Source organism: Streptomyces chumphonensis, assembly GCF_014779715.1.
Taxonomy (GTDB): Bacteria; Actinomycetota; Actinomycetes; order Streptomycetales; family Streptomycetaceae; genus Streptomyces; species Streptomyces chumphonensis.
Genome location: NZ_JACXYU010000004.1, coordinates 1 through 56,663 on the forward strand (window position 1 = coordinate 1; position 56,663 = coordinate 56,663).

Genomic DNA, 56,663 nt, shown 5'->3' on the forward strand with positions numbered 1-56,663 from the left:
GCCCAGCGTCGTCGCGACGCCGATGAACTCGATGTACAGCTCGTAGGGGAGCCAGCCGCCGAGCACCGGCAGCGTCCAGTCCGGCACGAACAGCTGCCCGTACGCGGCGATGATCGTGGGCGGCAGCGTGAGGAAGCCGATCGCGACGAACCAGTGCGCGACGCCGACGACGCCCCACTTGTTCATCCGGGTGTGGCCCAGGAACTCCCTGACCAGCGTGACCGAGCGCTGCCACGGGTCGTTCGCGCGGCTGCCGGCCGGGGCGGGCTGCCCGAGCTTGAAGAACCGCACGAACTGGGCGACGGCTCGCGCGAGCAGCGCAATGCCGACGACGCTGAGGGCCAGCGAGACGACGATCGCGGCGAGTTGCATGGGGGCTCCTCGGGCCTGCGGAGGCGGTAGCGGCGTCGGCGGGGCGAGCGGGCCCAGCCGGTGCACACGTACGTACTAGTTAGTAACTTAGTCAGTCCGTACGAGACTATCCACAATCCGTCCCGCGCTGTACCGCCCTCTGCGGTGATCTGCGTCGCTGAGGGTCGGCTAACCCGCCCCGGGTGGCCGTCGGCGCCGCGTCGGCCCTCAGACCACCACGCCCCGCGCCCGCAGCCAGGGGACGGGGCTCACGCTGGAGCCCTGCGCCGGGGAACGCCGGACCTCGAAGTGCAGGTGGGGGCCGCTGGAATTGCCCGTGGAGCCGGAGAGCGCGATCTGCCGGCCCGCCTGCACCCGCTGGCCGACGCCGACCTGGATCACCGACAGGTGGGCGTAGTGCGTCCAGTAGCCGTCGCCGTGGGCGAGGACGACCTCGTTGCCGTAGGGGCCGCCGTAGCCCGCCCGCACGACGGTGCCGCCTCCCACCGCCCGGACCGGGGTGCCGGACCGCACCGCGAAGTCCTGCCCGGTGTGGCCGCTGGACCACAGGGTGCCCCGGGCCGCGTATCCGGCGGTCAGGACGTAGGACGCGACGGGGGCCACCCAGGCGCCGCGCGCGGCGGGGGCGTCCGGGCGTTCGGGGTCGGGGGTGCGCCGCCGCTGTTCGGCGCGGGCCCGCAACCGGGTCGCGCGCTCCTGGGCCCGCTCCAGGGCGGCGTCCACCCGGCGTTTCAGCCGGTGCCGACGCGCCTCCTCGGCCTGGAGCCGCTCCAGCGCGCGGTCGGCCTGCTCCTTCTCCCGTGCCAGTTCCGCGCGGGCCTCCTGCGCGGAGCGCGCGAGCCGCACCACGGCCTTGTTGGTGCGGGCGAGGTAGCCGGAGGTGGCCAGGAACTCCTCCGGGGAGTCGGCGACGACGACCTGGGCCCCGGGGAGGAACGTCCCGCTGCGGTACTGGCTGGCCGCCGCGGCGCCCACGGCACGCCGCAGGACGTCGTACTCCGCACGCTTGCGGTCCAGCCGGTCGCTCAGCCGGTCGACGGCCTTGCGCTGCCGTGCGGCGGCGGCCTTGGCCCGTTCGTACTGCCGCGTGACGCGGCCGGCCGTGCGGGAGACGCGGGCCGCCTCCGCCACGGCGGCCTCGGTCGAGCGGAGCGGCCGGGCGCCGGCGGGGTCGCCCGCCGCCGGATGGTGGGCGGCGGGGGGACGGTGCGGGGTGGCCGTCGCCGGCCCGCCCGCGAGGACGGCGGCGAGCGCCGCGGCGGCCAGGCAGCTCGGCAGCGCGATGCGCCGGGGGTGAGGCCGATCAGCACGCACCGGACACCATCTCCCGTCTCTCCTGTCGCGAAGGGTTCACCGGTCACTGGCTGCCTTGTCCTCGCAGAGTGATCGTTAAAGCGCTGATCGTCACAATCGCGACATAATTCAGCCCGCCGCAGCCATAAGCGGATGAGCCGACGATCGGTTCACCCGCTTGTCGGGCCGCAAGTGATCGGAGCGCAGGTGACGGTTTCCGGCCGCCGTGCCGGTGATGGCTCCTGTACTGCGCTGACCTGCGGATTCGACGGTGGTGCGTCGTTCTTCGGCAAGCGACTTGAGTCGGGTCGACTCAGCTCCGTTGACAGCGGTGCGGCCGTCATGCACTCTTGAGTGAGTTCCACTCAAGGCTTAGCTGGAGGAGATTCCGAAATGGCACGTGCGGTCGGCATCGACCTGGGTACGACGAACTCCGTCGTCAGTGTCCTCGAAGGCGGTGAGCCCACCGTCATCACCAACGCGGAGGGCGCCAGGACCACGCCGTCCGTCGTCGCCTTCGCGAAGAACGGCGAGGTGCTGGTCGGCGAGGTCGCCAAGCGCCAGGCCGTCACCAACGTGGACCGGACGATCCGGTCGGTCAAGCGCCACATGGGCACCGACTGGAAGATCAACCTGGACGGCAAGGACTTCAACCCGCAGCAGATCAGCGCCTTCGTGCTGCAGAAGCTGAAGCGGGACGCCGAGGCGTACCTGGGCGAGAAGGTCGCCGACGCCGTCATCACCGTCCCGGCCTACTTCAACGACCACGAGCGTCAGGCCACCAAGGAGGCCGGCGAGATCGCGGGCCTCAACGTCCTGCGCATCGTCAACGAGCCGACGGCCGCGGCCCTCGCCTACGGCATGGAGAAGGAAGACCAGACGATTCTGGTCTTCGACCTCGGCGGCGGCACCTTCGACGTCTCGCTGCTGGAGATCGGCGACGGCGTGGTCGAGGTGAAGGCCACCAACGGTGACAACCACCTCGGTGGTGACGACTGGGACCAGCGCATCGTCGACTACCTGGTCAAGCAGTTCCAGTCCGGTCACGGCGTGGACCTCTCCAAGGACAAGATGGCGCTCCAGCGTCTGCGCGAGGCGGCCGAGAAGGCCAAGATCGAGCTGTCCTCGTCCACCGAGACCACGATCAACCTGCCCTACATCACCGCCTCCGCCGAGGGCCCGCTGCACCTCGACGAGAAGCTGACGCGGGCGCAGTTCCAGCAGCTCACGCAGGACCTGCTGGACCGCTGCAAGACCCCGTTCCACAACGTCATCAAGGACGCGGGCATCCAGCTCAACCAGATCGACCACGTGGTGCTGGTCGGCGGTTCGACGCGGATGCCGGCCGTCGCCGAGCTCGTCAAGGAGCTGACCGGCGGCAAGGAGGCCAACAAGGGCGTCAACCCGGACGAGGTCGTCGCCATCGGCGCCTCGCTCCAGGCCGGCGTCCTCAAGGGCGAGGTCAAGGACGTCCTGCTGCTCGACGTCACCCCGCTGTCCCTCGGCATCGAGACCAAGGGCGGCATCATGACGAAGCTCATCGAGCGCAACACCACGATCCCGACCAAGCGCTCGGAGATCTTCACGACGGCCGAGGACAACCAGCCGTCGGTGCAGATCCAGGTCTACCAGGGCGAGCGCGAGATCGCGGCGTACAACAAGAAGCTCGGGATGTTCGAGCTGACCGGCCTGCCGCCCGCCCCGCGCGGCGTGCCGCAGGTCGAGGTCACCTTCGACATCGACGCCAACGGCATCATGCACGTCTCCGCCAAGGACCTCGGTACCGGCAAGGAGCAGCGCATGACCGTCACCGGCGGCTCCGCGCTGCCGAAGGACGACATCGAGCGCATGATGCGGGACGCCGAGCAGTACGCGGAGGAGGACTCCAAGCGCCGCGAGGCCGCCGAGACGCGGAACCAGGCGGAGCAGCTCGTCTACACGACCGAGAAGTTCCTCCAGGAGAACGAGGACAAGGTCCCGGCCGACACCAAGGGTGAGGTCGAGGAGGCCGTCAGCGACCTCAAGGAGAAGCTGAAGGGCGAGGACACCTCGGCGATCCGCGAGGCCACCGAGAAGGTCGCCGCGACGAGCCAGAAGCTCGGTCAGGCCCTGTACGCCGACGCCCAGGCCCAGCAGGCCGACGGCGGCGCCCCGGGTGGGGCCGGCCAGGCGCAGGGCGGGGACGACGACGTCGTCGACGCCGAGATCGTGGACGACGAGAAGACCGACCGAAAGGGAGGTGCGGCGTGACGGAGGAGACCCCGGGTTTCGACAACGAGAAGCCCGACGTCCCCGCCGACGCCTCCGCATCGCCCGATGAGGCTGCCGCCCAGGCCGCCGGTCCCGCCGACGAGGCGGGCCCGGCGGCCGGGGCCGGGGACTCCAAGGAGCTCCAGGAAGTGGCGCTCACCGCGCAGCTGGACCAGGCCAGGACGGCGCTCGGCGAGCGCACCCAGGACCTCCAGCGGCTGCAGGCGGAGTTCGCCAACTACCGGCGCCGGGTGGAGCGCGACCGCATCGCCGTCAAGGAGATCGCGGTGGCCAACCTCCTCACCGAGCTGCTTCCGGTGCTCGACGACATCGGGCGGGCCCGGGACCACGGCGAGCTGGTCGGCGGTTTCAAGTCGGTGGCCGAGTCGCTGGAGACGGTGGTGGCCAAGATGGGCCTCCACCAGTTCGGCAAGGAGGGCGAGCCCTTCGACCCGACGGTGCACGAGGCGCTGATGCACGCCTACTCGCCGGACGTCTCCGAGACCACGTGCGTGCAGATCCTGCAGCCGGGGTATCGCATCGGCGAGCGCACGATCCGCCCCGCGCGGGTCGGTGTCGCCGAGCCGCAGCCCGGAAGCGCGCAGTCGGCCTCGGACACCGAGGCGCAGGCCGGGCAGGGCGACGAGAAGGCGGCGACGGACGAGGAGAACGGTGGCCCGGAGCAGGGCTGACGCGGACGAGCGCCGCCGGGCGGGCCGCCGTGCGCGGCCCGCCCGGGGCGTGGCAGGACGAGGGAAGGAGGGACGCCGCGCATGAACCTCAGCAGGGAAGTGCTGGAGAAGGACCTCTACAAGGTCCTCGGTGTCCCCAAGGACGCCACCGAGGCGGAGATCAAGAAGGCCTACCGCAAGCTCGCCCGCGAGTACCATCCGGACGCCAACAAGGGCGACGTGAAGGCCGAGGAGCGGTTCAAGGAGGTCGGCGAGGCCAACGAGGTCCTGTCCGACGCCAAGTCCCGCAAGGAGTACGACGAGGCGCGCGCCCTGCTGGGCAGCGGCGGCTTCCGTCCCGGCCCCGGAGCGGGCGGGGGCAATTTCAACTTCGACCTGGGCGACCTCTTCGGCGGTACCCAGGGCAGCCCCGGCGGCGGCTTCGGGGGCGGTATCGGCGACGTCTTCGGCGGCCTGTTCAACCGGGGCGGGACCACGACGCGCACCCAGCCCCGGCGCGGCCAGGACGTCGAGTCGGAGGTGACGCTCAGCTTCACCGAGGCCGTGGACGGCGCCACGGTGCCGCTGCGCATGTCCAGCAGCGCCGCCTGCAAGGCGTGTTCCGGCACCGGCGACAAGAACGGCACACCCCGGGTGTGTCCGACGTGCGTGGGGACGGGGCAGGTCAGCCGGGGCGGCGGAGGCGGCTTCTCGCTCACCGACCCGTGCCTGGACTGCAAGGGCCGCGGCCTGATCGCGGAGCACCCGTGCGAGGTGTGCCGGGGCAGCGGGCGGGCGACGAGCTCCCGCACCATGCAGGTCCGCATCCCGGCCGGGGTGTCGGACGGCCAGCGCATCCGGCTGCGCGGCAAGGGCGCCCCCGGGGAGCGCGGCGGTCCGAACGGCGACCTGTACGTCGTCGTCCACGTCGACCCGCACCCCGTGTTCGGGCGGCGCGGCGACAACCTGACGGTCACCGTGCCCGTCACCTTCGCGGAGGCCGCCCTCGGCGCGGAGATCAGCGTCCCGACGCTCGGCGGGCCGCCGGTGACGTTGAAGCTGCCGCCCGGTACGCCCCCCGGGCGCACGCTGCGGGCCCGGGGCAAGGGAGCCGCGCGCAAGGACGGCACGCGCGGGGACCTTCTGGTCACCGTCGAGGTGACGGTGCCGAAGGAGATGGGCAAGAAGGCCAAGGAGGCCCTGGAGTCCTTCCGCGACGCGACGGCGGGGGAGGACCCACGGGCGGCGCTGTTCAAGGCCGCGAAGGGAGACTGAGGTGGACGGCCGAGATGCACGCAGGAACAACGCCGGTTCCCGCTTCCGCGGGGGCGGTTCCCCGTACGAGCTGACCGACGAGTCGCCGGTCTACGTCATCTCGGTCGCCGCCCAGCTCTCCGGGCTGCACCCGCAGACCCTCCGCCAGTACGACCGCCTCGGCCTGGTCTCCCCCGACCGCACGGCCGGGCGGGGGCGCCGGTACTCCGCGCGTGACATCGAGCAGCTGCGCGAGGTGCAGCGGCTCAGCCAGGTCGAGGGCATCAACCTGGCCGGCATCAAGCGCATCATCGAGCTGGAGAACCAGGTCACCGCGTTGCGGTCGCGGGTGGCCGAGCTCCAGCAGGCCGTGGAGGGCGCGGCGGTCGCGATGCGCCAGCGTGAGGCGCAGGTCCACGCCTCCTACCGGCGGGATCTCGTGCGGTACGAGGACGTGCAGCAGTCGAGCGCCCTGGTCGTCTGGCGCCCCGGCCGCCGCGACTGACGGCCGCCGCGACTGCCGGTCGCCGCCGACCGACGTCCGCGCGTGCTCAGCCGGTTTCCGGCGGGCGGACGCGGGCCACGAGGAGGGCGGCGTCGTCGTGGTCCTCGTGCAGGCCGGTGCCGCGCAGGTTGCGCAGCAGCCGGTCGCAGGTCTGCTCCAGCTCGCGCTCGGGGCCGTCGAGCAGGCCCAGCAGCTTGCCCAGGCCCATGTCGATGTCCTCGTCGCGCCGTTCGACGAGGCCGTCGGTGTAGAGGACGAGCTGGTCGCCGGGGCCCACCGGGAGCGACATGGTGCGGAACGCGACGCCGCCCACCCCGCCGACGCCCAGCGGCGTGCCGGTGGGGACGTCCAGCAGCTCCGGCTCCCGGCCGCGCCGGACGAGGACGGGCGGCAGGTGACCCGCGTTGGCGATGCACAGCGTGCCGCGGTGCGGGTCGTAGAGGGCGTAGGCGCAGGTGGCGATGTAGTTGTCGAGCCCTGCGGTGATCTTGTCGAGGTGGCGTAGGAGCTCGGCCGGGTCGAGGTCGAGTTCGGCGAGGGTCTGGGTCGCGGTGCGCAGCCGCCCCATGGTGGTGGCGGCGTTGATCCCGCTGCCCATGACGTCGCCCACGATGAGCGCGGTCTTCCCGCCGCTGAGGGGCAGGGTGTCGAACCAGTCGCCGCCGACCTCGCTGGCCGCTCCGGCCGGCTGGTAGCGGGAGGCGACGTCCAGGCCGGTCAGCGGCGGCGGATGCTGCGGCAGGAGGCTGCGCTGGAGGGTGAGCGCGGTGTTGCGCTGCCGCTCGTACCAGCGGGCGTTGTCGATGCAGACGGCCGCGCGGTTCGCCAGCTCGGAGGCGAGGGCGACGTCGTCCTGGTCGAAGGGCAGCGGGTTGCGGGCCCGCTTGAGGTCGAGGGCGCCGAGCACCTCGCCCCGGGCGATGAGGGGTACCGCGAGGTAGGAGTGGACGCCGGCGCGGGCGAGCAGTGCGGCCGACTCGGGGTCGCGGGCTATGCCCCGCAGGTCGGCCTCCGCCACGTGCGCGACGAGCATCGGCCGTCCGGTGCGCACGCACTGGGTGACGAGCCGGTCGGCGTCGTAGCGGGCCAGCTGGCCGGGCGGGTCGGCGGCGCGGATGGCCTCGGTGGGGTAGCCGGCGTTGACGGCGAGGGCGCGGAAGAGGGCGGGGCCGCGCGGGTCGGTGGTGCCGCGTCGGCCCTCCAGCACGGAGTCGAGCACGTCCACGGCGGCGACGTCGGCCAGCTCCGGCACGGCGACGTCGGCCAGCTCGCGTGCGGTCGTCTCCAGGTCGAGGGTCGTCCCGATCCGGATGGAGGCGTCGGCGACGACGGCCAGCCGGTGTCGGGCCCGGTCGGCCTCCAGGGCGGCGCGGTGCCGGTCGGTGACGTCGACGACCGACGTCGCGAGCCCGAGGACGTGCCCGTTGGCGTCCTCCAGCCGGTGGAAGGAGACGGACCAGGCGTGTTCGTGCTGCGGGTCCTCCGACGTTCGCCCGATCGTGTACTGGTCGAGCAGCGGGGCCCCGGTGGCCAGGACGTGCCGCATGGACGCCTCGATCGTCTGGGCGTCCAGGAAGGGCAGTGTGTCGCGTACCCGGCGGCCGATGTGCTTGTCGGCGGGCAGGCCGTTGATCCGCTCCAGGGCCGGGTTGACGGTGACGTACCGCAGGTCGGTGTCCATGATCGCGAGCCCGATGGGGGACTGCTCGACCAGCCGCACGGAGAGCGCGAGGTCGCGTTCCACGCGGCGCAGGATCGATCGGTCGGTGGCCAGGACCAGCGCGTACGGGTCGCCGAGGTCGTCCAGGAGCCGCATGTTGCGGAACTCCAGCAGCCGCAGCTCGCCGTCCTTGTGGCGCACCGGGAAGCTGCCCTCCCAGCTGCCCTCCTCGTCGGCCATGACGTCGGCGAAGAGGCGCAGCACGAAGTCGAACTGCTCCTCGGGCACGAGCAGCCGCGCGGCGTACTGGCCGAGCGCTTCCTGCGCCGGGTACCCCAGCAGGACCTCGGCCTGGGGGCTCCAGAAGACGATGCGGCCGCGCACGTCGATGACGATGGCGGCCACGCCGAGGATGTCCAGCAGCCCGCCGCTGTCCGAACGGGTCACCGGGGTGCGGCCCTGAGGGCGTGACCGCTTGACGTGCCCCGCCGAACCGGCGTGGACGAAGCCCTCAGCACTCATCCGGCCCTCCTTCCGCCCACCGGGCCACGCACACCGCCGCCGACCGGGACAGGGCGCCGTCGCCCGCGGCCGGTGTCCGACTCCCATCATCCTCCGCACCCGCCGGGCTGGCACGTTCCTTGCGGCGACCGGGCGGGTGACCGCTCGGTCACCCGCCCGGCCCGGCCCGGCACCGCCGGGCGGTGGGGACGCGGCGGGGCGTGCGGGACACGACCGGGCGCCGGGCGGGGGCCGGCTGCGGCTCCCGCCCGGCGCGTCCACGCGGCCGGGGGTGGGACGGTCAGCAGGTCGAGCGGGGCCGCTCGCCCTCGAAGCGGTCACCCAACCAGGTGAACACCTTCGGGTAGCCGGCCACGGCCCCGCCGACGTGTGTCGGGCCGAGGTTCCAGGAGAACTCGACGGTCGCGCCCCCGGCGCACCAGTCGGCCGCCAGGTTCTTGCCGACCCGGTAGGGGATCACGTCGTCGAGGAGGCTGTGCGTGACCAGCGTCGGCACGGCCGGGGTGCGCTCGCCGATGCGCTGTTCGTCGATGACGGCCTTCCACAGGGGTTCCTTGAGGTACTCCGAGAGGGGCTCGCCGCTCTCGGTGAGGGTGGCGCTGCGCGTGAAGGCGTGCCGGGCGACGGCCTCGATCGTGCAGTACCGCCGGGACTCCTCCAGGAACGCCTCGCCCTTCTCGTTGAGGTAGGGCTCGGTGTCGATGTCGTTCCCGGCGGCGAGGCCGGCCACCGAGTAGCCGAGGAACCCGGCGTACAGGGAGCCGTCGATGGTCTCGGCGACGGCGTTCAGGTCGGCCGGTACGGCGCCGGCGGCGACGCCCCTGAGGTCCAGCTCGGGCGCGTGGGTGGGGGCCAGCTCGGCGGCGGCAGCGGCGGCGCCGCCGCCCTGCGAGTAGCCGGTGATCGCGACGGGACCGTCGTCGGCGATCCCCGCCTCGGGCAGCCGCTGGGCGGCCCGGGCGGCGTCCAGCACGGCCTGCCCGGAGACCGCGCGGTTCATGTAGGTGTGTTCGCCGGGGGTGCCGAGCCCCTCGTAGTCGGTGACGACGACGGCGTACCCGCGCAGGAGCAGGCCCTTGATGAACAGGCCCTCGTACTCGCTCCCGGCGGCGAGCTGGCGGGACGGGGCGCAGTGGTCGCCGAGGCCCTGCGTGCCGACGGCGTAGCTGACCAGGGGGCGCTCGCCCCCGCCGGACCACTCCTTGTGCGGGGTGAGCACGGTGCCGGTGACGGCGAGCGGCTCGCCGTCACCGTCCGTCGTCCGGTACATGATCCGGTTGACGTCGGCGGCGGCTTTGAGGAGCCGGAACGGGTCCAGGTAGAAGTCGGCGGACTCGGAGCGGATGACGTCGCCGTTGTGCGCCGGGAGCGTGGCCGGCGGCTCGTAGAAGTCGGGGCGTTCCGACTCCGCGTGCGCGGGGGTGGCGGAGAGGGTGAGGGCTGCCGCGGTGGCCATGAGGACGAGGGGGGACGCGAGGCGGCGGCGCCGGGACCGGGGTGACTGCACTGACACTCCCAAGGTGGATGCGGCCTGAAAGCGACCTTACGGTTGCGTAAGGTCGAGGGGAGCATCCGCCCCGGCGCGGGTCGGCGTCTACGCACGGGAGTGAGCGTCCGTCCTTGGGACGCGTCACCACGGAACCTCCTGTTCCGCATCGTCGGGACACGAAGCCGACGGCCGGGGCGGGCCGGGCGTCGTGTTCACCCGGACGGGCGCCGCGCGGTGGCCGGGCTACCGGCGGGCCCGCACGGTGTGGTGATGGAGCACATACGCACGGCGACCGCGGCGCTGGCCACCGTCTTCGCCACCATCGCCGTGGCCGGGACGACCGGTCCGCCAGAGCTCCCCACCCGCACGGCCGGCGCCCAGGGCGAGCCCTGGGCGGGCGGCGGCGTCGCCACGGTCGGCAAGCTCGTGACGCAGCTGGCCGACGGGCGCGTGGGGATCTGCTCCGGCGCGATAGTGGACTCGCCGAGCGGCAGCGTCATAGCGACCGCCGCCCACTGCCTGACCTCGCCCCGGCACCCCGGGCGGCCGCACCGCGCCTGGTTCGCGCCCGGGCACGAAGCCGACGGGTCGGGGCGGGCCGGGTCCGCCCCGCAGGACGCGACGGCCGGGGGCGTCATGGAGACGGGCTGGAAGGTCGTCTCCTACCACACCCCGCCGGGGTGGGACGTCAACCGGCGGCTGGAGGACATCCTTCCGCACGACTACGCGTTCGTGACCGTCGAGCGCCGCGACGGCCGGACCATCCAGGACGCCTACGGCGCCAACGCCCTCGACTACGCGCCCGTCGACGCGGCGGCCCCGGTACTGCCGATGGGCTACCCGGCCGCCGCCCCCTTCGACGGCGCGACGCTCGCCCACTGCTCGGGTCGGGCCGAGCTGTTGACGGCGCGCACCGCCCACGCGGCGAACGTCGGCGGACTGCTCCTCGCCCCGTGCCGCCTCAGCCGGGGCGCCAGCGGCGGACCCTGGCTCCAGCACTACGACGCCGCGACGCAGTCGGGCACGGTGGTCGGCGTGATGTCGGTCGGCAGCGAGGACGGGCGCGTCCTCGGGCGGCCCTACCCGGCGGGGGCGGGCCGGGCGCTGTTCGCCGAGGCCGCGGCGGCGTGAGGGGCCGCGTCAGCCGGGCGCACGCCCCGGAGTCCGCCCGGGACGCCCCATGGCGCGGTCGACCGCGATCTCGATGACGACGCGGTCGGGGTTGGGCCTGGGGGTGCGCTCGTACCGCTCGGCGTACCGGCGGACGGCGTCCGCGACGACGTCGGGTTCCGTCCTGACGACGGCCGTGCCCTCCAGCGTCGCCCAGCGCCCCCGGGCGAACTGGCACACCGCCACCCGCGCCCCCGCCGCCCCGGCCGCACGGACGTTGGCCACCTTGCGGCTGTGCCGGTTCGTGATGATCCGGGCCGTCCCCGTCTCCGGCTCCCACGTGACGCCGACGGGCACGACATGCGGTGTGCCGTCCGGCCGCAGGGAGGTGAAGGTGCACAGGTGGTATTCCCGCCAGAACTCCCGGTATTCGGGGCCCGGCTCCCGCGGATCGACTGCCATACCCGCAGCGTATGCGCTCGCCGCGGGCGCCTCAGACGAGGTCGGCGGTGTCCAGCTCGAACCCGAACGGTTCCGGCAGCGGCACGGGCTTGCCGAAGGCCACGGAGACGGTGCGCGCGTAGTCGTCCCCGGAGGGCTCGCTCAACAGGGTGACCCGCCCCTGCTCCCGGTCCACGAGGAGGTACAGGGGGATGCCGCCCCGCGCGTAGCAGTGCCGCTTCGCGGCCCGGTCGCCCAGCGGCTTCCGGCTGGTGACCTCGGCGACCATCGCGACGCCCTCGCACGGCATCCACGGCTCCGCGCCACGGAACAGCCGCAGCCCGCGCGGCGCGAAGGTCGCGTCGGGAATCGCCCGGTTCTTCGGGCACAGCCCACCGCGCGGCAGGATCAGCCCCTTGTTCCCCGAGGCCTGCATCTCCGTCTCCGCGTGCCGGTGCACCTGCCGCACGATCATGTCGATGGCGTCCTCGTGGTCGCCGTCGGGCGGTGGAGTCACGACGATGTCCCCCTCGATGAGCTCGGCCTTGAAGCCTTCGGGGGTCTCCAGGGCCAGGAAGCTCTCCAGGAGGAAGTCGTCCTGCGTCGGCGTCGGTGTCGGCTTCGGCGTGCTGGCCATAACCGTCATGGTGCCCCCCTTCACGTGGTCGGAACCAGTCTGGCCGGAGGCCGGCCCCGCCCGGTGCCGCCGACCAGCGGCTTCACCCGAACGGGCGAGGGTGGGGAACGACGTAATGTGTTGAGTCGACATCGCTCAAGTTTGTGTACCCTGTACCCATCAGGGTCAGCATCCGCTGAGTGGTACCGAGGAGGAGACGCCGAACGTGGACGCCGAGCTGACGAACAGGAGCCGGGAAGCGATCAGTGCGGCCGGCAACCGCGCCCTCACGGACGGGCACACCGACATCACCCCCGCCCACCTGCTGCTCGCGCTGCTCGCGGGTGAGGACAACGAGAACATCCAGGACCTCCTGGCCTCGGTCGACGCCGACCAGGCCGCCCTGCGCAGCGGCGCGGAGCGGCTGCTCGGTGCGCTGCCCGTCGTCCAGGGGTCGACGGTGGCGAAGCCGCAGCCGAACCGCGAGCTGCTGGCCGTCGTCGCGGACGCGGCCCGGCGCGCCAAGGACCTGGGCGACCAGTACGTGTCCACCGAGCACCTGCTGATCGGCGTCGCCGCCAAGGGCGGGCAGGCCGGCGAGCTGCTCCGGGGCCAGGGCGCGAACGACAGGAAGCTCCTGGACGCCTTCGCCGAGGCGCGCGGCGGGCGCCGGGTCACCACGGCGGACCCGGAGGGCACCTACAAGGCCCTGGAGAAGTTCGGCACCGACCTCACGGCCGCCGCCCGCGACGGCAAGCTGGATCCGGTCATCGGGCGGGACCAGGAGATCCGCCGCGTCGTCCAGGTCCTCTCCCGCCGGACGAAGAACAACCCGGTGCTCATCGGCGAGCCCGGCGTCGGCAAGACGGCCGTCGTCGAGGGCCTGGCCCAGCGCATCGTGAAGGGTGACGTGCCGGAGTCGCTGCGCGGCAAGCGCCTCGTCGCCCTGGACCTCGGCGCCATGGTGGCCGGGGCCAAGTACCGGGGCGAGTTCGAGGAGCGGCTGAAGACCGTCCTCGCGGAGATCAAGGACAGCGAGGGCCAGATCGTCACGTTCATCGACGAGCTGCACACCGTCGTCGGCGCGGGAGCCGGCGGGGACTCGGCGATGGACGCGGGCAACATGCTCAAGCCCATGCTGGCCCGGGGCGAGCTGCGCATGGTCGGAGCGACGACGCTGGACGAGTACCGCGAGCGCATCGAGAAGGACCCGGCGCTGGAGCGGCGCTTCCAGCAGGTGCTGGTCGCCGAGCCCACCGTGGCGGACTCCGTCGCGATCCTGCGCGGCCTCAAGGGCCGCTACGAGGCGCACCACAAGGTGCAGATCGCCGACAGCGCCCTGGTGGCCGCCGCCTCCCTGTCCGACCGCTACATCACCTCCCGCTTCCTGCCGGACAAGGCCATCGACCTGGTGGACGAGGCCGCCTCCCGGCTGCGCATGGAGATCGACTCCTCGCCCGTCGAGATCGACGAACTCCAGCGCTCCGTGGACCGGATGCGGATGGAGGAGCTGGCCCTGTCCGGCGAGTCCGACCCGGCCTCCGTCGAGCGGCTGGAGACGCTGCGCCGCGCCCTCGCCGACCGCGAGGAGGAGCTGCGCGGCCTCACCGCACGCTGGGAGAAGGAGAAGCAGGCGCTCAACGCCCTCGGCGAGCTGAAGGAGCGGCTCGACGAGCTGCGCGGCCAGGCCGAGCGGGCCGAGCGCGACGGGGACTTCGACACCGCCTCCAAGCTGCTCTACGGCGAGATCCCGGCCGTCGAAGCGCAGCTGGAGGAGGCCGCGCGGGCCGAGGCGGAGCAGGAGTCCGCCGCCGCCGCGCAGGGCACGATGGTGAAGGAGGAGGTCGGTCCGGACGACATCGCCGACGTCGTCGCCTCCTGGACGGGCATCCCGGCCGGGCGGCTGCTGGAGGGCGAGACGCAGAAGCTGCTGCGCATGGAGGAGGAGCTGGGCCGCCGCCTGATCGGGCAGGGCGAGGCCGTGCGGGCCGTGTCGGACGCCGTCCGCCGCACCCGGGCGGGCATCGCCGACCCCGACCGTCCCACCGGCTCGTTCCTCTTCCTCGGCCCCACCGGCGTCGGCAAGACGGAGCTGGCGAAGGCCCTCGCCGACTTCCTCTTCGACGACGAGCGCGCCATGGTCCGCATCGACATGAGCGAGTACAGCGAGAAGCACTCGGTGGCCCGGCTCGTCGGCGCGCCGCCCGGCTACGTCGGGTACGAGGAGGGCGGCCAGCTGACGGAGGCGGTGCGCCGCCGCCCCTACACCGTCGTACTGCTGGACGAGGTGGAGAAGGCACACCACGAGGTCTTCGACATCCTCCTCCAGGTGCTGGACGACGGACGGCTCACCGACGGCCAGGGCCGCACGGTGGACTTCCGCAACACCATCCTCGTCCTCACCTCCAACCTCGGCAGCCAGCACCTCATGGACCCTCTGGCCAAGCCCGAGGAGCAGCGCGAGAAGGTGCTGGCGGCGGTGCGCGCCGCGTTCCGACCGGAGTTCCTCAACCGCCTCGACGACCTGGTCGTCTTCTCCGCGCTGAGCGGGGACGAGCTGGAGCGGATCGCGCAGCTCCAGATCGACGCGCTCCAGCGGCGGCTGGCCGACCGCAGGCTTACGCTGGAGGTCACCGAGGCCGCCCGGCACTGGCTGGCGGTCGAGGGCAACGACCCGGCGTACGGCGCCCGCCCCCTGCGTCGCCTGGTGCAGACCGCCATCGGCGACCAGCTGGCCCGGGAGATCCTGGGCGGCGAGGTGCGCGACGGGGACACCGTCCGGGTCGACGTCGCCGGGGACGGTCTGACGGTCGGACCCGTCACCGGCTGAACCCGCGCAGCCCCGGCCGGACGCGCCCTCCCCGGCATGCCACCGGACGCGGCCGGTCGGGGTTGCGGGGACCGGGCCGTCGTGAGGGAGGATGGCCGGAGCCGTACGAAGGGAACACCTACGTGAGCATCGACCCGTCCTCGATTCCGAATTTCGGGGGCCAGCAGCCTCAGCAGCCGCAGGGGGGCCCGGCGGGACCGATCGTCCCGGACCAGGACCTGGTCAAGCAGCTGCTCGACCAGATGGAGCTGAAGTACGTCGTCGACGACGAGGGGGACCTCGCGGCGCCGTGGGAGGAGTTCCGCACGTACTTCATGTTCCGTGGCGAGAAGGAGCAGCGGGTCTTCTCGGTCCGTACGTTCTACGACCGGCCGCACTCGATCGACGACAAGGTCAAGATCCTGGAGTCGATCGACGACTGGAACCGCCGCACCCTGTGGCCGAAGCTCTACACGCACACCCACGACGACGGCACCGTCCGCCTCATCGGCGAGGCGCAGATGCTGATCGGCACCGGCGTGTCCCTGGAGCACTTCGTCTCCAGCACCGTCAGCTGGGTGCGGGCGTCGATCGAGTTCGACAAGTGGCTCGTGGAGTCGCTCGGCCTGGAGAAGGACGCCGAGTCCGGCTCCGACGGCCCGGAGGACGCCGAGGACTGACAGCCCGGCCCACCCCCGACCGGCCCCGGACACCCCCCGTCCGGGGCCGCGCCACGTCCGGGTCGCGCGGCGCCCCCGGGCGGGCCGGTGGGCCCCGGGCTCAGGGGGCCAGGGCGCGGAGGCGGTCGGTCGCCTCGCGCAGGACCGCCTCCCGCTTGCAGAAGGCGAAGCGGACCTGGCTGCGGCCGGCCTCCGGGTCGTCGTGGAAGACGGCGTTGGGCACCGCGACGACGCCGCAGCGTTCCGGCAGGCTCCGGCAGAACGCGAAGCCGTCGCGCTCGCCGAGCGCGCGGACGTCGGTGGTGATGAAGTACGTGCCGCGCGGGGGGTGCACGGTGAACCCCGCGTCGGCGAGCCCGGCGGCGAGGAGGTCGCGCTTGGCCCGGAGATCCTCGCGGAGGGCGGTGAAGTAGGTGTCGGGGAGCGCCAGCGCCTCGGCGATCGCGTACTGGAACGGGCCGGCCGAGACGAAGGTCAGGTACTGCTTCGCCGACCGCACGGCCGTCAGCAGCTCGGGGTGGGCGGTGACCCAGCCGACCTTCCAGCCGGTGAAGGAGAACGTCTTGCCGCTGCTGGAGATGGTGACCGTGCGGTCGTGCATGCCGGGCAACGAGGCGATCGGCACGTGCTCGCCCTCGAAGACCAGGTGCTCGTAGACCTCGTCGGTGACCACCAGCAGGTCGCGTTCACAGGCCAGTTCGGCGACGGCGGTCAGTTCGGCGCGGGTGAGGACGGTGCCCGTGGGGTTGTGCGGGGTGTTGAGGAGCAGGAGGCGGGTGCGGTCGGTGACGGCGGCGCGCAGCTCGTCCAGGTCGAGCCGGAAGCCGCCGTCGGGCCCGTCCGGGCGCAGGGTGACGGGGACGCGGGTGCCACCGGCCAGGGCGACGCAGGCGGCGTACGAGTCGTAGTACGGCTCCAGCGCGACGACCTCGTCACCCGGCGCCACGAGCGCGAGGAGGGCGGCGGCGATGGCTTCGGTGGCCCCGGCGGTGACGAGGACCTCCGTGTCGGGGTCGACGTCCAGGCCGTAGAAGCGCCGCTGGTGCTCGCTGACGGCGGCGCGCAGCTCCGGGACGCCGGGGCCCGGCGGGTACTGGTTGCCGCGCCCTTCGCGCAGGGCGCGGACGGCGGCCTCGCGGATCTCCTCGGGCCCGTCGGTGTCGGGGAATCCCTGGCCGAGGTTGATGGCCCCGGTGCGCTGGGCCAGGGCGGACATCTCGGCGAAGATCGTGGTCCCGAACTCGGCCAGGCGGGGGTTGAGCGGTGGTCGTCCCATGACGGGCATCCTCGCGGATCGACCCGGCGGGTGCGCAAGCTCTGGAGTTGCTCAAGTCTGCTTTGCCGCCGGAGCGGTGGGGGCATGTCGGGAGCACGGCCTGCTCCGTCGGGGGGCGGGGCAGTACGGAAGGGGGCGCGATGACAGCGGTGCTGGTCGTCGTGGTGGTGTTCGGGCTGGCGCTTCTGGTGGCCGCGATCGCCGCGAGTTCGGTGCGGACCGGGAGCGCGGGGCGTCGGAGGGCCGTGGGCGGGCGCGGCGGTTCGGGGGACGGCGGTGCGTACGGGGGCGGCTCCGGCGGTGGCTGGGGTGACGGCGGGGGGAGCTGCGGCGGCGGAGGTGACGGCGGGGGGAGCTGCGGCGGCGGGGGCGACTGACGGGGGCCGGGCCGGGGCCGCCCGACGGGGGTGCGGGCGGGCCCGGCCGGGGGAGCGGTGACGCGGGCAGGGCATATGCCGAGGGAAACGAGCGGACCTGTTGAACACGTGACCACCATCGCCCTCTCGGGTATGGAAATGTCCCGAAGTTGGGTAAAACCACTGTGGACTTGGTGTCCAACATGATTCGGTGAAGCCGTACCAGGAGCCCGTAAGGGCACGAGCCGGCGAACTCTGGAACAACCCCGAGGTGCATCCCGAACGGTGGCCGGCCCACCCTCAACCGGTCCCTCTCTCCACACGTGCTTGCGGAGCCGATCCATGCTCACGACGCTCAAGACCGCCTACACCGACACCCGCGCCGGCGACCTCGCCTGGGCGCTCGGCCGCGAGCCGCTGCCGGCGCTTGCCACTCTCGATCTTCATCTCCACGGCTCCACGGTGCAGTTGCGGCTGTTGGGCGCCTCCCACCAAGTGCTGCTGGAGGACGACAGCGGACGCTGCTCGGAGACGGTGGCCTGCATGCCGGGCAGCCGCAGCCCCCTGCCCCTCGGCATCTCCAAGCGGCTGGGGAGCTGGGACTACGAGTTCGCCACCCGGGTCGAGACGCTGTCGCGGGGCGCCTTCGCCGGACGGGCGCAGGAGCTGCTGGCGCTCGTCGCCGACCACCCCAACGGGCTCGCCGGGACGTTCCCGGGTGACCCGCACGCGTTCACCGCGCTGCTCGTGCAGCGGCTGGGGCAGCAGGTGTGCTGGCGGACCTGGCACGCCTACCCCCAGGAGGGGCGGCTCGTCGCCACCCGCACCCGGGTGGCCGTCCACGACCGGGAGACGGCCCTGGCCTGACATCCGGGCCGTGGATTGCACTCCTGTGGGTGACGTTGCGCAGGTTTGGCGTCACGTAGCGTTCCCAGCATGATCGACCAGCCCGTGTCCGGACGGGCGGTGCAGCCCGACCGGTCGCGGCCGGCGCCGGAGGAGATCCCCCTGCGGCTGCCCGTGCGGCCGGGGCTGGGCCGCTTCCTCGTCCTGTGCGCCGTCTTCGTCTGCGCCGCCTGCGGGCTGGTGTACGAGCTGGCGCTCGTGGCCATGGCGTCGTACCTCACCGGTGACTCGGTGACGCAGGCCTCCATCGTGCTGTCGGTGATGGTCTTCGCGATGGGCGTGGGCTCCCTGCTGGCCAAGCGGCTGCGGTGCCGCGCCGTCGCCTGCTTCGGGATGATCGAGTGCGTGCTCGCGCTCGTGGGCGGCGGCTCGGTGATGGCCCTGTACGCGGCGTTCGCCTGGTTCGGGGCCTCCGGGCCGGTGCTCGTCGCGTTCTCGCTGGCCATCGGGGTGCTCATCGGTGCGGAGATGCCGCTGCTGATGACGCTGATCCAGCGCATCCGGGCGCAGGACGCGGGAGGTGCCGTCGCCGACCTGTTCGCCGCCGACTACGTGGGGGCCCTGGTGGGCGGGCTGGCGTTCCCGTTCCTCCTGCTGCCGGTCTTCGGGCAGCTGACGGGCGCCCTGCTCGTCGGCGTCGTCAACGTGCTGGCGGGCGGGCTGCTCGTCCTGTGGCTCTTCCGGCACGACCTCGGCCCCCGCCAGCGGGCCGGGCTGCTGCTCGTCTTCACGGCGGTGCTGTCGCTCCTCGGGACGGGGGCGGGGTGCGCGGGCCCGTTCGAGGAGGCCGCGCGCCGGGCGGTCTACGGGGGCTCGGTGCGGGTCGCGGTCCACAGCGACGTGCAGGAGATCGTGCTCACCGACGCGCGGGGGAGCGGGCGCCACGCGGGCGCCGCGAACGGTCCGTGCGGCCTGGAGCTGTACCTGGACGGGCGGTTGCGGGTGTGCGGCGGCGACGAGGCCCGCTACCACCAGGCCCTCGTCCGCCCCGCCATGGCCGCCGGTCCGCACGCCCGCGTCCTGGTCCTGGGCGGGGGCGACGGCCTCGCCCTGCGCGAGGTGCTGCGGCACCCGGACGTCGCCGAGGTGACCGTCGTCGACATCGACCCGGAGGTGGTCGCGCTGGCCCGGAGCGACCCGAGGCTCCGCGCCCTGAACGAGGGGGCGTTCACCGACCCCCGGGCCCGGGTGGTGACGGCCGACGCCTTCGAGTGGCTCCGTTCCCGGGCCCGGACCGCCGAGCCGCCGTACGACGTGATCGTCTCCGGACTGCCGGACCCCCGCCCGGCGGAGAGCGCGCGGCTGTACTCGCAGGAGTTCTACGGGCTGCTCGCCCGTGCGCTGTCCCCGGACGGCCGCTTCGCCGTGCACGCCGGTTCGGTGAGCGGCGCCGGGCGTGTCTTCTGGACGGTGGAGGCCACGCTGCGGGCGGCCGGGCTGCGGCCCGTGCCGTACGCCGTCGACGGGCGGGCGTCCGTGTTCCCCGCCGGTACCGACCGGGTCCAGCGGGCCGGCGCGCCCGCCGGGCATCCGGCGGACTGGGGTTTCCTGCTCGCCGCGCCCGGAGCCGCACCGCCGCTGCTGCTGGACGCCGCGGAGCCGCGCCCGAGGGCGTTCGACGCGGCCGACCTCGCCCACGCGGCGGCCACCGCCGAGCGGCAGCGGCGCACCGGCCTGGCGCCCTCGACGCTGCTCCACCCGCGCTACGGCGGCTGACGCCCGGCACGGCCCCGGACGGTTCCGGGCCCCGGCCCCGGACGGTTTCGGGCGGCGACCCCGGACGGCCACGATCCGTCCGGGTCGGCCTGTCCGGCGGTCCGCGCGGGTAGGCTCCGCCCCATGGAGCACGAGGTGTACGTTCCGTTTCCCGTCGGGTCCGTCCGGGCGGCGCTGGCCGAGGCCGAGCGCGTCGCGCGCTGTGTGCCGGGTGTCCAGCTCGACGCCGTGGACGGGCAGGCGGACGCCGACGGCACGGTGTCCGGCCGGCTGCGGATCCGCATCGGCGGCTCCACCATCACCTACCGGGGCGCGTTGACCGTCTCCGTGCGGGAGGACGGCTTCCGCGTCAGGGGCGAGGGCGACGAGGCGCGCGGCCAGGGATCCGTCCGCGCCGAGGTGACGCTCACGCCGCGCGCCGTCGGGGACGGGCAGGGGGACGCCGAGGGCACGGTGCTGGTGTGCGCCGGGTCGGTGCGCAGCAAGGGGCGGCTCAACGAGGCCGAGGCGAAGCAGCGGGCCGCCGCCGGCCGGCGTCTGCTGGAACGGTTCGCCGAGGCGCTGGCGCAGAGCCTCGCGGCCGATCCGCCGACCGACGACAACCAGCGCGTCATCCCCGGCATCCCGGCCCCCGAGTCGGCGACCGGACCGGTCCCCGGCCCGTCGCCGGAGCGGGGCGCCCCGACCGAGCCGGAGCCCGGGGCGCCGGAGTCCGGGGAGGCCGAGCCGGGCGCGTCCGTCTTCGAGACGGAGGTCCCGCCGCCGTCGCCGGACCCCTCGGCGGACGAGGAGTCGGAGCGCACGGCCCCCGCAGGGGGGCGTCGGGCCGGGGAGAGCGCCCCCGCCGAGGCCGCCCACGCCCGGCGCACGATGATCGGCCGCAGTGCGGAGGAGGTCGACCACGCCCCGCCGCGTGGCCGCTACGCTCCCGTGCCCGCGCCGGAGACCGTGGGCGCGACGGCCGCCCTGCGCTGGGCCGCCCCCGCCGCGGCGCTCGCCGTGGCCTCCGCCGTGCTGGTCGGGCGCGTCCTGCGGCGGCGTCGCTGAACCCACCTCGGTCGAGCGCCTACGCTCGGTGGGGTGACCACCCAGACCACGACGGTCCGGCTCGCCGCCGGTGACACCGAGGTGACCGTCGAGCCCGAACAGGGGTGCCGGATCGCCTCGTTGCGCGTGGCCGGCACCGAACTGCTGCTACCCGGCGAGGGCCACGGCGCCTTCGTCATGGTCCCGTTCTGCGGACGCACGGACCGGGGCCGGTTCCGCAGCGGAGCCGAGACGTACCGACTGCCCCGCAACGAACCACCCCACGCCATCCACGGCTTCGCCCGCGACGGCCGCTGGCGCACCGTCCGGGCCGACGGCCGCACGGCCGCGTTCACCTGGCGGCTCGGCGAGCCGTGGCCCTGGCCGGGCACGGTGACGCAGCTCGTCGAGCTGGCGGAGGACGGCTCCTCCCTCACCCTGACCCTCGGCGTGGAGACCGCGTCGGACTCCTTCCCCGCGCAGGCCGGCTGGCACCCCTGGTGGCGGCGCAACCTCGGCCGGGGCGGCTCGGACGTCCGGGTGGAGTTCCACCCGGCCTGGCAGGAGGAGCGCGGCCCCGACCACCTGCCCACCGGGCGTCGTATCCCGCCCCGACCCGGACCGTGGGACGACTGCTTCGGCATGCCCGACGGTGTCGACGTGACGCTCACCTGGCCCGACGAGCTGGAGCTGTCGATCACCAGTCGGGCGGAGTGGCTCGTGGTCTACGACGAGCAGGAGGCCGCGGTGTGCGTCGAGCCGCAGACGGGGCCGCCGAACGGGCTGAACACCCACCCGCGGTTCGTGACGCCCCTCGAGCCGCTGGAGATCAGCACCACCTGGGCCTGGCGCGGGCTGGGCGCCGGGGACGCGCGGGGCGCTGGATAGGCTCAGGGCCATGACCGACGCGCGCGCTGCGCTGCTGCAGCAGATCAAGGACAAGGCCGTGGTGCACGGCAAGGTGATCCTCTCCTCCGGGAAGGAGGCCGACTACTACGTCGACCTGCGCCGGATCACCCTGGACGGCGAGACGGCCCCGCTGGTCGGTCAGGTCATGCTCGATCTCACCGCCGACTTGGACTACGACGCGGTGGGCGGCCTCACCCTCGGCGCCGACCCGGTGGCGACGGCCATGCTGCACGCCGCCGCCGCCCGGGGGCGCCGGCTGGACGCCTTCGTCGTGCGCAAGACGGGCAAGGCGCACGGCCTCCAGCGCCGCGTCGAGGGTCCGGACGTCGCGGGCCGGCGGGTGCTGGCCGTGGAGGACACCTCCACCACGGGCGGCTCGGTGCTCACCGCCGTCGAGGCGCTGAAGGAGGCCGGGGCGCAGGTCGTCGGGGTGGCGGTGATCGTCGAGCGCGGTGCCGCCGCGGCGATCGAGGAGACCGGGCTGCCGTACTACCAGGCCTACCGCAGCGAGGATCTGGGCCTGAGCTGAACGCATGAACGTCGAGGGGCTGGGGTTTCACGTGAAACCTCAGCCCCTCGACCTCCCCCGGACGCAAAGCCCCCTCCCGTCGACGCCTCTGCCGACGCGCTGCCGTTCGGACGGCCCCTCGGGAGCCGGGGCCGACGTCTGGGAAGATGGGTCCGACGACGGAGTCGCCCACGGTCAGGGAACCCCTCGAACACCCGCACACTCCCAAGGAGCGGACAGAATGCCCATCGCAACCCCCGAGATCTACAACGAGATGCTCGACCGGGCGAAGGCCGGCAAGTTCGCCTACCCGGCCATCAACGTCACCTCCACCCAGACCCTGCACGCGGCCCTGCGCGGGTTCGCCGAGGCCGAGAGCGACGGCATCGTCCAGATCTCCACCGGTGGCGCGGAGTTCCTCGGCGGCCAGTACAGCAAGGACATGGTGACGGGCGCCGTCGCCCTGGCCGAGTTCGCCCACGTCGTCGCCGACAAGTACCCGGTGAACATCGCCCTGCACACCGACCACTGCCCGAAGGACAAGCTGGACGGCTACGTCCGGCCGCTGCTGGAGGTCTCCCGCGAGCGCGTCGCCGCCGGACGGAACCCGCTGTTCCAGTCGCACATGTGGGACGGTTCGGCCGAGACGCTGGCGGACAACCTGGCCATCGGGCAGGAGCTGCTGGCCGTGGCTGCCGCCGCCAAGATCATCCTTGAGGTCGAGATCACCCCGACCGGCGGCGAGGAGGACGGCGTCACCCACGAGATCAACGACGAGCTCTACACCACCGTGGACGACGCCCTGCGCACCGCCGAGGCCCTGGGCCTGGGCGAGAAGGGCCGCTACCTGCTGGCCGCCTCCTTCGGCAACGTGCACGGCGTCTACAAGCCCGGCAACGTGGTGCTGCGCCCCGAGCTGCTCAAGGACCTCCAGGAGGGTGTCGCCGCGAAGCACGGCCGGCAGAACCCCTTCGACTTCGTCTTCCACGGCGGCTCCGGCTCCACCGAGCAGGAGATCGCGACCGCGCTGGAGAACGGCGTCGTCAAGATGAACCTCGACACCGACACCCAGTACGCGTTCACGCGGCCCGTCGCGGACCACATGTTCCGCAACTACGACGGCGTGCTGAAGGTGGACGGCGAGGTCGGCAACAAGAAGACGTACGACCCGCGCACCTGGGGCAAGCTGGCCGAGGCCTCCATGGCCGAGCGCGTGCAGCTGGCCTGCGCCAACCTGCGCTCGACCGGCACCAAGCTCGCCTGACGCGTCACCACCCCCGGGGCCCGGCGATCCGCCGGGCCCCGGGCCCGTTTCCGGGCCGGGGGTGGCGGAGCGCGAGGTGTCGGGACGTGCTACGTCAGCGTCTCGGCGGCGGTGGGGCTGCTCTCGGCCAGGAACGTCGTGCAGCGCTCGTACTCCTCCTGCTCCCCGATGGCCTTGGCGGCGCGCGCCAGGGCGTGCAGGGCGCGGAGGAACCCGCGGTTCGGCTCGTGCTCGAACGGCACCGGGCCGTGGCCCTTCCAGCCGCTGCGGCGGAGCGAGTCGAGGCCGCGGTGGTACCCGGTGCGGGCGTACGCGTACGACTCGACGACCCGCCCGCCCTCGTACGCCTCGTCGGCGAGCTGCGCCCACGCGAGGGAGGAGGCGGGGTACTGCGCGGCGACGTCCGCGGGCGCGGTACCGGCGGCCAGCGCCTCGCGCGGCCCCGGGTCGTCGGGCAGGTGGGTCGGGGGCGGACCCCCGAGCAGGTTCTCGTGAATGGACATGCCCCCAGTGTGCCCTGAGCCCCGCCCTTGCCGTGGCCCCGCCGTCCGGAGATGATCGCCGCAGGCCCGGTGACCCCGGGTGGATGTGCGAGGAGACCTTCGATGACCGAAAGCCCCGAGACCCCGAACCTGGACTTCGCAGGTACGACGCCCTACGAGGACTACGTACAGGCCGACGTCCTCACCCACCTCCAGAAGCCCTTCACGGATGATCCCGGTGAAATGGTGTTCCTGGTGACGACCCAGGTCATGGAGCTGTGGTTCACGGTGCTCGTCCACGAGTGGGAGACCGCCGCCCGCGCGTTGCGCGAGGACGACCTGCGAACGGCCCTGGACGCCCTGCGGCGCTCGACCTACGAGCTCCGGTCCCTCAACGCCTCGTGGGAGCCGCTGGCGCACCTGACCCCGGCGCAGTTCAACTCCTACCGGGCCGCCCTGGGCGAGGGCTCCGGCTTCCAGTCGGCGATGTACCGGCGCCTGGAGTTCCTGCTGGGAGACAAGTCGGCGTCCATGCTCGTCCCGCACCGGGGCGCACCCCGGGTCCACGACGAGTTGGAGAAGGCCCTCCACGAGCCGAGCCTGTACGACGAGGTGCTGCACTACCTCTCCCGGCAGGGCGAGGACATCCCGGCCGCGGTGCTGAACCGGGACGTGAGCGACAGGTACGAGCCGTCGCCGCAGGTGGAGGCCGCCTGGGCGCGGATCTACTCCGGTGATCCGGAGGCCCCGGCGGCCCGGCTCGGGGAGGCGCTCACGGAGGTCGCGGAGCTGGTGTGGCGCTGGCGCAACGACCACCTGGTCGCGACCCGCCGCGCGATGGGCTCCAAGGTCGGCACGGGCGGCTCCGCCGGGGTCGCGTGGCTGGAGAAGCGGACGACCAAGAGCGTCTTCCCGGAGCTGTGGAGCGCGCGCGGCCATGTCTGACGCGACCGGGAGGCGGGAGCCGGGCGCCGTGGCGGAGGAGCTGCGGGCCGAGGCCGTGCGGCGGGACACCGCCGACCCGCTGGCGAAGCTGAGGGACCTGTTCGTCCTCGACGACCCCGCACACCCCGAGGGCGCCGTCTACCTGGACGGCAACTCGCTCGGGGCGCTGCCGCGCGCCGTGCCCGGCCGGCTGGCCGACGTCGTGGCGCGGGAGTGGGGCGAGCTGCGCATCCGCTCGTGGACGGAGTCGGGCTGGTGGGAGACGCCCGAGCGGGTCGGCGACCTGATCGCCCCGCTCGTCGGCGCCGCGCCGGGCCAGATCGTCGTGGGCGACTCGACGTCGGTGAACGTCTTCAAGGCGGTCGTCGGCGCCGTCCGGCGGGCCGGGCCCGGCCGGGACGAGATCCTGGTGGACGCGGCGACGTTCCCCACGGACGGCTACATCGCACAGTCGGCGGCGCGGATGACGGGCGCGGTGGTGCGCCCCCTGCCGATGGGCGGGATGGCCGGCGCCGCCGGCCCGCGCACGGCGGTGCTGCTGGTCAACCACGTGGACTACCGCACCGGCGAGCTGCACGACCTGCCCGGCGTGACGGCGGCGGCGCACGCGGCCGGGGCCCTCGTCGTCGCGGACCTGTGCCACAGCGCGGGCGCCCTGCCGGTGGACCTGGACGCGCACGGCGCCGACTTCGCCGTCGGCTGCTCCTACAAGTACCTCAACGGGGGGCCGGGCGCGCCCGCGTACCTCTACGTGGCGCACCGGCACCAGGCGGCGTTCGACTCACCGCTGCCGGGCTGGCACGGCCACCGCGACCCGTTCGGGATGGTGCCGGAGTACGCCCCGGCCGAGGGCGTCTCGCGGGGCCGGGTCGGGACGCCGGACCTGCTGTCCATGCTGGCGCTGGAGGCGGCGCTGAGCGTGTGGGACGGCGTGGACGTCGCCGAGGTGCGGGCCAAGTCCCTGGCCCTGACCGACTTCTTCCTGCGGGCCGTGGACGCCTACCTCCCGCCGGGGCGGGTGCGGCTGGTCACCCCGGCCGCCCACGAGCGGCGGGGGAGCCAGATCGCCCTGGAGTGCCCGGACGCGGAGGACGTCATGGCCCGGCTCATCGCCCGGGGCGTCGTCGGCGACTTCCGGCGGCCGGGGGTGCTGCGCTTCGGGTTCACGCCGCTGTACACCTCCTTCGCCGACGTCGAGCGGGCGGCGCGCACGCTGGCCGAGGTGGCGGGGGTGGCCGAGGTGGCCGAGGGGGAGCGGTGAGCGAGGCCGAGGAGCGGGACCTCATGGGGCTCCCCCCGGTCCCGCCCGACGCGTCCGAGCGCTACGGGGACCACCCGGCGCAGGTCGTCGACTTCTACGGGCGCCGCGCCGGGCCGCGCGTCACGGTGCTGCACGGCGGCTTCTGGCGGGAGCGGTACGACCGGGGCTACCTGAGGCCGTTCGCCGCCGCCCTCGCGGGGCACGGCTTCGCGGTGGAGCTGGTGGAGTACCGCAGGGTCGGCGGCGACGGCGGCTGGCCCGCGACCTTCGAGGACGTGAACGCGGCCCTGGACCACCTGGGCGGGCCGCCGAAGGCGCTGGTCGGCCACTCGGCGGGCGGGCACCTGGCGCTGTGCGCGGCGGCCCGGCGGGAGCGGGCGGCGGACCGGGTGGTCGCCGTCGCACCCGTCGCGGACCTCTCCCGCGCGCACGACCTGGGGCTGAGCGAGGGCGCCGTGGCGGAGCTGCTGGGCGGCCCGGAACGGGTCGGTCCGCTGCTCGCGGAGGCCGACCCGATGCGGCTGCTGCCCCGGGTGCCGGTGGAGCTGGTGCACGGCACGGCCGACCGGGACGTGCCCATCGAGCTGTCCCGCCGCTACGCCGCCGACTGGGGGGCCCGACTGCACCTGCTGCCCGGGGTGGGGCACTACGCGGCCTTCCATCCGACGCGGCCCGCGTTCGGCGTGCTGCTGGACGTGATCCGCCGCCCGTAGGCCGGCGCGGACCGGGACCCACGGCGCGGGGCCCGCACGACGTGCCGTGCGGGCCCCGGGGGTGCCGGTGGCGTGGGGCGCCGGCCTCAGTCCAGGAAGGACCGGACCTGGATGGTCTCGTCCCGGCCGGGGCCGACACCGATCGCGGAGATCGGCGCGCCGGACATCTCCTCCAGCGCCTTCACGTACCCCTGCGCGTTCTTCGGCAGGTCGGCGAAGGACTTGGCCTGCGTGATGTCCTCGGACCAGCCGGGCAGGTACTCGTAGACCGGCTTCGCGTGATGGAAGTCGCTCTGGCTGTACGGCAGTTCGGTGACGCGGCGGCCCTCGACCTCGTAGGCGACGCACACCGGGATCTCCTCCCAGCCGGTGAGCACGTCGAGCTTGGTGAGGAAGAAGTCGGTCAGCCCGTTGACCCGGGTCGCGTAGCGGGCGATCACCGCGTCGAACCAGCCGCAGCGGCGGTCGCGGCCGGTGGTGACGCCCTTCTCGCCGCCGATGGTGCGCAGCTTCTCGCCGTCCTCGTCCAGCAGTTCCGTCGGGAACGGGCCGGCGCCCACGCGCGTTGTGTAGGCCTTGAGGATGCCGATGACGCGACTGATGCGGGTCGGGCCGACGCCGGCACCGGTGCAGGCGCCGCCCGCCGTCGGGTTGGACGACGTCACGAAGGGGTAGGTGCCGTGGTCGACGTCCAGCAGCGTGCCCTGGCCGCCCTCGAAGAGGACGACCTTGCCGTCGTCGATGGCGTCGTTCAGCACGAGCGTGGTGTCGCACACGAACCCGGAGAGCCGGTCGGCGTAGCCCAGCAGCTCCTCGACGACCTGGTCGACGCTGACCGACCGGCGGTTGTAGAGCTTGGCGAGCACCTGGTTCTTGAAGTCGAGCGCGGCCTCGACCTTCTGCCGCAGGATCGACTCGTCGAACAGGTCCTGCACCCGGATGCCGACGCGGTTGATCTTGTCCGCGTAGGTCGGGCCGATGCCCCGCCCGGTGGTGCCGATCTTGCGCTTGCCGAGGAAGCGCTCGGTGACCTTGTCGATCTCCGTGTGGTACGGCGTGATCAGGTGGGCGTTGCCGCTGAGCAGCAGCTTGGAGGTGTCGACACCGCGGTCCTGGAGACCGCGCAGCTCCGCGAGGAGCACGGCGGGGTCGACGACGACGCCGTTACCGATGACCGGGGTGCAGCCCGGGGAGAGGATGCCGGAAGGCAGCAGGTGCAGGGCGTATTTCTGGTCCCCGACGACCACCGTGTGGCCGGCGTTGTTCCCACCCTGGAAACGGACGACGTAGTCGACCGAGCCGCCGAGCAGGTCGGTGGCCTTTCCCTTCCCTTCGTCACCCCACTGAGCACCGAGCAGCACGAGCGCGGGCACAGGCGTACACCCCTTTCGGGCGGGGCATGTCCATCGTGCGGAATGGTGGGTGAACCGCTTCGGCGCCGCCGCGTCACGCGTCGTCGCGCGACGTGCGGCGCACGCGCCACCACCAAGAGCCGTGAACCGGTGCCCCGGATAGTCGAAGCCCCTGACGCAACAGCGGCAGGGGCTCTTGCACCGAGAGATTACCTGAGGAAGGACGAACGTGTCGGCTCCAGACCTGCTCGTGGTCGTCGATCCGGCTGCCCGGCACATCGACGGGGAGTCCGTCCGCATCGCCAGGGACGTCCTGAGCGCCGGGCCGGGCGGCGTCAAGATGTGCCTGCCCCGCAGCCGGGAGGAGATCGGCCGGGTGGTGGGGCGGCGGGGGCGCCGCCGCCCGGTCCTCGTCGGCGACGACACCGCCCTGCTGTGCGCGGTGGAGCAGCTGCACCGCGAGGGCACCGGGGCGCGGGCCGTCGCGCTGGGCGTCGTCCCGGTGGGCCCGCCCGGCACGACGCCGCTGGCGGAGGGCATGGGGCTGCCGCTGGACGCCGTCACCGCCGCGCGGGCGGTGCTGGCCGGGGCGGACCGGGTGGTGGACCTGCTGGTGGACGAGACGGGGGCGGTGCTGCTGGGCGGCGTGCGCATCCCGGCGACACCGGCGGACGGGCCCCGGCGGCCTCCGGTGCCGGCCGCCCCGGCCTCGGTGCTGGGCCCGCTCGGACGCTGCGCCGCCCGCGTGTGGCCGGGGCGGCGGGGCGGCGCGCCGCCGCTGCCCCGGCTGCGGGTGGAGGCCGACGGCGTGGTGCTGGCCGATCCGGGCAGTCCGGTGGCGGAGGTCTCGGTGCGGACGGGGCCGGGCGGGGCGGGTGGCGGGCTGGCCGAGGTGGTGGTGCGCCCGGCGGACGCCCCACGGGTGGCCGGGGCGGTGCCGCCGGTGCGGGCGCGGGCGCGGGCCGTCACGGTGTCGGGCCCGGAGTTCCGCACCCGGACGTGGACGGTGTCGCCGTCGGCCCTGCGGCTGACCCTGCCCCGGTCCTGACGTGGGCGGCCCGGTGCCCCCGGGGTCACCGGCCGCGCACACGGATCGTCCTCGCGGGCGACCACGGTGCGGGCGCGTGACGCTTTTTGACGTTCTCCTGATGTCGCAACGGTGTGAAACGGGCGTAGCGTCCGCTTCATGACGAACGCGATCTCCGTCTCGGGCCTGGTCAAGTCCTTCGGGCGCACCCGCGCGCTCGACGGTCTCGACCTCACCGTGGCCGACGGCGAGGTGCACGGATTCCTCGGACCCAACGGCGCGGGCAAGTCGACGACGCTCCGCGTCCTGCTCGGCCTGCTGCGCGCGGACTCCGGCACGGCCCGGCTGCTCGGCCGCGACCCCTGGCGCGACGCGGTGGCCCTCCACCGCAGACTGGCCTACGTCCCCGGCGACGTCGAGCTGTGGCCCAACCTCACCGGCGGCGAGGCCGTCGACCTGCTGGCCCGGCTGCGCGGCGGCCTCGACCGGCGCCGCCGCGACGCACTGATCGAACGCTTCGACCTCGACCCCACGAAGAAGGGCCGCAGCTACTCCAAGGGGAACCGGCAGAAGGTGGCCATCGTCGCCGCCCTCGCCTCCGACGCCGAGCTGCTTCTGCTCGACGAACCCACCGCCGGGCTCGACCCGCTGATGGAGGTGGTCTTCCAGGACGTCATCGGCGAGGCGAAGGCCGCGGGCCGCACCGTGCTGTTGTCGAGCCACATCCTGGCCCAGGTGGAGAAGCTGTGCGACCGCGTCAGCATCGTGCGGCTGGGCCGCGTCGTGCAGTCCGGTTCGCTCACCGAGCTGCGGCACCTCACGCGCACCACGGTGGAGGCGGAGACCGAGCGTCCGGTCGCCGGGCTCGACGCGCTCGACGGCGTGCACGACCTGCGTACCGAGAACGGCCGCGTGCACTGCGCCGTCGACGGGGCCCGGCTGGACGACGTCGTGCGGCTGCTCGCCGGGGCCGGGGTGCGCAGCCTCGTCAGTCACCCGCCCACGCTGGAGGAGCTGATGCTGCGGCACTACGGCGACGCGACGGGCGGCCCTGACGCCCCCGACGCCACGGGCCGCACCGACGGCGGCGACGGCGGCGACGGCGCGGCGGAGGCCGCCCGGTGAACGCCGCCACCACGCCGCCCGCCCCCGCCCGCGCGTCCGACCGCGACCCCGGCCGTGACCCGGACCGCGCGGGCCCGCTCACCGGCACCGGCACGCTGCTGCGCTTCGCCCTGCGCCGCGACCGCGTGCGGCTCCCGGTGTGGATCGTCGCCCTGGTCCTGGGCACGTCGACCACCGCCGGGAGTTTCCCCGACCTCTACGCCACGGCGGAGGCCCGGCAGAGCGCCCGGCAGGCGAACAGCAGCCCCGCCGCGCTCGCCATGTCCGGGCCCGAGCACTTCCTGAGCGACTACACCTACGGCGCCATGCTCGCCCACCAGATGCTGGGCTTCACCGGCGTGCTCGTGGCCCTGTTCAGCATCCTCACCGTCACCCGGCACACCCGCGCCGAGGAGGAGACCGGCCGCGCCGAGCTGGTGCGCTCCGCCGTCGTCGGGCGCTACGCGCCGCTCGCCGCCGCGCTGTCGACGGCCGTCCTGGCGAACGTCGTGCTCGCCCTCGGCCTGGCCGTCGCCCTCGGCGGGGCCGGCATCCCCGACATCGGCTGGGGCGGCTCCCTCCTCTACGGGAGCGCGCACGCGGCCGTCGGTCTCGTCTTCGCGGCGGTCGCCGCCGTGACGGCGCAGATCACCCCGCACGCGCGCGGTGCCTCGGGCATGGCGTTCGCGGTGCTCGGCCTCGCGTACATCCTGCGCGCCGCCGGGGACGTCGGCACCGACGCGCTGTCCTGGCTCTCGCCGATCGGCTGGGCGCAGCGCACCTACGTCTACGTCGACGACCGCTGGTGGCCGCTGCTGCTGTGCCTGGCCGCCGCCGTCGCCGCGACGGTGCTCGCCGTACGGCTCGCCGCCCGCCGCGACCTGGGCGCCGGGCTGCGTCCGGCGCGCGGTGGGCCCGCGCGGGCCGGCGGCGCGCTCACCCACCCCGTCGGCTTCGCCTGGCGGCTCCACCGGGGGCTGCTGTTCGGCTTCGCCGTGGCCCTGTTCGTGCTCGGTGTCGCCTACGGCTCGGTGCTGGGGGACGCCGAGGAGATGGTGGGGGACGTGGCCGCCCTGGAGGACGCCCTCGCGGCGCTGGGCGGCGCGAGCGTCGCCGAGTCCTTCGCCGCCATGGTCATGATCGTCCTGGCCGTGGTGGCGGCCGTCTACGCGGTGCTCGCCGCCGCCCGTCCGCGCGCCGAGGAGACCGGGCGCCGCGCCGAACCGCTGCTCGCCACCGCGCTGTCGCGCCGCCGGTGGATGGGAAGTCACCTCGCCGTCGCCCTGCTGGGCAGCACGGCGGTGATGGCGCTGTCGGGGCTCGGGTTCGGCGCGCTGGGCGCCGCGACGACGGGCGACGCCGCGCTCGTTCCCGAGCTGACGGCCGCCGCGCTGGCGTACGCGCCCGCGCTGTGGGTGACCGTCGGGGTCGCCGCCGTGCTCTACGGATGGCTGCCCCGCGCGACGGCTCTGGCCTGGGCGCTGCCCCTGGGGGCGTTCGTCGTCGACTACCTGGGCCCGATCCTCCGGCTCCCGGAGTGGACGACCCGGCTCTCCCCCTTCGGGCACGTGCCCCGGCTGCCCGCCGAGTCCGTCGCCTGGACGCCGCTGCTCGTGCTGACCCTCGTCGCCGCGGCGCTGCTCGCCGTGGGGCTGGCCGGGTTCCGGCGCCGCGACCTGGAGATGACCTGACGGGACGCGCCCCGGCGGGGCAGGCCGCCGAGGGGCGTCGGCCCGTCCCGTCCGGCGGCCGGGGCGACCCGCCCTCTGTTGGCCCAAGGCGGCACCCGCCGGGCGGTACCCGAAGTGCGGCGCGCCCGGGGCGCTGCTGGCATGGGGACCGAGGCGCGCGGAAGCCCGCCGGGGAACAGCCCCGGCACGCGCGCCAGCTGACCGGAGGTCACACTCCTCATGCAGAAGATGCGTTCTCTCGCCACCGCCGCCGCGTCCGCGGTGATCGTCGTCGGGATGGCCGCTCCGGCCTTCGCCGGCGGTGACAGCGGCCACGGCGGCCTGAAGCTCCACCCGTCGTCCGGCGGCCCCGGCACCGTCGTCGAGGTCAAGGCGCTGTGCCGGGACGGCGGCCACGGGACCGTCGCCTCGGACGCCTTCGAGACCAGCCAGGCCCAGACCGGCCGGCACCACGACCGGCACCACGACGGCCGCCACCACGACGGCCGCCACCACGACGACGGCAAGAACACCGGTGGCGACCCGCGCCACGACGACCGTCACCACCGGGTCTTCGCCACGGCCAAGGTCATGCACGAGGGCCTGACGCCGGGCAAGAAGTACGAGGTCACCGGCTACTGCAAGAACCACGAGCGGCTCACCGGCACCTTCACCTTCACCGGTGGCGTCGGCGGTGCGGCCGACGCCGGCCTCGGCGGCCTCGCGGCCGGCACGGAGTCCGCCGTCCCGAGCACCACGACGGCCGCCGCCGTCGCCGGTGGCCTGGCCGTCACGGGTGCCGCCGGGTACTTCCTGATCTGGCGCCGCCGGGCCGGCGGGGACCAGGCGTGAGCCGCCCCCGGATACCCCGGATATCCATGACGACTCGTCAGCAGCGCGTCGCGGCGCGCGGTCGCCGTCTGGAGACGGTGGCCGCCGCCGTGACCGTGCTCGTGGCAGGAGCCCTGTGCGCGGCCGTTCCCGCCGAGCCCGTCGCGGAGCGGGACGACCGCGGCGCGGGGCTCACCATGGTCGCCGAGGGGGTCTCGCGTCCCGACGCCGTGGACACCGAGCCGCCCGAGGCCGAGCCGTTCGTCATGCCCCGGTCCGCGCCGACCCGGCTGTCCCTCCCGCAGCTCGACGCGGACATCGAGGTCTTCGGCGCGGACGCCGAGCCGGACGGCACCCCACCCGTACCCGAGAAGGACGACGCGGACCGGGCCGCCTGGTGGCGCGGCGGCCCCTCACCCGGCCAGCAGGGCCCCGCCCTGCTCGTCGGGCACCTGGACAGCGTGAAGGGACCGGCCGCCTTCGCGCGGATCGGCTCCCTGAAGCCGGGCGCCGAGGTCGTCGTCGAGCGCGAGGACGGCTCCACGGTGACCTTCGCGGTCGACTCCGTCGAACAGTACGCCAAGGACGACTTCCCCAACGCCCGGGTCTACGGACCCACCAAGACGGCCCAGCTGCGCCTGATCACCTGCGGCGGCACCTGGACGAAGAAGGACGGCTATGACGCGAATATCGTCGCCTTCGCCACCATCAGGAGCTGACCGGCGCGGGACGACCCCCGCGCCCACCGCGCCTCCCCGCCGCCGGCTCCCCCCGCCGGCTCCCCTCCCGCCGGCTCCCTCGTCGCCGCCACCGAACCGGTGGCGGCGACGTGCGTCCCCGGCCCGGCCCCCCGGCCCGGCCGCTACCCTGAACCTCACCCATCCGTGACGGGCGAGCAGCGAGGGACCCGGACCATGAGCATCGAGCGCGCCGACCAGGCGGCCGTCAAGGCGGCGGACCGGGCCCACGTCTTCCACTCGTGGTCCGCCCAGGCCCACCTCGACCCGCTCCCCGTCCAGCGCGCGGCCGGGTCCTCCTTCTGGGACTACGACGGCAACCGCTACCTGGACTTCGCCTCCCAGCTCGTCAACGCCAACATCGGCCACCAGCACCCCAAGGTGGTCGCCGCCATCCAGGAGCAGGCCGCGACCCTGTGCACGGTCGCCCCCGGCTTCGCCGTCGACGTCCGCTCCGAAGCCGCCCGGCTCGTCGCCGAGCGCACCCCCGGCGACCTGGACAAGATCTTCTTCACCAACGGCGGCGCCGAGGCCGTGGAGAACGCCGCCCGCATGGCGCGGCTCCACACCGGCCGCCCCAAGCTGCTCAGCGCCTACCGCTCCTACCACGGCGCCACCGGCACCGCGATCAACCTCACCGGCGACCCGCGCCGCTGGGCGAGCGACACCGGCACGGCCGGCGTCGTCCACTTCCACGGCCCCTACCTCTACCGCTCCCCCTTCCACGCCACCACCGAGCGCGAGGAGTGCGAACGGGCGCTGGCGCACCTGGAGGAGACGATCGTCCTGGAGGGCCCGGACACCGTCGCCGCCGTCGTCCTGGAGACGATCCCCGGCGGCTCCGGCATCCTGCTCCCGCCGCCCGGCTACCTCCCCGGCGTCCGCGCGATCTGCGACCGGTACGGCATCGTGATGGTCCTCGACGAGGTCATGGCGGGCTTCGGCCGCGCCGGACGCTGGTTCGCGCTCGACCACTACCTCGACCAGGACACCGCCCCCGACCTGGTCACCTTCGCCAAGGGCGTCAACTCCGGCTACGTCCCGCTCGGCGGCGTCGCGATCTCCGCCGCCATCGCCGCCGACTGGGACGAGAGGCCCTACCCCGGCGGGCTCACTTACTCCGGCCACCCCCTCGCCTGCGCCGCCGCCGTCGCCACGCTCGGGGCCATGGCGGAGGAGGGCATCGTCGAGCACGCCGCCCACATCGGCGAGACCGTCCTCGGGCCCGGCCTGCGCGCCCTGGCCGAGCGCCACCCCTCGATCGGGGAGGTGCGCGGGACCGGTGTCTTCTGGGCCCTGGAGCTGGTGCGCGACCGCGAGACCCGCGAGCCGCTCGTCCCCTACCGGCCGCGGGGCGACGAGGGCCGGCCGACCGCCGAGCTGGCCGCCGCCTGCAAGCGGCGCGGGCTGTGGCCGCTCGTCGCGGGCAACCGGCTCCACGTCGTGCCGCCGTGCACCATCGACGCCGCCGAGGTCGAGGAGGGGCTGGCGATCCTCGACGAGGCCCTCGCCGTCGCCGACGCCCACACCACGGCGGGGGCGACCTCCGCCGCGTAGGGTGTCCGCCATGCCGTCCGCCCCCATCACCCGCAGCACCCTGCGCCAGCAGCTCGCGGAAGCCCTCCGCGACGAGGTGCTGGCCGGGCGGCTCCCGGCGGGCCGGCCGTTCACCGTCAAGGAGATCGCCGAGCAGTACGGCGTCTCCGCCACCCCGGTGCGGGAGGCGCTCGTCGACCTCGCCGCGCAGGGCCTGCTCGACGCCGACCACCACCGGGGCTTCCGCGTCCAGGAGATCACCCTCGCCGACTTCACGGCGATGGTGGAGGCCCGCACGCTGGTGATCGAGGGCATCTTCCGCACGGCCGCGTTCGCCGGCGGGCTGGACCGGACACCGGAGGCCCTGGCGTCCGTGCGGCGCCGCGCCGAGGCCGCCCGCCGCGCCGCCGTGGCCGGCGACCTCGACGTCCTGATCGGCTACGACCTGCGGTTCTGGCGCGAGCTGGGCGAGTTCGTCGGCAATCCGTACGTCTCGGAGTTCCTGGACCGGCTGCGTGTCCAGTGCTGGGTCTTCACCGTGCCGCTGCTGCGGGCGCGGGGCGCGGACCTGCGGGGACTGCTGTGGGCCGGACACCTGGAACTCGTCGCCGCCATCGAGCAGGGCGACGTGGCCGGCGCGGAACGCTCCATCACCGCCTACAACGCCCACGCCCTCGCCCTGGGGCGGGCCCTGGCCTGCGGCTGACGCGCCCAGCTGACGCGCCCTACGTCCAGGGCAGGCCGGTGAGGCGCTCGTACGCCTCGACGTACTTGGCCCGGGTGCGCTCCACGACCTCCGGCGGGAGCGGCGGGGGCGGCTGCTCGCCGCGGCGGTCCCACCCGGAGGCGTCGGACGTCAGCCAGTCCCGCACGAACTGCTTGTCGTACGAGGGCTGGGCGCGGCCCGGCTCCCAGCGGTCGGCCGGCCAGAACCGCGAGGAGTCCGGCGTCAGGACCTCGTCGGCCAGCACCAGCTCGCCCTCGGCGGTGTGGCCGAACTCGAACTTCGTGTCGGCCAGGATGATGCCGCGCTCCCGTGCCGTGTCCCGGCCCCGCCCGTAGACGGCGAGGGTCAGCTGGCGCAGCCGGGCGGCCGTCTCGGCCCCCACGCGGCGGGCGACCTCCTCGTACGACACGTTCTCGTCGTGCTCGCCCACGTCGGCCTTGGTGGCCGGGGTGAACAGGGGCGTGGGCAGCTCGGAGCCGTCGACCAGGCCCTCCGGCAGGGCCAGCCCGCACACGGTGCGGGAGGCGGTGTACTCGACCAGCCCCGACCCCGTGAGGTAGCCGCGTGCCACACACTCCACGGGCACCATGGTCAGCGCCCGGCACACCATGACGCGCCCGGCCCAGTCCGCCGGCGCGCCCGCCGGGACCTCCGTGGAGACCAGGTGGTTCGGCACGACGTCGGCCAGCTGCTCGAACCACCACAGGGAGAGCCGGGTGAGGACGCGTCCCTTGTCGGGGATCTCCGTCGGCAGCACCCAGTCGTACGCCGACAGCCGGTCGCTGGCGACCATGACGAGGTGCCCGTCGGCGTCGCGGTAGAGGTCGCGCACCTTGCCGGTGTGCAGATGCTCCAAACCCGGTACCGCGACGGGCTGGGGCTTCTCGACGAATCCGGACACCGGTCCTCCATGGAGAGTGCGACGACCCCCCGATTCTCCCGCACCCCGCCCGCCCCGGCGCGCAGGGGGGCGTCCGGTGACCTCGGGGGAAGGGGGAGGACCCGGCGGACCGGGGCCGGACCCGGGCACCCGGCCGGCGTCAGCCGTGCTTGCAGATGCGGTCCAGGAGGTTCGCCGTCGCGCGCTGGACGCGGGCGTCCACATGGCCGGGGCGGTCCAGGGCGGGCGTCCACGCGAAGGTGCCGGAACTGAAGACGAGGGCGCCGCCGGGGGCCCGGTACAGCGACGTCTCCTGGTGGCGGCGGGCCCCTCCGCAGTCCCGGTAGGGGGAGTGCGCCAGCAGGATGCGTCCCGTGTGGGCCGGCAGCGGGGCACGGGGGAAGTAGCGGTCCGCCTCGCCCGCGACCAGGCCGGGCAGCTCGTCCCCCTCGGCGGCCTCCGTCCCCTCCCACAGCCAGTGGTCCGCGTTGCGCACGATCAGCGGGGCGGGCGCGGCGACCTGGCCGGCGTACTGGATGCCCAGCAGGGCCTGCTCGGGCTCGCCCTGCTCCCGCCACAGCCAGGAGCGGCCGGGCCCCCGGCGCTTGCGGCAGCTCAGCAGCCGGTCCGGCTCACCCGAGGGCAGGTGCCCCAACTCGACCCGCCAGTACATCGTGTTGGCGGAGAGGAACACCAGGGACGTCCCGTGGTCGCGGGCCCGCTCCACGGCCCGGCGCATCGGCACCGTCCAGTACTCGTCGTGCCCGGCGAAGACGACGCCCCGGTACCGCGCCGGGTCGACGCGACCGGCGTGCAGGTCCCGGGCCTCGGCGTAGGCCAGGTCGTAGCCGTAGCGCTCGGCCCAGCGGATGAAGTCGTAGGAGTGCCCCACGTGCAGCGGCAGCCCGGCCCCGGCGTAGGGGCGGTCGAAGCCGACGGTGACGGCCGCCTCCTTCTCGCCCACGAGCCGCCCGTGCTCGTCCCAGGCGTGGTAGAGGCTCGCCCCCGTGCGGCCGTCCTCCGGGAAGAGGTTGTACGCCTGCCAGGTGATGTCGGGGATGACCAGCAGCAGGTCGGCGGCCCGGGTGTCGCGCACGGTGAACGGGATGTGCGAACGGTGGCCGTCCGCCGTCGTCAGGACGGCGACGTGCGCGCCCGTGCTCCAGTCCGCCGGGACGGGCAGCCGCCAGGACAGCCACCAGTGGTGGCACGAGACGGTGCGTTCGGCGACCAGCGGGCCGGGCTGCACGGTGCCCGACAGGCGCGGGCTGGTGGTGATCTTCGTGGCGCCCGCACCGCCGTAGTGGCCGATGCGGTACACGTCGACGCCGAACGGCTGGGGCGGGTTGACGGTAACGCGGAAGTCGATGGACTCCCCGGGCGCCACCGAGCCCGTCGAGGCGAAGCCCTTGATCTGGCAGCCCACGTCGTCGGCCGTCCGCGTCGCCCGGCCACCGCCGCCGCGCGGCGCCGGCAGGATGCGCCCGTCGGCGGCCAGCGTCGTGCTGTCGACGTACCAGGGCACCACCCTGCCGTTGTCGAAGTAGTGTTCGCTGCCCCTCAGCCACGGCAGCGGGCCCTGCCCGAAGGGGTCCGTCACCGCGTGGGCGAGCGCGCCCGACTCCCAGCGCCGAATCTGCTCGATCGCCACAGCCGCCCTCCCTTCTCCGCCCGTACAGCACATCACATGGTGCAGTGGATTGGTCACCGTTCGTCGCGATCGGTGTCGCTCCGCCGCGACGGCCGCCGCGGGACGCGGCCCTCGACGGTCCGTGGCGGCCGGTGGCGGTCGGTGGCCGTGGGTGCCACCGCCGGGGCTCAGGCCAGCCGCACGGGGCGGTCGGGGCGCAGGCCCGCCGCCGTCAGCCAGTCCCGCAGGGGGCCCGCGTCCCCCTCCTCGGCGAGGGCCAGCACCGGCCGACGCAGATCCGTGCGGCGCTCCCCGTCGACGAGGAGCGCGGGGCCGTCCAGCCAGTCCAGCCCCGGCGCGCCGCTCCCGCCGTCCACGGCGGCGCAGCAGACCACGGCGGTGATGTGGTCGGCCAGCAGCTCACGGGTGCCGCGCTCGGCCGGAGCCGGCAGCCCGAGCGGCCCGGTGTCCCCGGTGACGTCCGGTATCAGGCCCGCCGGGACGGGCGGCGGGGCGCGCCGCTCGTCCCGGGCGGCGTCCGCGGTGATCCGTGCGGCGACCACGCCGCGGGACTCCTCTCCGGCCAGCCGGTCCATGACCCGCTCCAGCGTCGCCCGCGCGCCGCGCCCGCCCGGAGCCGGACGCTCCGCACGGCCGGCCCCGGGGTCGGGCCGCTCCGCCGGGACCACGCTCGGCGCCCGCCGCACCGACGCGGTGCTCTCCGTGGCGTCCAGCGCGCGGAACAGCCGGGCCGCCTCGGTGCGCCAGACCCGGTCCACGACCTCGCGCGGGTAGGCCGGCCAGTCTACCGGGGCCCAGTCGGGCCCGTCCGGCGGCGGGGCGCCGTAGAACAGACGGGCGGCCAGCAGCGACACCCGCTCGTCGACCTCGCCCGGATCCTCCAGCAGGTCGCACGCGGGACGCTCGCCGAGCCGCGAGGTGAAGCCCTCCGCCAGCCGGTCGCGCCGGGACAGCTCCGTCAGCGCCGAGACGACGCCCACGTCCAGCCGGGAGGGCCAGCGCCCGGCCCGCCAGGCCGGGAGCGCGACCCGCGTGAGCAGCCGGTCCCAGCCCGCGTAGGCCAGGCCCACCTGCTCCTGGGCGAGCAGCCGCGGCCCGCGCTCGACGTCCGCCGCGCGGGCCGCCACGGCGGCGGCCACCAGCCGCTCCATCTCGGCCGCGTGTCCGCCGGACGCGCGCAGCAGCAGCCGGGCCAGGCGGCCGACGCCCGGCCGGACGGCCGCGGCGTCCAGGGCGCGGACGAAGCGGCGGGCCGCCGCGATGTCGGGGTGGGCCGCCGGGCCCGTCCCGGCGACGACGGGCGCGAGCAGGGCCCGCAGCTCCGCCACGCGCATCCACCACAGGAACGGCGAGCCGACGACGAGGACGGGGGGTGTCGCGCCCGCCCGGCCGTGCTCCTCCAGCCAGCAGTCGCAGTCGGGCGTCAGGGCGACTCCGGAGGGCACGGGGACGTCGAGCTGCCCGGCCAGCTCCCGCACCATCCGGTAGAGGTCCGGAGCGGCCCGCTCCGCGACCGGCACCGTGGGGGAGACCGCCGTGCGCGCCCGGGCGATCAGCGCCGTGACGGCCGCGCCCGCCCCCGCCGCCGCGACGGCCAGCAGGACGGCCGGCAGCCGCAGCGCCGCCCAGGCGCCGCCCAGGTGGCCGGTGGCGACGGCGGTGAGCAGCACGACGGCTCCGGCACCGGGCAGGAGGACGGCCGCGAAGGCCGTTCCCCGCACCCGCAGGACGGCCAGCGCGTGATCCCGCGCCGACCGTGCACCGCCCGCTGCAACTCCTGCCATGGACCGCTCACCCCCTGCCGGGACGACCTGCTGCCGCATTTCCGCACATCCACCCACTGTGGCACCGGGCACCGACACCGCAATGTGCGGTGGGCCAGTTGACCGACCACCCCCCGGTGCCGACCGGACACCGCGTCGAGACGTGCGCGGGCCGCGCGTGACCTGCGACGACGGCGGGCCGAGGACCCGTCGGCGCCGCACGTACCGCCGTGCCCGACGCGCGGAACCCTAGTGCGGCCGGTGCCCGTCCGTCAGGGGGTCACGGGCGACGGTCACTCGATGGAATGGCTTTGGGTAGAGCTCTTGCGGACGGCCCGCTGCCGTAGGTGCCCCGATTGGCCCCGTTACCGGCGGTGAGCTTCAGGGGCCCGCAGTGGGCCGCGGGCGTCAGCCCCCGTGCCCGGCGGTCCGGGCGTCCTCGGCCGCCGCGCGGGCGATGTCGGTGCGGTGGTGCGAGCCGTCCAGGGAGATCCGGCGCACGGCGCGGTAGGCGCGCTCACGCGCCACGGTGAGGTCCGACCCCGTGGCCGTCACCGACAGCACACGGCCCCCGGCGCTCACGATCCGGCCGTCGTCGGAGCGCTTGGTCCCCGCGTGCAGCACGTAGGCGTCCGGGGCGTCCTCGGCGGCCACCTCGTCCAGGCCCTCGACCGGGTCACCGGTGCGGGGCGCGGCGGGGTAGTCCTTGGCCGCGACGACGACGGTGACGGCCGCGCCCTCGGTCCAGCGCAGCGGCGGGAAGGCGGCCAGCTCACCCGTCGCTGCGGCGTGCAGCAGGGCGGCGAGCGGCGTCCGGAGCAGCGCCAGCACGGCCTGCGTCTCCGGGTCGCCGAAGCGGGCGTTGAACTCGATGACCCGCACGCCGCGCGACGTCACCGCGAGCCCCGCGTACAGCAGCCCGGCGAACGGGGTCCCCCTGCGGCGCAGTTCGTCCACGGTGGGCTGGAGGACGGTGTTCAGGACCTCGTCCACCAGCTTCGGGTCGGCCCACGGGAGGGGCGTGTAGGCCCCCATGCCGCCGGTGTTGGGGCCCTCGTCGGCGTCGTGGGCGCGCTTGAAGTCCTGGGCGGGCCGCAGCGGCACGACGGTCTCGCCGTCGGTCACCGCGAACAGCGACACCTCCGGGCCGTCGAGGAACTCCTCGATGACGACCCGCTCGCAGGAGAGCGCGTGGGCGCGTGCAGCGGCCAGGTCACCGGTGACGACGACGCCCTTGCCGGCGGCGAGCCCGTCGTCCTTCACCACGTACGGGGGGCCGAAGGCGTCCAGCGCCTCGTCGACCTCCGCCCCGGTCGTGCAGACGTACGCGCGGGCCGTCGGGACGCCGGCCGCGGCCATGACGTCCTTCGCGAACGCCTTGGACCCCTCCAGCCGGGCCGCCTCGGCGGACGGGCCGAAGGCGGGGACGCCGCGGGCGCGGACGGCGTCGGCCACCCCGGCGACGAGCGGGGCCTCCGGGCCGACGACCACGAGGTCGCCGCCGCCGAGCCCGAGGGCACCGGCCAGCTCGGCGACGGCCGTGCCGTCGAGGGGGTCCACCGCGTGCAGGGTCGCCACCTCGGCGATTCCCGCGTTGCCGGGAGCGCAGTGCAGCGCGGTGACGTCGGGGTCGAGGGAGAGGGAGCGGCACAGGGCGTGTTCGCGGGCGCCGCCGCCGATGACGAGGACCTTCACGCACCGAAGCCTATGCGGTGACCGGCCGGTGGGCCGAACGTGTCCACCGGAAGCCGCCCGGGCGCGCGGTGCGGTGAGCGGGACCACGGGCCCGACGGCCCCTCCGAGGACGACGGCGACGGCGCGGGACGGCGGCCACGACGGCAAGGCGGGCGTCCCTGCGTCACCCACTCGTTCGGGTGAGCGCCGTGGGGACGCCTTACCTGACCGGAGGCCCCTTCGGCGCCGAAACCGAGGGAAATGCGCCTGAACGGCCGTGCGCCAGACGGTAAGAAAGAGTGCTTGGTGAGGTGCGAGAGCGGCCTGTGGTTGGGAGTGGCGGGTGAGTCAGCCGGAGAAGGAGCCCGGGGGTGGCGGGCGGGAGGGCCGGGGCGACCTGCTCGGGCGCACGTTCCCGCCGGGGGACTGGGGGGAGCCGGCCGAGCGGCTCGAGGAGCTGTTCCCGTGGGTGGAGCGACGCGCGCTCGACGTCGTCGCCTGGTACCTGGCGGACCGGGCGTGGAAGCGGCGGGGCGCGCGCCTGTTGCGGACCGGGACGGCGCTCGGCGTCGTCGGCGGAGCGGTCCTGCCCGCCCTGGAGCTCACCGGCGTCCGGCCGGAGAGCGCCGCCTGGGGTCTCCTGTCACTGATCGGCGCGGCCGTCTGCTTCGGCGCCGACCGCTGGTTCGGCTGCACGTCCGGCTGGATGCGGGACGTCGCGACGGCCCAGGCCGTCCAACGCCGCCTGGAGACCCTCCAGTACGACTGGGCGGCCGAGGCCGTCCGGGAGGTGCTCGGCCCGGCCGAGGGCACGGCGGGTGAGGCGGCCGAACGCTGCCTGGCCCTCCTCCGGCGGTTCAGCGACGACCTGACGGAACTGGTGCGGGACGAGACCACCGAGTGGATGGAGCGGTTCCGCTCCGGCCCGGTGCCGCGCCCGGACCGGCACGCACCCCCGGCGCACTGGACGTCCGCCCGGCACGAGCCGAGCACACCCGGCGGCTTCGCCCGCTTCTCCGTCCCGCCGCCCGGGGCCCGGCCCAACATGCCCCGCCAGCGGCCACCGGAGAACCCCCGGTAGCCCGGTGAGCCGGTGACCCGGGTGCCCGGTGGCCTGCGGCGCGGGCCACCGGGGCGGGGGCGTCAGGAGAAGACGATCATCGAACCCTGCGCCAGGCTGCGCGTCGTGGCGGCGTGCAGGCCGAGCCACACGTGCCGCTCCCGGGCGAACGGCCCCTCCGCGAGCTCCGGCGGGGGAGCGGCGGCGGGCTCGCTCAGCTCCGTCGGCCCGGCGGGCGGCGGCGGGGCGGGCGGCGGATTGTCCGGATCGATCCCGAGCACGGGCGCCACGGCGTGCAGTTCCCGCAGCAGCCCGTGGCCGGAGCCCAGCGGCCCGCCCCACTCCATCAGTTCCCCGCCCGTCAACGGGGCCGCGAAGTCCAGCGGGACGTACGCGCCCGCGTGGTCGTAGTGCCACACGAGGTGCGACTGCTTGGCGGTCGCCTCGAACATCTCCAGCAACTGCTCGTAGTCGCTGCCCAGCGAGTCGACCGGCGTCACCTGGAGGCCGTGCAGGTGCAGCAGGTAGGCACGGCGCAGGAGGTGCAGGGCGTCGTAGTCGAACCCGGCGACGGGCGCGACGTCCCCGGACAGGCCGGGCATGTACCCGTGCACGGGCACCGGAGGCAGCCCCGCCTGGTGCAGGGCCTTGTCGTAGGCGGCGATCTCCTCGGCCAACGGGTTGTCGGGACTGTGGCACAGCACGTCGACGAGCGGAACCAGCCAGAGATCACAGGCCAACTTGACTCCCGGAGCGGCGGACGGCGTCGTCCGGCCAGCGTAGTGCGCCCGGCGATCACCGCGAAGGCTCCGACAGAGGTGCGGCCGGATTTCCGCTCCGGCCGACCCGGGGCGGGCGGGGTCCGGGCGGGGCCGCGCCCGTGGAGTGCGGACACGACGCAGGGCCCCGGCGGCACCGGGGCCCTGCGTCCTGCGGAGCGGACGACGAGGCTCGAACTCGCGACCTCAACCTTGGCAAGGTTGCGCTCTACCAACTGAGCTACGTCCGCACTGCGCCCTGCGGCGCGCAGCCGAGTATATGCCACGCCCGCGCCGGCACCCACCGCGTGCGTGCGCCGCCCGGTCTCAGACCCAGCCGCGCTCCCGGGCCGCGCGCACCGCCGCGTGCCGGTTCTCCGCCCCCAGCTTGGCCGCCGCCGAGGAGAGGTAGTTGCGGACGGTGCCCTGGGCCAGGGCCGCCCGCCGGGCGATGTCGGCGATGGGGGCGCCGTCGGCGGCCAGTTCCAGCAGCTCCGCCTCGCGGGCGGTCAGCGGGGAGTCGCCGGAGCTGATGGCGTCGGCGGCCAGTTCCGGGTCCACGTACCGGTCGCCGCCGTGCACGCTGCGGATGATCTCCGCGAGCCGCCGGGCCGACACCGTCTTGGGCAGGAAGCCGCGCACGCCCGCCGCGAGCGCCCGCTTGAGGTGCCCCGGCCGTCCGTGCCCGGTGACGATCATCGTGGTGCAGCCCGGCAGGTCCGTGCGCAGGGCCTCGGCGACGGCGACGCCGTCCGACCCCGGCATCTGGAGGTCGAGGACCGCCACGTCCGGCGCGTGCGCGCGGGCCATGGCCAGGGCCTCGGGGCCGGACGCCGCCTCGGCCACGACCGTCAGGTCGTCCTCCAGGGCGAGCAGCGCGGCCAGCGCGCCGCGGATGAGGTGCTCGTCGTCGGCGAGCAGGACCCGGATCGTCATCGTCACCCTTCGTCGTCCCATGCCGTGTCGTGCGTGGGGAGTTCGGCGGTGAGCCGGAACCGTCCGTCGGCGAGGGCGCCGGCGGTCAGCGTGCCGTGCAGCGGGCCGAGCCGTTCGCGCAGCCCCGGCAGACCCGTGCCCACACCCGTCGCGTGTGCCTGCGGCCGGTCCCGCACCCCGTCGTTCTCCATGGTCAGCACCGCACGGCCGGCCCCGGCCCGCAGGGTGATCGTGCACTGCGCGGCGTCCGCGTGCCGCAGCACGTTCGTCGTGCCCTCCCGGACGACCCAGGCCAGCGCCGACTGCACCGGCTGCGGGGGCCGGGCCGCCCGGCCGGTGTCGATGCGGCAGCTGATCCCGGCGGCCTCCAGCACCCCGCGCGCCCCCGCCAGTTCGGCGTCGAGCCCGGCCTCGCGGTAGCCGCGCACGACGTCCCGCATCTCCCGCTGCGACTCCCGCGCGATGCGCTGCACCTCGGCCATCTGCTCCACCGCCGCGGCCGACCCGCGCTGCGCCAGCTGCGCGGCCAGCTCGCTCTTGAGCGCGATGACGGACAGGTTGCGCCCGAGCACGTCGTGCAGGTCCCGCCCGAACCGCAGGCGCTCCTCCGCCACCGCGAGCCGCGCCTGCGTCTCCCGGGCGGTGTCCAGCTCCAGCACCGCGCCCAGCAGCCAGGCCGAGAAGCGGCCGGTGAACGTCATGGCACCGGTCAGCAACAGGGTGAAGACCGCCGCGGCGACCAGCCCCCGGGGCGTTCCGGTGACCGCCAGCGCCAGGCCGACCGCCAGCGTTGTCGCCCCGCACACCAGCCACAGGATCCGCCGGGCCGGGCGCAGGTTGATGACGAGCGGTGTCGCCCCGAACGCCAGGAGGCCGCCGCACAGCGTCATCGCGACCCGGAAGTCCGGCTGCCGCCCGACCCCGTGCAGCACCATCGACGCCGTCCCCACGAGCACGGCCAGCACGCCCTGCGTGACGAGCAGCCCGGTGGGACGGTCGCGGCGGCCGAGGGCCCAGTCCAGCGCGCGGGACGTGGCCACCGCGCCGAGGACCGCGTGGACGACGACCGCGCCCGCCAGCACGCCCTTCGCCCACAGGACGGAGGCGGCGAGCACGGCCGTCGGCGCGAAGCCGAGCGCCTCGCCGACGAAGAAGGAGTGGAACGTCCAGCGGGTGTACAGCTCGATCCGGGCCGGATCGCTGCGCCGGTCCCACCAGGCCGTCAGCATCCTCGGCGACACCGTGCCCATCCGCCTCCTCCCGTTCTCGCCGACGGCCGCCCGCGACCCTCGGCCCCCGGTACCGCTCAGCGGCGCGGCTCCCAGCGGAACCACCGCCGTACAGCAAACACCGCCAGCGCGCACCAGACCACCGACAGGCCGAGGGCCCGCAGCACGTCCAGGCCGTCGCCCTCCCCGAGCCACCCGTGCCGGACCAGCTCCATGACGGGGCTGAGCGGCAGCAGTCGGGCGACCGCCGCGAGGCCGTCGGGCATCACCTCCAGCGGCACCATCAGCCCCGAGCCGATGAGGGAGAGCATCATCAGCGGCAGGACGGTCAGCTGGGCGCTCTCCGCGCTCTTGGTGAACGCCGAGGTCGCGGCGGCCAGTGCCGTCATCATCAGCGCGCCCAGCAGCAGTCCGGCGAGCAGCACGTCCACCCGCGCCGGCGCCGGCACGTCCAGCGCCAGCACCCCGGCGACGACGAGTACCGCGCACTGCGTGAGGCCGATCGCGACCGAGGGCAGCGCCGTGCCCCCGAGGATCTCCCCGTCCGACGGCTCCCCCGTGCGCAGCCGCTTCAGCAGCAGCTCCTCGCGCCGGGCCACGAACGAGGCGACGAGGTTGGAGTAGACGACGAGGACGAGGACGATGCCCAGGCCGCCCGACAGGACGAGCCCGCCGGCGCTGAACCCCGTGGCGTCCAGCGCCTCGTCCGTCACCGACATGCGCGTGAGGAAGACGAAGAGCAGCGGCATCAGCATCGCCGTGAAGAGCGCCGTGCGGTTGCGCAGCAGCAGGGTCAGCTCGGCCCGGCCCAGCGCCCGCATCCGTGTCATGACCACCGTGCTCATGCCCCCACCTCCGCGTGCTCGTGCCCGTCCGGTGCGTCGGCCCCCGGGCCACCCCGGGCGATCTCCAGGAACGCCTCCTCCAACGTCGCCGACCTGGCGTCGAGCCCTTGCAGCGTCAGCTCCTCGCGGCGGGCCCACAGCAGGAGTTCGGTCAGCGCCTCCTGCAGCCGGTCGGTGCGCACCTCGACGCGGCGTCCGTCGACGGCGGCGGGGACCGACAGGGGCAGCCGCGCCGGCGGCACGCCCTCCGGCAGGTCGAAGCGGATGCGGGACGGCCGCGCCGCCGTGACCTCGGCCGGCGTTCCGGTGACGACGACGCGTCCCTCGCGCATGATCGCCAGCCGGTCGGCCAGTTCCTCGGCCTCGTCCAGGTAGTGCGTCGTCAGCACCACCGTCGTGCCCTGGGCGCGCAGTTCGCGCACCAGCCGCCAGGTGTCCCGGCGTCCCTCCGGGTCCATGCCCGTCGTGGGTTCGTCCAGGAACAGCACCTCGGGGTGGCCGAGCAGGGCCAGGGCGAGGTCCAGCCGCCGCCGCTCGCCGCCGGAGAGCTGCTTGATCCGCACCTCCTCGCGCCGCCCGAGGCCGACCAGGTCCAGGGTCTCGCCGATGTCGCGGGGGTCGGTGGTGATGCCCGCCCACATGCGGGCGGTCTCCCGGACGCTCAGGTCGGCGGGGAAGCCGCCCTCCTGGAGCATGATGCCGATGCGCGGACGCACCGTCCGCCGCTCGCCGAACGGGTCGTGGCCGAGCACCCGGACGGTGCCCCGGCTCGGCCGCTCCAGCCCCTCCAGCAGTTCGACGGTGGACGTCTTGCCCGCGCCGTTCGTGCCGAGCAGTGCGAAGAGTTCGCCGCGCTCCACGGTGAAGTCCAGTCCGCGGACGGCGTCGAAACCGCCTTCACCCTTGGGGCCGTAGCGCCGCCACAGCCCGCTCACCTCGATCGCTCGTTCCCGATGTCGCATACCCGAAGCCTCTCCCGCAGCGGGGGCGGCGCGCCGTGCGGCCTGTCATCGGGCGGGATGACAAATGTCAGCCCGCCCCGGGGAGACCGAGTGCGGGAAAAGCGGAAGGCCCCGACCTCTAGGAGGTCGGGGCCTTCTCGATGGAGCGGACGACGAGGCTCGAACTCGCGACCTCAACCTTGGCAAGGTTGCGCTCTACCAACTGAGCTACGTCCGCACGCTTCCACCCGGCTCTCACCGAGTGGCGCAACAGATACTCTACCCGATCGAGGAGACCGGTTGAGTACGCGGAGCGGGTGACAGGGATTGCACACTGCGCCTCCCTCTTGGAAAGAGGGCGCTCTACTACTGAGCTACACCCGCGTGACCTGCGATCTCGGGCCGTTTCCGGCCCGCCCTCGCGGCGTGTTCCAGACTCTAGCCGATCACCCGGGGGCGGACGCAAGTCGGCGCCGGGCGGGCCGGTGGGGCGGGATCCGCCCGGGGCCGGCAAGAGGGCTTCGGACGCCTCCGGTTGCCGGTCGGGTGCCGGCGCCGACCGGGGCCGGCGCATTCCCGGGGCGCCGGGTGGAAGCTCAACTCGCGGAGCTGAACGCCTCGTAGACCTTCTTCGGGATCCGGCCGCGGGCCGGCACGTCGTACCCGTTGGACTGCGCCCAGGCGCGCACCGTCTGCGGGTCGGGGGCGACCGCCGTGTGCTGGAACGTCTTGCCCGTCCGCGCCCGCTTCCGGCCCGCCCGTACATAGGGGGCCAGCGCACCGCGCAGCTTTTTGGCGTTTGCCGTGCTGAGATCGATCTCGTACGACTTCCCGTCGAGCCCGAACGTGACGGTCTCGACGGCTTCCCCGCCTTCCAGATCGTCGGAGAGTGTGACCACAACGCGCTGTGCCACGGATATCGGTCCTTTCGGGAGGATCCCTGTCTCAGTGGGTCGGCAAAACCCAATCTGACGTGCGGCGACGCGAGGGATCACGGGCGAGCGGACGCCGCGTATTCCTTTCTACAGCGGTCATCATTGCATGGTGAAGCCCGCGCAATTTCCTCCGCGTGTCATGCTGCTATCCGACCCTACGTTTTCCCTGTCGTTTCGTGCAGGGTTTCTGGCCCCCGAGATGTGAACGTGATAAATGACGGACGATATCTACCCGCGTAGAAATTCTCGCCCGGTACGCTGAAGCTGCGGTCGCGCAGGAACCGAGGGGCCCCACCCGGGCCCCCGGCGGGACGCGGCACCGGGCAGCCAAGATCAACACCACCGGGAGTACCTGTGGCTCGCGTCGTAGTCGACGTCATGCTCAAGCCGGAGATCCTCGACCCCCAGGGTCAGGCCGTGCAGCGCGCGCTGCCGCGGCTGGGTTTCGAGGGCATCACGGACGTCCGTCAGGGGAAGCGTTTCGAGCTGGACGTGGAGGGCCCGGTGGACGACGCCGCACTCGCCCGCGTCCGTGAGATGGCCGAGACGTTCCTGGCCAACACCGTCATCGAGGACTTCACCGTCCGCGTCGAGGCGGCCGGGCCCCAGGAAGGGGCCCCGGCATGACCACGCGGATCGGAGTCGTGACGTTCCCCGGCTCCCTCGACGACGCCGACGCGCTGCGCGCCGTCCGCATCGCGGGCGGCGAGCCGGTCACGCTGTGGCACCGGGACACCGACCTGCACCAGGTCGACGCGGTCGTCCTGCCGGGCGGCTTCTCCTACGGCGACTACCTGCGCTGCGGTGCCATCGCCCGCTTCTCGCCCGTCATGGGGACGGTCATCGAGCAGGCCCGGGCCGGCATGCCCGTCCTCGGCATCTGCAACGGCTTCCAGGTGCTCTGCGAGTCGCACCTGCTGCCCGGCGCCCTCACCCGCAACGACCACCTGCACTTCGTCTGCCGTGACCAGCGGCTCACCGTCGAGAACGCCGACACCGCCTGGACCCGCGACTACAGCGCGGGCCAGGAGATCACCGTCCCGCTCAAGAACGGCGAGGGCGGCTACGTCGCCGACGAGCGCACCCTCGACGAGCTGGAGGCGGAGGGCCGCGTCGTCGTCCGCTACCTGGACGGCAACCCCAACGGCTCCCGCCGCGACATCGCCGGGATCACCAACGCCGCCGGCAACGTCGTCGGCCTCATGCCGCACCCCGAGCACGCCGTCGAGACCCTCACCGGGCCGACGACCGAGGGGCTGCCCTTCTTCACCTCCGTACTCAAGCAGCTGGTGAACGCCTGATGACCCTCGACACCGTCAAGCACGCGGCCGGGACCCCGGACGCCCCGCAGCCCTGGGCCGAGCTGGGCCTGAAGGAGAACGAGTACGAGCAGATCCGCGAGATCCTCGGCCGCCGCCCCACCGGCGCCGAGCTCGCCATGTACTCGGTGATGTGGTCCGAGCACTGCTCGTACAAGAGCAGCAAGGTCCACCTGAAGCAGTTCGGCGAGAAGGCCCCCGCGTCGGAGGCCATGCTCGTCGGCATCGGCGAGCAGGCGGGCGTCGTCGACGTCGGCCAGGGCTACGCCGTCACCTTCAAGGTCGAGTCGCACAACCACCCGTCCTACGTCGAGCCCTACCAGGGCGCGGCCACCGGCATCGGCGGCATCGTGCGCGACATCATCGCCATGGGCGCCCGCCCGGTCGCCGTCATGGACCCGCTGCGCTTCGGCGCCGCCGACCACCCCGACACCCGCCGCGTGCTGCCCGGCGTCGTCGCGGGCATCGGCGGCTACGGCAACTGCCTGGGCCTGCCCAACATCGGCGGCGAGGTCGTCTTCGACGCCTGCTACCAGGGCAACCCGCTGGTGAACGCGCTGTGCGTCGGCGTGATGAAGCACGAGGACATCCACCTCGCCAAGGCCAGCGGCGTCGGCAACAAGGTCATCCTCTACGGCGCCCGCACCGGCGGCGACGGCATCGGCGGCGCGTCGATCCTCGCCTCCGAGACCTTCGACTCGACCAAGCCCTCGAAGCGGCCCGCCGTGCAGGTCGGCGACCCCTTCCAGGAGAAGCTGCTCATCGAGTGCACCCTGGAGGCGTTCGCGGAGGAGCTGGTCGTCGGCATCCAGGACCTCGGCGCGGCCGGGCTCTCCTGCGCCACCTCCGAGCTGGCCTCCAACGGCACCGGCGGCATGCGCGTCGAGCTGGACGACGTGCCGCTGCGCGACACGACCCTCTCGCCCGAGGAGATCCTCATGAGCGAGTCGCAGGAGCGCATGTGCGCGGTCGTGGAGCCGTCGAAGGTGGACCGCTTCCTCGCCATCTGCGAGAAGTGGGACGTCACCGCGACCGTCATCGGCGAGGTCACCGACGGCGACCGGCTGGAGATCTTCTGGCACGGCGAGCAGATCGTCGACGTCCCGCCGCGCACCGTCGCGCACGACGGCCCGGTCTACGAGCGCCCGATGGCCCGTCCGGACTGGCTCGACGCCCTCCGGGCGGACGCCGCCGAGGCGCTCGCCCGTCCGCAGGACGGCGACGCGCTGCGGGCACAGGTCCTGCGGCTCGTCGGCTCGCCGAACCAGGCGGACAAGTCCTGGATCACCGCCCAGTACGACAGGTACGTGCTCGGCAACACCGTCCTGTCCCAGCCCGAGGACAGCGGCATGATCCGCGTCGACGAGGAGACCAACCTCGGCGTCGCCGTCTCCACCGACGGCAACGGCCGCTACGCCAAGCTCGACCCGTACGCGGGCGCGCAGCTGGCCCTCGCCGAGTCCTACCGCAACGTCGCCGCGACCGGCGCCAAGCCGCTCGCCGTCACCGACTGCCTGAACTTCCCCTCGCCGGAGGACCCGGCGGGCATGTGGCAGTTCGCCGAGGCGTGCCGGGGCCTGGCCGACGCCTGCCAGGTGCTCGGGACCCCCGTGACCGGCGGCAACGTCTCGCTCTACAACCAGACCGGTGACGTCGCCATCCACCCGACGCCCGTCGTCGGCGTCCTCGGCGTCATCGACGACGTCACCCGGCGCACCCCGATGGCGTTCGCCGAGGAGGGCCAGCTCCTCTACCTGCTGGGCGACACCCGCGAGGAGCTGGGCGGCTCCGCCTGGTCGCAGGTCGTCCACGACCACCTCGGCGGCCGGCCCCCGGCCGTCGACCTGGAGCGGGAGCGGCTGCTCGCGGAGATCCTGATCTCCGCCTCGCGGGACGGCATGATCGACGCCGCGCACGACCTGAGCGACGGCGGCCTCGTCCAGGCGGTCGTGGAGTCCTGCCTGCGCGGCGGCGCCGGGGCCCGGCTCGTCACGCCCGACGGGCTGGACCCGTTCGTGTTCCTGTTCTCCGAGTCGCAGGGCCGGGCCGTCGTCTCCGTGCCGCGCAGCGAGGAACTGCGGTTCACGGACATGTGCGGCGCGCGCGGCCTGCCCGCCACCCGGATCGGCGTGGTCGACGGCGACGCGGTCGAGCTCCAGGGACAGTTCTCCCTGCCGCTGGGCGAGCTGCGCTCGGTCTGGGAGGCGACGATCCCCGACCTGTTCGCCTGAGGGACGTCCGACCCTGCGGCGACGGCACACGGCGAGGGGCCCGGCTCGGGAGGTGATCCTCCCGCGCCGGGCCCCTCGCCGTTGCGGAGGCGGCCGGGCGCGGCCCGGTCCGGCCGGCCGGTCACCGCGGGACGCCGTCACCCCGCTGCTCCTCGTCCACCTGCTGGTAGATCAGCGCCTTCAGACTCTCCGGGTCCGGCACGTGCCGCAGCGTCATCACCCCCTGCTCGGAGGCCGACTGGATGGTCAGCGTCCCGTACCCCAGCAGCCGCTGCCACAGGTGCGCCCGGAAGGACACGTCGTTCACCCGCACCAGCGGGATGCTCCGGCCGCGCTTCGTCAGGAAGCCCGACCGCTTGTAGATCCGCTTCGTGGTGACGATGTACACGGTGAACCGCCACCGCAGCAGCGGCACCAGGGCCCACCACAGCGAGGCGACGGCCGCCGCCCCGAGCACGACGAGCGATGCGCCGCCGCTCCATCCGGCGTCCTGCGGGACGGCCCACAGCAGCAGCCCCGCGCCGCACCAGATCAGGCAGAGCAGCACGAACTCGCTCACCGTCTCCATCCAGTGCTGGCGCGTCAGGTGCACCAGCTCCTCGTCGTCCGCGAGATACCGCTCAGCGATGCCAGCCATGCCGGAATCCTGGCACACGCCACCCGCGCTGCCTACGGAGACGAGGGGCGAGCGGCCCCGGCCGCTACGCTCCCCCCATGCCGCCAGCAGCCTCCCGCAAGCCCCGCGCCTACGATCCGCTCCGGGTCCGCAACGCGCTCGCCGCGCAGGCCGAGACGGTCCGCGCCGCCGCCCACCGCGTCAGTCCCGACCAGCTGACGCGGCCCACCGCGCTCCCCGGCTGGGACGTCCGGCACCTGCTGGTGCACCTCGCGGGCCAGATCGACGCCGTGCCGCGCCTGCTGGCCGAGCCGGCGCCGAAGGCGGACCGGGCGCAGGCCGGGCTGAGCACGTGGGTGACCTCCACCGCCGGGATCTCCGAGCTGCTGGACGCCCGCACCCGGGAGGAGGCCGCCACCGCCGAGGACCCGGCCGCCCTGATCGACGCGGCCACCGAGGAACTGGAGCCGGTGCTGGAGACGGCCGTCCGCGACGACGTCCTGCTTCCGCACCGCTTCGGGGCCGTGCGGGCGCTGGACTTCGCCGTCACCCGGCTCGTCGAGCTGATCGTCCACTCCGACGACCTGGCCCGCGCCCTGGCCGCCCCCGTCACGCTGGACCGCTACGCGCTCGCCGCCACCGTCCGGGTGCTCGCCGACGCCCTGGCGGCCGTGGCACCGGGCGGCGCGGTCGAGATGCGGGTGCCGCCCTTCGCGGTCGTGCAGTGCGCGGAGGGACCCCGGCACACCCGGGGCACCCCGTCCAACGTCGTCGAGACCGACCCGCTGACCTGGGTGCGGCTGGCGACCGGCCGGCTGACGTGGGACCGCGCGGTGAGCGCGCACGCGGTGACGGCGACGGGGGCCCGCGCCGACCTGTCCGCGCACCTGCCCGTGATGCGCTGACGGCCCGCGGCGCCCCGGCCGCGCCCGCCGGTCCCGTCCTCGTGGGAATCGCTGACGCCGCCGTGACGTCCGTCTCGTAGGAAACGCCTCCCGGCCTGGTCAGCGGCCCCGCGCCGGTTCCCCGGTTCGGCGTATCGGGGTGCCGCGTCTAGACTCGACGGCGTGGCACGTGGTGATGGACGACTCAATCACGATCTTCTTCCCGGCGAGAAGGGCCCGCAGGACGCCTGCGGCGTCTTCGGCGTCTGGGCACCCGGTGAAGAGGTCGCCAAGCTCTCCTATTTCGGGCTGTACGCGCTGCAGCACCGAGGGCAGGAGTCCGCCGGCATCGCGGTGAGCAACGGCTCGCAGATCCTGGTCTTCAAGGACATGGGCCTGGTCTCCCAGGTGTTCGACGAGACGTCGCTGGGCTCGCTGCGCGGCCACATCGCCGTCGGCCACGCCCGCTACTCGACGACCGGCGCCTCGGTGTGGGAGAACGCGCAGCCCACCTTCCGCGCCACCGGCCACGGCTCCATCGCCCTCGGCCACAACGGCAACCTGGTGAACACCGCCGAGCTGGCCGAGATGGTCGCCGCGCTGGCCGACGGCCGCCGCGGCGGCCGGGCCAACCAGGTCGCGGCCACCAACGACACCGACCTCGTCACCGCGCTGCTGGCCGGGCAGACCGACGAGGACGGCAAGCCGCTCACCGTCGAGGAGGCGGCCCCGCGCGTGCTGCCCCACGTCCAGGGCGCCTTCTCCTTCGTCTTCATGGACGAGCACACCCTCTACGCCGCCCGCGACCCGCAGGGCATCCGCCCGCTGGTGCTGGGCCGGCTGGAGCGCGGCTGGGTCGTCGCCAGCGAGACGGCCGCGCTGGACATCTGCGGCGCGTCGTTCATCCGCGAGATCGAGCCCGGTGAGCTGATCGCGGTCGACGAGGACGGCCTGCGCAGCAGCCGGTTCGCGGAGGCCCGGCCGAAGGGCTGCGTCTTCGAGTACGTCTACCTGGCCCGGCCCGACACCGACATCGCCGGCCGCAACGTCTACCTGTCCCGCGTCGAGATGGGCCGGCGGCTGGCCGCCGAGGCCCCGGCCGAGGCCGATCTCGTCATAGCGACCCCGGAGTCCGGCACCCCGGCCGCGATCGGCTACGCCGAGGCGAGCGGCATCCCGTTCGGCGCGGGCCTGGTGAAGAACTCCTACGTCGGCCGCACGTTCATCCAGCCGTCGCAGACCATCCGCCAGCTCGGCATCCGGCTCAAGCTGAACCCGCTGAAGGAGGTCATCCGCGGCAAGCGGCTCGTCGTCGTCGACGACTCGATCGTGCGCGGCAACACCCAGCGGGCCCTGGTGCGGATGCTGCGGGAGGCGGGCGCCGCCGAGGTGCACGTCCGCATCTCGTCGCCGCCGATCAAGTGGCCGTGCTTCTTCGGCATCGACTTCGCCACCCGCGCCGAGCTGATCGCCAACGGCCTCACCGTGGACGAGATCGGCACCTCGCTCGGCGCCGACTCGCTCTCCTACATCTCCATCGACGGCATGATCGAGGCGACGAAGATCGCCAAGCCGAACCTCTGCCGCGCCTGCTTCGACGGCGAGTACCCGATGGACCTGCCGGACCCGGAGCTGCTGGGCAAGCACTTCCTGGAGTCCGACGCCGACACGACCGCGCGTCCCGACGCCGACGGTGTGCAGACCCTGCTGACCGGGCCCGGCGGCGCCGACGCGCTGCGCCGCCCCTGACGTCCGATCCGGCCGACCACCGCCGCACCACGGCGCCCCGCCACGGGAGAGACATGACTGACGCTGCTTCCCACGACCCCGTTTCCTACAAGACCGCGGGCGTGGACATCGAGGCCGGCGACCGCGCCGTCGACCTGATGAAGGAGTGGGTCCGCAAGGCCCAGCGTCCGGAGTCGCTCGGTGGCCTCGGCGGGTTCGCCGGACTGTTCGACGCCTCGGCGCTGCGGCGCTACGAGCGTCCGCTGCTCGCCTCGGCCACGGACGGCGTCGGCACGAAGGTGGCCGTCGCCCAGCGGATGGGCGTGCACGACACCATCGGACAGGACCTCGTCGCGATGGTCGTGGACGACATCGTGGTGTGCGGCGCGGAGCCGCTGTTCCTCACCGACTACATCTGCGTGGGCAAGGTCGTGCCCGAGCGGGTCTCCGCCATCGTCAAGGGCATCGCGGAGGGCTGCGTGCTGGCGGGCTGCGCCCTGGTCGGCGGCGAGACGGCCGAGCACCCCGGGCTCCTGGGCCCGGAGGAGTACGACGTCGCCGGTGCGGCCACCGGCGTCGTGGAGGCCGACCGGCTGCTGGGCGCCGAGCGCATCCGTCCGGGTGACGTCGTCATCGGCATGGCCTCCTCCGGACTTCACTCGAACGGGTACTCCCTGGTGCGGCACGTCTTCCTGGAGCGGGCCGGCTGGGCGCTCGACCGCGACGTGCCGGAGTTCGGCCGGACGCTGGGCGAGGAGCTGCTGGAGCCCACCCGCATCTACTCCCTGGACTGCCTCGCCCTCACCCGCACCACCGAGGTGCACGCCTTCGCGCACATCACCGGCGGCGGACTGGCCGGGAACCTGGCCCGCGTCGTGCCGGACCACCTGCACGCGACGCTGGACCGCGCCACCTGGGCGCCGGGCCCCGTGTTCGACGCGGTGGGCCGGGTCGGCGGCGTCACCCGCGCGGAGCTGGAGAAGACGTTGAACATGGGCGTCGGCATGGTGGCCGTCGTGGCGCGCGAGGCCGCCGACGCGGCACTCACCACGCTCGCCGACCGGGGTGTGGACGCCTGGGTGGCGGGGGAGATCACCGACCGCGCTCCGGACGCCGGTTCGACGGGTGACGCCGCGGCGGCCGCCGTCACCCTCACCGGTGACTACGCGGCCTGACCGGTCCGACCGGGCCTGAG

At 74.1% G+C, this 56,663-nt stretch carries 50 protein-coding genes, 3 tRNA genes and 1 pseudogene; 31 read left to right on the forward strand and 23 right to left on the reverse strand.

Annotated elements, in window-relative coordinates; all coding sequences use genetic code 11:
- Together IF129_RS09760 and IF129_RS26915 are read right to left on the reverse strand one after the other, a co-directional pair.
- Positions 1–372, reverse strand: a pseudogene (locus IF129_RS09760) (Fe-S oxidoreductase); the annotation flags it as partial.
- A 207-nt stretch (positions 373–579) separates the two neighbouring features.
- Positions 580–1,686, reverse strand: a complete 1,107-nt coding sequence (locus IF129_RS26915; RefSeq protein ID WP_191209168.1) for a peptidoglycan DD-metalloendopeptidase family protein — start codon at positions 1,684–1,686, stop codon at positions 580–582.
- Between the two features lie 372 nt (positions 1,687–2,058).
- Between IF129_RS26915 and dnaK the strand changes: the two genes are divergently transcribed.
- The 4 genes from dnaK to IF129_RS09785 all read left to right on the forward strand — a co-directional run bounded on the left by dnaK (position 2,059) and on the right by IF129_RS09785 (position 6,345).
- On the forward strand, positions 2,059–3,915 hold the full coding sequence (dnaK, locus tag IF129_RS09770) for a molecular chaperone DnaK (RefSeq protein ID WP_191209169.1): 1,857 nt from the start codon (positions 2,059–2,061) through the stop codon (positions 3,913–3,915).
- On the forward strand, positions 3,912–4,607 hold the full coding sequence (grpE, locus tag IF129_RS09775; RefSeq protein WP_191209170.1) for a nucleotide exchange factor GrpE: 696 nt from the start codon (positions 3,912–3,914) through the stop codon (positions 4,605–4,607). Before dnaK ends, grpE begins: the two co-directional genes overlap by 4 nt.
- An 81-nt stretch (positions 4,608–4,688) precedes the next feature.
- A complete protein-coding gene (gene dnaJ, locus IF129_RS09780) occupies positions 4,689–5,861 on the forward strand; it encodes a molecular chaperone DnaJ (protein ID WP_191209171.1) in 1,173 nt (390 codons plus the stop codon).
- 1 nt (position 5,862) lies between these two features.
- Positions 5,863–6,345: a heat shock protein transcriptional repressor HspR gene (locus tag IF129_RS09785; protein ID WP_381480870.1), complete on the forward strand. Its 483-nt coding sequence runs from the start codon at positions 5,863–5,865 to the stop codon at positions 6,343–6,345.
- Between the two features lie 46 nt (positions 6,346–6,391).
- Here IF129_RS09785 and IF129_RS09790 read toward each other — a convergent pair whose 3' ends face one another.
- Both IF129_RS09790 and IF129_RS09795 read right to left on the reverse strand, forming a co-directional pair.
- Positions 6,392–8,527 (reverse strand): SpoIIE family protein phosphatase, encoded by a 2,136-nt coding sequence (locus tag IF129_RS09790; RefSeq protein ID WP_191209172.1) that lies wholly within the window; start codon positions 8,525–8,527, stop codon positions 6,392–6,394.
- Between the two features lie 280 nt (positions 8,528–8,807).
- Positions 8,808–9,983 carry a lipase family protein gene (locus IF129_RS09795; RefSeq protein ID WP_191209173.1) on the reverse strand — a complete coding sequence of 392 codons (1,176 nt, stop codon included), beginning with the start codon at positions 9,981–9,983 and terminating at the stop codon, positions 8,808–8,810.
- 303 nt (positions 9,984–10,286) lie between these two features.
- Here IF129_RS09795 and IF129_RS09800 point away from each other — a divergent pair, with 303 nt between their 5' ends.
- Complete coding sequence (locus tag IF129_RS09800; RefSeq protein WP_191209174.1) at positions 10,287–11,147, forward strand: trypsin-like serine peptidase; 861 nt, start codon at positions 10,287–10,289, stop codon at positions 11,145–11,147.
- Positions 11,148–11,156: 9 nt separating this feature from the next.
- Here the strand turns inward: IF129_RS09800 and IF129_RS09805 are convergent, their stop codons facing one another.
- Positions 11,157–11,588 (reverse strand): pyridoxamine 5'-phosphate oxidase family protein, encoded by a 432-nt coding sequence (locus IF129_RS09805; RefSeq protein WP_191209175.1) that lies wholly within the window; start codon positions 11,586–11,588, stop codon positions 11,157–11,159.
- A 31-nt stretch (positions 11,589–11,619) separates the two neighbouring features.
- Positions 11,620–12,213 carry a Uma2 family endonuclease gene (locus tag IF129_RS09810; RefSeq protein ID WP_381480865.1) on the reverse strand — a complete coding sequence of 198 codons (594 nt, stop codon included), beginning with the start codon at positions 12,211–12,213 and terminating at the stop codon, positions 11,620–11,622.
- 196 nt (positions 12,214–12,409) lie between these two features.
- Here IF129_RS09810 and clpB point away from each other — a divergent pair, with 196 nt between their 5' ends.
- The gene (gene clpB / locus IF129_RS09815; RefSeq protein WP_191209177.1) at positions 12,410–15,013 is read left to right on the forward strand and encodes an ATP-dependent chaperone ClpB; all 2,604 of its coding nucleotides are present in this window, start codon (positions 12,410–12,412) and stop codon (positions 15,011–15,013) included.
- Positions 15,014–15,135: 122 nt separating this feature from the next.
- Positions 15,136–15,672: a YbjN domain-containing protein gene (locus IF129_RS09820; protein WP_191209178.1), complete on the forward strand. Its 537-nt coding sequence runs from the start codon at positions 15,136–15,138 to the stop codon at positions 15,670–15,672.
- 100 nt (positions 15,673–15,772) lie between these two features.
- On the opposite strand, the gene IF129_RS09825 is transcribed toward IF129_RS09820, so the two are convergent.
- Positions 15,773–16,948 carry a pyridoxal phosphate-dependent aminotransferase gene (locus tag IF129_RS09825; RefSeq protein ID WP_191209179.1) on the reverse strand — a complete coding sequence of 392 codons (1,176 nt, stop codon included), beginning with the start codon at positions 16,946–16,948 and terminating at the stop codon, positions 15,773–15,775.
- Between the two features lie 140 nt (positions 16,949–17,088).
- Between IF129_RS09825 and IF129_RS09830 the strand changes: the two genes are divergently transcribed.
- The 7 genes from IF129_RS09830 (at position 17,089) to fbaA (ending at position 23,633) form a co-directional block, all read left to right on the forward strand.
- Complete coding sequence (locus tag IF129_RS09830; protein WP_191209180.1) at positions 17,089–17,325, forward strand: hypothetical protein; 237 nt, start codon at positions 17,089–17,091, stop codon at positions 17,323–17,325.
- A gap of 321 nt (positions 17,326–17,646) precedes the next feature.
- Positions 17,647–18,171: a DUF2617 family protein gene (locus tag IF129_RS09835; protein WP_191209181.1), complete on the forward strand. Its 525-nt coding sequence runs from the start codon at positions 17,647–17,649 to the stop codon at positions 18,169–18,171.
- A gap of 69 nt (positions 18,172–18,240) precedes the next feature.
- On the forward strand, positions 18,241–19,926 hold the full coding sequence (locus IF129_RS09840) for a polyamine aminopropyltransferase (RefSeq protein WP_191209182.1): 1,686 nt from the start codon (positions 18,241–18,243) through the stop codon (positions 19,924–19,926).
- Between the two features lie 123 nt (positions 19,927–20,049).
- Positions 20,050–20,973: an SRPBCC family protein gene (locus IF129_RS09845; RefSeq protein WP_191209183.1), complete on the forward strand. Its 924-nt coding sequence runs from the start codon at positions 20,050–20,052 to the stop codon at positions 20,971–20,973.
- 33 nt (positions 20,974–21,006) lie between these two features.
- Entirely contained in the window at positions 21,007–21,840 is an 834-nt protein-coding gene (locus IF129_RS09850) for an aldose epimerase family protein (protein ID WP_191209184.1), read from the forward strand.
- A gap of 10 nt (positions 21,841–21,850) precedes the next feature.
- The gene (gene pyrE / locus IF129_RS09855) at positions 21,851–22,390 is read left to right on the forward strand and encodes an orotate phosphoribosyltransferase (protein ID WP_191209185.1); all 540 of its coding nucleotides are present in this window, start codon (positions 21,851–21,853) and stop codon (positions 22,388–22,390) included.
- Positions 22,391–22,610: 220 nt separating this feature from the next.
- Entirely contained in the window at positions 22,611–23,633 is a 1,023-nt protein-coding gene (gene fbaA / locus IF129_RS09860; protein ID WP_191209186.1) for a class II fructose-bisphosphate aldolase, read from the forward strand.
- 89 nt (positions 23,634–23,722) lie between these two features.
- Here the strand turns inward: fbaA and IF129_RS09865 are convergent, their stop codons facing one another.
- Entirely contained in the window at positions 23,723–24,136 is a 414-nt protein-coding gene (locus IF129_RS09865; RefSeq protein WP_191209187.1) for a DUF3151 domain-containing protein, read from the reverse strand.
- 102 nt (positions 24,137–24,238) lie between these two features.
- Here IF129_RS09865 and IF129_RS09870 point away from each other — a divergent pair, with 102 nt between their 5' ends.
- From IF129_RS09870 to IF129_RS09880, 3 genes are read left to right on the forward strand one after another with little or no spacing between them, the layout of a single operon-like run.
- A complete protein-coding gene (locus IF129_RS09870) occupies positions 24,239–25,060 on the forward strand; it encodes a tryptophan 2,3-dioxygenase family protein (RefSeq protein WP_191209188.1) in 822 nt (273 codons plus the stop codon).
- Complete coding sequence (gene kynU, locus IF129_RS09875; RefSeq protein WP_191209189.1) at positions 25,053–26,321, forward strand: kynureninase; 1,269 nt, start codon at positions 25,053–25,055, stop codon at positions 26,319–26,321. The genes IF129_RS09870 and kynU overlap by 8 nt, the downstream gene beginning before the upstream one ends.
- Before the next feature lie 23 nt (positions 26,322–26,344).
- Positions 26,345–27,034, forward strand: a complete 690-nt coding sequence (locus IF129_RS09880; protein WP_191209515.1) for an alpha/beta hydrolase family protein — start codon at positions 26,345–26,347, stop codon at positions 27,032–27,034.
- Between the two features lie 86 nt (positions 27,035–27,120).
- Here the strand turns inward: IF129_RS09880 and IF129_RS09885 are convergent, their stop codons facing one another.
- Positions 27,121–28,407: an adenylosuccinate synthase gene (locus IF129_RS09885; protein WP_191209190.1), complete on the reverse strand. Its 1,287-nt coding sequence runs from the start codon at positions 28,405–28,407 to the stop codon at positions 27,121–27,123.
- A 208-nt stretch (positions 28,408–28,615) separates the two neighbouring features.
- Between IF129_RS09885 and IF129_RS09890 the strand changes: the two genes are divergently transcribed.
- From IF129_RS09890 to IF129_RS09920, 7 genes are all read left to right on the forward strand, one after another.
- Positions 28,616–29,434, forward strand: a complete 819-nt coding sequence (locus tag IF129_RS09890) for a diacylglycerol kinase (protein WP_318153647.1) — start codon at positions 28,616–28,618, stop codon at positions 29,432–29,434.
- A gap of 138 nt (positions 29,435–29,572) precedes the next feature.
- Positions 29,573–30,538, forward strand: a complete 966-nt coding sequence (locus tag IF129_RS09895) for an ABC transporter ATP-binding protein (protein WP_191209191.1) — start codon at positions 29,573–29,575, stop codon at positions 30,536–30,538.
- Positions 30,535–32,208 (forward strand): ABC transporter permease, encoded by a 1,674-nt coding sequence (locus tag IF129_RS09900; protein ID WP_191209192.1) that lies wholly within the window; start codon positions 30,535–30,537, stop codon positions 32,206–32,208. Before IF129_RS09895 ends, IF129_RS09900 begins: the two co-directional genes overlap by 4 nt.
- A gap of 219 nt (positions 32,209–32,427) precedes the next feature.
- On the forward strand, positions 32,428–33,039 hold the full coding sequence (locus IF129_RS09905; RefSeq protein WP_191209193.1) for a hypothetical protein: 612 nt from the start codon (positions 32,428–32,430) through the stop codon (positions 33,037–33,039).
- Positions 33,040–33,065: 26 nt separating this feature from the next.
- Positions 33,066–33,737: a class F sortase gene (locus IF129_RS09910; RefSeq protein WP_191209194.1), complete on the forward strand. Its 672-nt coding sequence runs from the start codon at positions 33,066–33,068 to the stop codon at positions 33,735–33,737.
- A 195-nt stretch (positions 33,738–33,932) separates the two neighbouring features.
- Positions 33,933–35,312, forward strand: a complete 1,380-nt coding sequence (locus IF129_RS09915; RefSeq protein ID WP_191209195.1) for an aspartate aminotransferase family protein — start codon at positions 33,933–33,935, stop codon at positions 35,310–35,312.
- 10 nt (positions 35,313–35,322) lie between these two features.
- Positions 35,323–35,997, forward strand: coding sequence for a GntR family transcriptional regulator (locus tag IF129_RS09920; protein WP_191209196.1), 675 nt, complete (start codon positions 35,323–35,325; stop codon positions 35,995–35,997).
- A 19-nt stretch (positions 35,998–36,016) separates the two neighbouring features.
- Here the strand turns inward: IF129_RS09920 and IF129_RS09925 are convergent, their stop codons facing one another.
- The 4 genes from IF129_RS09925 to purD all read right to left on the reverse strand — a co-directional run bounded on the left by IF129_RS09925 (position 36,017) and on the right by purD (position 42,007).
- Positions 36,017–36,919, reverse strand: a complete 903-nt coding sequence (locus IF129_RS09925) for a phosphoribosylaminoimidazolesuccinocarboxamide synthase (RefSeq protein ID WP_191209197.1) — start codon at positions 36,917–36,919, stop codon at positions 36,017–36,019.
- A gap of 139 nt (positions 36,920–37,058) precedes the next feature.
- Positions 37,059–38,549 carry a N,N-dimethylformamidase beta subunit family domain-containing protein gene (locus tag IF129_RS09930; RefSeq protein WP_191209198.1) on the reverse strand — a complete coding sequence of 497 codons (1,491 nt, stop codon included), beginning with the start codon at positions 38,547–38,549 and terminating at the stop codon, positions 37,059–37,061.
- A gap of 167 nt (positions 38,550–38,716) precedes the next feature.
- Entirely contained in the window at positions 38,717–40,333 is a 1,617-nt protein-coding gene (locus tag IF129_RS09935) for a hypothetical protein (protein ID WP_191209199.1), read from the reverse strand.
- 387 nt (positions 40,334–40,720) lie between these two features.
- Positions 40,721–42,007, reverse strand: coding sequence for a phosphoribosylamine--glycine ligase (purD, locus tag IF129_RS09940; RefSeq protein WP_191209200.1), 1,287 nt, complete (start codon positions 42,005–42,007; stop codon positions 40,721–40,723).
- A gap of 322 nt (positions 42,008–42,329) precedes the next feature.
- Between purD and IF129_RS09945 the strand changes: the two genes are divergently transcribed.
- Positions 42,330–43,067 (forward strand): SLATT domain-containing protein, encoded by a 738-nt coding sequence (locus IF129_RS09945; protein WP_191209201.1) that lies wholly within the window; start codon positions 42,330–42,332, stop codon positions 43,065–43,067.
- 62 nt (positions 43,068–43,129) lie between these two features.
- Here IF129_RS09945 and IF129_RS09950 read toward each other — a convergent pair whose 3' ends face one another.
- The 9 genes from IF129_RS09950 to IF129_RS09990 all read right to left on the reverse strand — a co-directional run bounded on the left by IF129_RS09950 (position 43,130) and on the right by IF129_RS09990 (position 48,669).
- Positions 43,130–43,786, reverse strand: a complete 657-nt coding sequence (locus tag IF129_RS09950) for a hypothetical protein (protein WP_191209202.1) — start codon at positions 43,784–43,786, stop codon at positions 43,130–43,132.
- Between the two features lie 196 nt (positions 43,787–43,982).
- A tRNA-Gly gene (locus IF129_RS09955) sits at positions 43,983–44,055 on the reverse strand.
- Between the two features lie 76 nt (positions 44,056–44,131).
- The gene (locus tag IF129_RS09960) at positions 44,132–44,740 is read right to left on the reverse strand and encodes a response regulator transcription factor (protein WP_191209203.1); all 609 of its coding nucleotides are present in this window, start codon (positions 44,738–44,740) and stop codon (positions 44,132–44,134) included.
- A 2-nt stretch (positions 44,741–44,742) separates the two neighbouring features.
- Entirely contained in the window at positions 44,743–45,990 is a 1,248-nt protein-coding gene (locus IF129_RS09965) for a sensor histidine kinase (RefSeq protein ID WP_191209204.1), read from the reverse strand.
- 56 nt (positions 45,991–46,046) lie between these two features.
- On the reverse strand, positions 46,047–46,814 hold the full coding sequence (locus IF129_RS09970; protein ID WP_191209205.1) for an ABC transporter permease: 768 nt from the start codon (positions 46,812–46,814) through the stop codon (positions 46,047–46,049).
- On the reverse strand, positions 46,811–47,776 hold the full coding sequence (locus IF129_RS09975; RefSeq protein WP_191209206.1) for an ABC transporter ATP-binding protein: 966 nt from the start codon (positions 47,774–47,776) through the stop codon (positions 46,811–46,813). The genes IF129_RS09970 and IF129_RS09975 overlap by 4 nt, the downstream gene beginning before the upstream one ends.
- Before the next feature lie 141 nt (positions 47,777–47,917).
- Positions 47,918–47,993: transfer RNA gene (locus tag IF129_RS09980), tRNA-Gly, on the reverse strand.
- A 74-nt stretch (positions 47,994–48,067) separates the two neighbouring features.
- Positions 48,068–48,139: transfer RNA gene (locus IF129_RS09985), tRNA-Gly, on the reverse strand.
- A gap of 212 nt (positions 48,140–48,351) precedes the next feature.
- Complete coding sequence (locus IF129_RS09990; RefSeq protein WP_191209207.1) at positions 48,352–48,669, reverse strand: histone-like nucleoid-structuring protein Lsr2; 318 nt, start codon at positions 48,667–48,669, stop codon at positions 48,352–48,354.
- A gap of 375 nt (positions 48,670–49,044) precedes the next feature.
- Between IF129_RS09990 and purS the strand changes: the two genes are divergently transcribed.
- From purS to purL, 3 genes are read left to right on the forward strand one after another with little or no spacing between them, the layout of a single operon-like run.
- Entirely contained in the window at positions 49,045–49,317 is a 273-nt protein-coding gene (gene purS, locus IF129_RS09995; protein WP_191209208.1) for a phosphoribosylformylglycinamidine synthase subunit PurS, read from the forward strand.
- Positions 49,314–49,991 (forward strand): phosphoribosylformylglycinamidine synthase subunit PurQ, encoded by a 678-nt coding sequence (gene purQ / locus IF129_RS10000; protein WP_191209209.1) that lies wholly within the window; start codon positions 49,314–49,316, stop codon positions 49,989–49,991. The genes purS and purQ overlap by 4 nt, the downstream gene beginning before the upstream one ends.
- Positions 49,991–52,240 carry a phosphoribosylformylglycinamidine synthase subunit PurL gene (gene purL / locus IF129_RS10005; RefSeq protein ID WP_191209210.1) on the forward strand — a complete coding sequence of 750 codons (2,250 nt, stop codon included), beginning with the start codon at positions 49,991–49,993 and terminating at the stop codon, positions 52,238–52,240. The genes purQ and purL overlap by 1 nt, the downstream gene beginning before the upstream one ends.
- 121 nt (positions 52,241–52,361) lie before the next feature.
- Here purL and IF129_RS10010 read toward each other — a convergent pair whose 3' ends face one another.
- Positions 52,362–52,877: a PH domain-containing protein gene (locus IF129_RS10010; protein WP_191209211.1), complete on the reverse strand. Its 516-nt coding sequence runs from the start codon at positions 52,875–52,877 to the stop codon at positions 52,362–52,364.
- Positions 52,878–52,954: 77 nt separating this feature from the next.
- On the opposite strand from IF129_RS10010, the gene IF129_RS10015 reads away from it, so the two are divergent.
- The 3 genes from IF129_RS10015 (at position 52,955) to purM (ending at position 56,643) form a co-directional block, all read left to right on the forward strand.
- Positions 52,955–53,761, forward strand: coding sequence for a maleylpyruvate isomerase family mycothiol-dependent enzyme (locus IF129_RS10015; RefSeq protein ID WP_191209212.1), 807 nt, complete (start codon positions 52,955–52,957; stop codon positions 53,759–53,761).
- Positions 53,762–53,923: 162 nt separating this feature from the next.
- Positions 53,924–55,489 carry an amidophosphoribosyltransferase gene (purF, locus tag IF129_RS10020; protein ID WP_191209213.1) on the forward strand — a complete coding sequence of 522 codons (1,566 nt, stop codon included), beginning with the start codon at positions 53,924–53,926 and terminating at the stop codon, positions 55,487–55,489.
- 53 nt (positions 55,490–55,542) lie between these two features.
- A complete protein-coding gene (gene purM / locus IF129_RS10025; RefSeq protein ID WP_191209214.1) occupies positions 55,543–56,643 on the forward strand; it encodes a phosphoribosylformylglycinamidine cyclo-ligase in 1,101 nt (366 codons plus the stop codon).
- The last annotated feature ends 20 nt before the right edge of the window (positions 56,644–56,663 follow it).

Bases quoted from the DNA above. Each gene is read 5' to 3' on its own strand.
- IF129_RS09825 (WP_191209179.1), bottom strand. From the start codon at position 16,948: ATGGGACGACCACCGCTCAACCCCCGCCTGGCCGAGTTCGGGACCACG.
- IF129_RS09935 (WP_191209199.1), bottom strand. From the start codon at position 40,333: ATGGCAGGAGTTGCAGCGGGCGGTGCACGGTCGGCGCGGGATCACGCG.
- IF129_RS09845 (WP_191209183.1), top strand. From the start codon at position 20,050: ATGGAGCACGAGGTGTACGTTCCGTTTCCCGTCGGGTCCGTCCGGGCG.
- dnaK (WP_191209169.1), top strand. From the start codon at position 2,059: ATGGCACGTGCGGTCGGCATCGACCTGGGTACGACGAACTCCGTCGTC.
- IF129_RS09960 (WP_191209203.1), bottom strand. From the start codon at position 44,740: ATGACGATCCGGGTCCTGCTCGCCGACGACGAGCACCTCATCCGCGGC.
- IF129_RS09795 (WP_191209173.1), bottom strand. From the start codon at position 9,983: ATGGCCACCGCGGCAGCCCTCACCCTCTCCGCCACCCCCGCGCACGCG.
- IF129_RS09920 (WP_191209196.1), top strand. From the start codon at position 35,323: ATGCCGTCCGCCCCCATCACCCGCAGCACCCTGCGCCAGCAGCTCGCG.
- IF129_RS09840 (WP_191209182.1), top strand. From the start codon at position 18,241: ATGATCGACCAGCCCGTGTCCGGACGGGCGGTGCAGCCCGACCGGTCG.
- IF129_RS10010 (WP_191209211.1), bottom strand. From the start codon at position 52,877: ATGGCTGGCATCGCTGAGCGGTATCTCGCGGACGACGAGGAGCTGGTG.
- IF129_RS09970 (WP_191209205.1), bottom strand. From the start codon at position 46,814: ATGAGCACGGTGGTCATGACACGGATGCGGGCGCTGGGCCGGGCCGAG.
- IF129_RS09915 (WP_191209195.1), top strand. From the start codon at position 33,933: ATGAGCATCGAGCGCGCCGACCAGGCGGCCGTCAAGGCGGCGGACCGG.
- IF129_RS09830 (WP_191209180.1), top strand. From the start codon at position 17,089: ATGACAGCGGTGCTGGTCGTCGTGGTGGTGTTCGGGCTGGCGCTTCTG.
- IF129_RS09835 (WP_191209181.1), top strand. From the start codon at position 17,647: ATGCTCACGACGCTCAAGACCGCCTACACCGACACCCGCGCCGGCGAC.
- dnaJ (WP_191209171.1), top strand. From the start codon at position 4,689: ATGAACCTCAGCAGGGAAGTGCTGGAGAAGGACCTCTACAAGGTCCTC.
- IF129_RS09975 (WP_191209206.1), bottom strand. From the start codon at position 47,776: ATGCGACATCGGGAACGAGCGATCGAGGTGAGCGGGCTGTGGCGGCGC.
- fbaA (WP_191209186.1), top strand. From the start codon at position 22,611: ATGCCCATCGCAACCCCCGAGATCTACAACGAGATGCTCGACCGGGCG.
- kynU (WP_191209189.1), top strand. From the start codon at position 25,053: ATGTCTGACGCGACCGGGAGGCGGGAGCCGGGCGCCGTGGCGGAGGAG.
- IF129_RS10015 (WP_191209212.1), top strand. From the start codon at position 52,955: ATGCCGCCAGCAGCCTCCCGCAAGCCCCGCGCCTACGATCCGCTCCGG.
- IF129_RS09790 (WP_191209172.1), bottom strand. From the start codon at position 8,527: ATGAGTGCTGAGGGCTTCGTCCACGCCGGTTCGGCGGGGCACGTCAAG.
- purQ (WP_191209209.1), top strand. From the start codon at position 49,314: ATGACCACGCGGATCGGAGTCGTGACGTTCCCCGGCTCCCTCGACGAC.
- IF129_RS09865 (WP_191209187.1), bottom strand. From the start codon at position 24,136: ATGTCCATTCACGAGAACCTGCTCGGGGGTCCGCCCCCGACCCACCTG.
- IF129_RS09805 (WP_191209175.1), bottom strand. From the start codon at position 11,588: ATGGCAGTCGATCCGCGGGAGCCGGGCCCCGAATACCGGGAGTTCTGG.
- IF129_RS09905 (WP_191209193.1), top strand. From the start codon at position 32,428: ATGCAGAAGATGCGTTCTCTCGCCACCGCCGCCGCGTCCGCGGTGATC.
- IF129_RS09810 (WP_381480865.1), bottom strand. From the start codon at position 12,213: ATGACGGTTATGGCCAGCACGCCGAAGCCGACACCGACGCCGACGCAG.
- IF129_RS09880 (WP_191209515.1), top strand. From the start codon at position 26,345: ATGGGGCTCCCCCCGGTCCCGCCCGACGCGTCCGAGCGCTACGGGGAC.
- IF129_RS09965 (WP_191209204.1), bottom strand. From the start codon at position 45,990: ATGGGCACGGTGTCGCCGAGGATGCTGACGGCCTGGTGGGACCGGCGC.
- purL (WP_191209210.1), top strand. From the start codon at position 49,991: ATGACCCTCGACACCGTCAAGCACGCGGCCGGGACCCCGGACGCCCCG.
- IF129_RS09870 (WP_191209188.1), top strand. From the start codon at position 24,239: ATGACCGAAAGCCCCGAGACCCCGAACCTGGACTTCGCAGGTACGACG.
- IF129_RS09910 (WP_191209194.1), top strand. From the start codon at position 33,066: ATGACGACTCGTCAGCAGCGCGTCGCGGCGCGCGGTCGCCGTCTGGAG.
- IF129_RS09800 (WP_191209174.1), top strand. From the start codon at position 10,287: ATGGAGCACATACGCACGGCGACCGCGGCGCTGGCCACCGTCTTCGCC.
- IF129_RS09895 (WP_191209191.1), top strand. From the start codon at position 29,573: ATGACGAACGCGATCTCCGTCTCGGGCCTGGTCAAGTCCTTCGGGCGC.
- purM (WP_191209214.1), top strand. From the start codon at position 55,543: ATGACTGACGCTGCTTCCCACGACCCCGTTTCCTACAAGACCGCGGGC.
- pyrE (WP_191209185.1), top strand. From the start codon at position 21,851: ATGACCGACGCGCGCGCTGCGCTGCTGCAGCAGATCAAGGACAAGGCC.